Source organism: Flavobacterium sp., assembly GCF_049318185.1.
Lineage (GTDB): Bacteria > Bacteroidota > Bacteroidia > Flavobacteriales > Flavobacteriaceae > Flavobacterium.
Map to the genome: position 1 here is coordinate 1 of NZ_JBMOGV010000009.1, position 43,699 is coordinate 43,699.

The following is a 43,699-nucleotide window of genomic DNA, read 5'->3' on the forward strand; positions in this document are numbered from 1 at the left end:
AATTTATAAATTTTAAATAGAAATAGAAAATCTCAATTCAATATATTTGTAAATTATAATTGATAACTCTTTACTTAAAATGACATTAATAAAATCTATATCAGGTATTCGTGGAACCATTGGTGGCAAAGTTAGTGATAATTTAACACCTGTTGATGCAGTTAAATTTGCTTCGGCATATGGAACTTTTCTGAAAGTGGGGAGCTGGAAGCTGGAAGCTGGAATAAAGTTAAAAGTTGTGATTGGTCGTGATGCCCGTATTTCTGGGCCAATGATTCATAATTTGGTTGTCAATACTCTGATTAGTTTAGGGATTGATGTAATTGACTTGGGATTGTCAACTACGCCAACAGTTGAGATAGCAGTTCCAATGGAAAAAGCCGATGGTGGAATTATTTTAACCGCATCACATAATCCAAAACAATGGAATGCATTGAAGTTGTTAAATGCAAAAGGCGAATTTTTAAGTGGTGATGACGGTGCAAAGATTTTAGAAATTGCCGAAGCTGAAGCTTTTGATTTCTCTGAAGTAGATGATTTGGGTGAAATCACGATTAATGACGCTTACATGGATATTCATATTGACGAAGTTTTGGATTTGCCTTTGGTAGATGTTGAAGCTGTTGCTAAAAGAAAATTTAAAGTGGTTGTGGATGGCGTAAATTCTTCGGGAGGAATAATTATCCCAAATTTATTGGAGCAAATGGGTGTTGAAGTTGTCAAATTATATTGCGAACCCAGTGGCCATTTTCCTCATAATCCAGAACCATTGAAGGAACACTTGGGCGATATTTGCAAACTCGTTTTAGAGGAAAAAGCCGATTTTGGAATTGTGGTTGATCCAGATGTTGATAGACTAGCGTTTATATCTAATGATGGTGAAATGTTTGGAGAAGAATATACACTGGTGGCTTGCGCCGATTATGTGTTGAGCAAAACTCCAGGAAATACGGTTTCAAATATGTCGTCTTCTCGTGCTTTAAGAGACATTACAAATAAACACAACGGAAGTTATCAAGCCAGTGCTGTGGGTGAAGTGAATGTGGTGGAATTAATGAAAAAGACAAATGCTATTATTGGGGGTGAAGGAAATGGAGGTATCATTTATCCCGAATTGCATTATGGAAGAGATAGTTTGGTAGGTGTGGCGTTGTTCCTAACTTATTTGGCAAACCAAGATAAAACTGTTGCTGAACTGCGCGCTTCATATCCACAATATTATATGAGCAAAAATAAAATTGAACTAACGCCACAAATTGATGTTGACGCTATTTTAGTTGCAATGACTGATAAATACAAAAACGAAAATATCACTACGATTGATGGTGTGAAAATAGATTTCCTAACAGAATGGGTTCATTTACGTAAGTCAAATACCGAACCAATAATCCGAATTTATACTGAAGCACCATCGCAAGAGTCAGCAGATACATTAGCATTGAGAATTATTGATGAAATAAAAGCTGTTGCTGGGATTTAATTCAAATTTATATTTTTCAAAAATTTAGAAATCACTCCGTTAATTTCTTCCGAAAGTTTTGCTTTATAAATTAATAGAATATATAATACACTAAGTAAAATAGATTTTAATCCTATGTTGATAATAGCATGAAACGGAAAATCCCAAAAGTAAAACAATAAGAAAAAAACAGCTAAAATACCAAGAGAATATAAAGTCTTTACAGTAAATGGAAATAAATTCATTTGCTTAATAACAAAAAATAATTTGATGGTGTTATAAATCATCACTGTTAGTAATGTAGCAAAAGCCGAACCTTCAATGCCATAAAGTGGAATAAAAATCATGTTCAAAACTATCATTAACAAAACCGTAAAAACACCGAACAGCAAAACAGTTCTGTAGTGTATAGTATTTACTATAATCGAATTGTTATTGCCTAATAATACATCATAGAATTTGGATAATCCGATAAGGAAAACAACCATTATTCCCCCACTGTAATCCTTAGGAATCAGTTGGTACATTTCTTTGATATTTACAAAAATGAGTATCATGATAAATCCACCAATCACCTGTAGATTGATAGCACTTTTTTTATACAAATCGTTCAGTTCATCGTGTTTGTTTTCTACCATTAATTTTGAAGTAATTGGCGCAATGATTTGTGTCATAGCTCTACTTGGCACAGCAATTACGGTTGCAATAAATATGGCTACGGCATATAATGCATTCTGACCGATGTCTTTATATTGTGGAATCATTACTTTATCAAAATCGACCAACATTACAGCAACGCCACCTGAAACAATAATAAAACCCGAATATTGCACAATCTCTTTTGCATTTTTTGGTATGACGAAACGTAAAACTGGCATTTTCACCGAAATAGCATAGAGTTTCATAGCAATCATTTGTGCAAAGTAGGCCAGAGCTACACTATAGACAAAAGTATCTTTGGCAATCCAATCAAAATGAACTCCAACAAGTAAAAGCATAACTACTAAACGCACTAAAACTTCACTAATAAAATTCCCAATAACGGATTGCATATGTACTTTTGCCCATGCGTAAAACACTTCAAAATAAGCCATGAATAAACCAATAATAGGAATCAGCCAAAAGAAAGGTTTCAAAGTTGGATTTTCCTGAATCCAACTATGCGAAATTTGGTCGTAGAAAAAATAAAACCCCAATCCCAAAGGAATTATTAATGCCAAAGGTAAAATCAGCATAAAGGTTAAAAACTCATCGCGTTCTTTTTGATTTTTATAGGAAGAAAAGAATCTGATTAAGGTATTCTGAGCACCAAATGCCATCAAAGGCATCATAATATTAGCGCCTGAAAGTACTGTGGCAACAATTCCATAATGCAATTTTCCGAGAAAATGAGTGTAAAAAAACAACGCATTAACAGCACCAATTCCAAACCCAAGAAAAGTGATAATGGTGTTTTTAATAGCTTGACTTTGGACGATTCCCATGGTTTAATTTTGTATTTAATCTCCCGAACAAATGTCGTTATAAAAATTTACCAGTTTGTCTAAAGTAGCAAATGTAAATTCATGATTTTTTATTTTTTTAACCAATAGCTCACAATCACTAAAATATTTTGATGTTGATTTAATGTAATTATCTTTAACTATAGTTGGATATTCTTCACTTTCTTTTTTCAAATAATATGCTTCTACTTCTGCTTTAGCCATGCCTCCTGAAGTCAAATAAACATCAACTATTTTTGTTTGTTTATAAAGTTTTACAGCTCCATCGGTAACAACTTCTAATAGCTCCATTTTTTCATATTTATCGACCTTCAAATATTCCATTATTCTTGAATTTTCAAAATAGAGGAAAGTAATCCCTTTTACATCTTCTGAAGTCCATAAATCGGGTTTTTCATTTTCTGTAACTCGAAATAATATTTTATCTCGTGATCTAAAAGAAGCAAAATCATTAGCTTTTTTTATCATTCCTAAACCTTTTATAGAGGTTCCGTCTTTGAAAAAAAGTATAGCTTCTTGTGTTTGCCCAAAAAGTGAAACTGTTAAAAACAGAAAAAAAAGCGAGCAGTTTTTAGTCATATTTGTTAATTAATTCAACTAATTTCTCTGTCAAATTTTTTCTGGAATACTGTTGCAAACCAACAGCATTTACTTTCAGATTTTTATTTTGATATTCTTGATAATACTCCAAAAGTAATGCTTTCAGCTTTTCTTTTTCATTATAGGTAAAGAAAACTCCCGTATTGGTTGAAGTAATTATTTCGGCAAAATCAGAACCATCTGGACCAATGGCGATGATTGGTCTTTCGGAAACCATATATTCAAAAAGTTTTCCTGGAATGATGCTCTTTGTGTCTTCAGAATTAATTTCGATTAGTAATAAAACTTGTGATTTACGTTGGTATTCCACCGCTTCTTGATGGGAAACATAACCCAAATTTAAGACATAATCAGTAAGTTTAAACTCCGAAATGGTATCCAACACTTCCTGACTTATAGCTCCAATTAATTTTAGCTGGAAATCATTTTTAAAGGTTTCATTTTCAGTAACCAATTCTTGTAGGGTTTGCCACAGTATTCTCGGATTTCTTTCGGATAAAAAAGAACCTATATGCGCTAAGGAGAATTTATTATCTAATGGTTGTTTTTCAACGTGTTCAATATCATAGCCATTCGTAATGACTTCAATCGGTCGAGAAGTTATTACTTGAAATTCCGTTTTAGTAGTTTTACTTGTCACAATAATAGTATCAGCCGAATTCAATACTGCTGCCTCTAAAGCTTTGTGTTTTTTTTCGGCATAAGAAGAAAGCTTCAACGCTTTGTGATACCCAATAGTTGTCCACGGATCACGAAAATCAGCCAACCATTTTATATTCAATTCTTTTTTTAATTCTAAACCAATCAAATGCAAACTGTGTGGTGGACCAGAAGTTACTATGGTATCAATATCGTTTTCTTGAATGTATTTTTTTAAATAAGAAACGGAAGGTTTTACCCAAAGAAAACGAGCATCAGGAATAAAAATATTACCTCGAACCCAAAGCAAGGTTTTTTCAAAAAAAGATTGTTTCTTTTGGTTAGGAATAATTCCCGAACTGATTTTTTTGGTTTTGTCTTTTCCAAAAAATGAAGCCAATCTATAGGGTTCAAAGATTTTGTTTTTGAGGATAATTACTTTGTCTGAAACTTCACTTTCCAATCCTTTGTCAATAATAGGATACGTTGGATTTTCAGGAATATAAATTATGGGTTGAATGTTGAAATCGGGCAGATACTTCACAAACTTTAACCATCGTTGCACTCCTGGACCACCAGCTGGCGGCCAATAATAGGTGATGATTAAAAGTTTTTTTGGTTCAGACATTTATTCTTTTTTCTTGCCTTTTTTGTCAAAATAAACACCACCAATAATCACTAATAACATTCCTATTGAACTAAACAAAGCAATCGTACTTCCAGTTTTTATTACTTGTGGTTCAAACTTGAATTCAATGGTATGTTTTCCTTTTGGGATTTCAATGCCTCTTAGGGTATAATCAACTTTGTAAATTTTAGTTTCCTTTCCATCAATCGTAGCTTTCCAACCATTTTTATAATAAATTTCAGAGAAGACAGCAAAGCCATCACCTGAACTATTTGAAGTATAGATTAAATGATTTGGTTTGTATACATCCAAATTGATTGTTGATAAACTGTCAAGTGTGAATTTACTTTTAATACCACGAGGTTCAACATCGTATTCATTGTTTATTTCACTTTTATTAATAATTGCAACATCTTTGGTTTCAATATTTCCTAAATGTTTTATTTCTTCATCAGCATTGTTAACAGTTACTATTTGCTTTACAAACCATGCATTGCCATTATGAAACGGATTGACAATTGGAATATCGCCTTTTTCAGTACCAACAATCAAGTATTTTATATTGAATGCATTGATGATTGGAATACTTTTGTTTAGAGAAAGTGTTTTGGTGTCCACTATACTGCCCAAGTTATCCATACTTTTTTCTATCAAATGGTCATATACTTCTTGAAAACGTCGTGGTTTTACAGCGCTATACCCACCTATTGATTTATGAAAATAGGATGACCTTGAATTAGATAATCCGCCATCTAATTCATAAACTCTAAAGTTGGTATTGTCAGCAAGTATTAAAGAATCTGCTGGAGTTGGCTCAAAAGGGACATCTACTTCATGGGCACTTCTGAATTGTTGACCATCATTACTCACATAGTTTTTATCAATAAAAAATAAATCTCCAACCATGAAAATGCCAATCATAATTACAGCTGTATTTTGAGCAAGTTTTTCTTTGATATAAAAATAAAGCACTCCAAAAGTAACTGTAAATAGAAAACCAGAACGTAACAAATCGGCATTGTATAAATCTCTTCTGTCTTCTTTCAAAGCATCTATAAAACTTGGTCCAAATGATTTATCGGGCTGTTGTTTTAACATCGATAAAAGCTGTCCATCTATTTCTCCAACAAAATTGAACATGCTTTTACCCACAAAAAGAATTATGATAATACCCAGAGTGGTTGCCGCTGTTTTCCATAAACTAGACCATTGTTTTTCTTTATCAGTTGTGAAAAATGATTGTAATCCCATAATAGCTAATATAGGAACACACAATTCTAACAATACTTGTATGGAAGAAACGGCTCTGAACTTATCATAGACAGGAACATGATCAATAAAGAAATCAGTTAATAAGGAGAAATTTTTACCCCAAGAAAGTAATAAAGAGAAAATGGCTCCAGCCAAAAAAGCATATTTTATTTTTCGTTTATCATGATAGAGTGTTAATACAAAAAGGAAAAAAATCACAGCCCCAATGTATGCCGGTGCTGCAACTTGCGGTTGATTCCCCCAATAAGTTATAGCATAATTATCGGTAAATTCTTTGGCTTCTTCTGGTGATGCACCATAGTTGAGCATGAAATTATAGACATGGGAGTCATCAGTAAGTTTCTGATTATTGCCACCACCAAATAATCGTGGCACAAATAAATTCAAACTTTCTGCTACACCATAACTATATTCAGTGATATAATCTCTGTCCATTGTGATGTTGCTCTCTTTTTTTGAACCATCAGGATTTATAGTCAACTCACTTTTCCCACGTGTGCTAAAGTCTGCATATTCTTTGGTAGCCAATAAACTTGTCGCATTAGCACCAATGGCAAATACCAATGCAATAGCAAATGTTCCAATTATTTTTGGTAAAGCTTTTAAATCTTTTTCCTGATAAAGTTTATACAAAAAGTAAAAACTCATCACTATCAAAAGCAACAACAAATAATAAGTCATTTGAAAATGATTGGCAGTTATTTCAAGAGAAACGGCAATCATTGTTAGTATGCCGCCATGCAGATATCTTTTCCTAAATACAAGGATAAAACCAGCTATTACTAATGGCATATAGGCTATAGCATGAGCTTTGGCATTATGTCCAACACCTAAAATGACTATTAGATAGGTTGAGAATCCAAAAGCTAAAGCACCAAAAAATGCCTTTAACGGATCAATTCGTAATACTAAAAGTAGACCATAAAATCCTAAAAAATATAAGAATAAATAATCTGCGGGTCTTGGTAAAAATCGCAATAGTTCATCAAATTTCCCGATACAATCATGAGGATATTTTGCTCCCGATTGGTAAGTTGGCATTCCGCCAAAGGAAGAATTTGTCCAATAAGGTTCAGTGTGATATTCAGCACGGAAATCATTTTGTTCTTTTGCCATACCAGTAAAATTGACGATATCGTGCTGGTATATTTTTTTTCCTTGTATAACGGGATAAAAGTAAATTAGAGCAATTAGGATGAAACCAATGATGGCTAAAAAGTGTGGATATAACTTTTGAAGTTGTTTCATGTTTTTGGATAAGGTTTTCAAGTAACAATTATTCTATTTCTTCAAAATCTACATACTCACCAACAATCTTTTTTTCTTTTGGTTTTTCTGTATTTGAAGTTTGAGTATTGCTTTTTTGTTGATGATTTTGTTGTTGCTGTTGAAATTGTTCAGAAGCTTTTTGGACAACTTTTTTAGCTATAACAGGCAAAAATAATTTTGCTAAAAACTTGATGACATAGTAAATAATTAATAAATAAAATAAGTCTTCTATCAATCCAGCTAAAGATGCGGTTTCCATTTTATAAATAATTTTTGTCAAAAATACTAAATTCTATAATGTAATTTTCGCTTTGACTTCTTAAATAAATGATAAAATACATTACTTTTGATTAACAAAGTTGCAACACATATAATTATCTATTTATGACTAATTTAAAAAGGATATTAATTATTATTTTATTGATGTGTACTGCTACTCATTATGCTCAATACACAGATATTATAAATTCTAATAGACCAGGAAAATCTATGTCGGCTTTTTCGGTTGGAAAAACTGTTATTCAAGCCGAAGGTGGTTTGTATGGTATTAAAGAAAAACACGATTTATCGCGTTATGAAGCTAATGGATTTGGAACTGAATTAGATGTGAGATACGGAGTTTTTATTGATCAATTTGAATTTGTTATGAATACTCAATATCAGTATGATTGGTATCAAGCACCTTTGATTAATGATACACGAGGTGGTTTCAAACAATTTACTTTAGGAGCAAAATATTTAATTTTTGATCCTTTCATAAAACTAAAAGACGATAAACCCTATGTTAAAACTTGGAAAGCTAATCATAGTTTTAGTTGGAAACAATTTATTCCAGCTATTGCGGTTTATGGTGGTTTTAATCTACAATTAGGAACAAATCCGTTTACATACGAGGGGGATGCTAAGTTTAGTCCAAAAGCGATGTTAATTACTCAAAATCAATTTGGAACCAAATGGGTTTTTGTAACTAATATTATTGCTGATAAGGTTACTTCAAAATATCCAAGTTATGGTATTATAGCAACTATGACTAGAGGGTTCAATATGCGTTGGTCAGGTTTTTTAGAAATGCAAAGCTATAAAAGTGATTATTATGCTGATAATATTTTTCGTTCAGGCGCTGCCTATTTAGTGAGAGAAAATATTCAGTTGGATGCTTCTTTGGCAAAAAACATTAAAGATACTCCAGCTATACTTTATGGAAGTGTAGGTCTTTCATGGCGTTTTGACAGTAATTATGAAACCAATTACAAAACAATTAAAAAAGATAAAATAGACGATAAGAAAAAATCTAAAAAAGATAAAGGCAAAAAAAGAAAAGACGAAGTAGAATTAGAAAACCTGAAACCATAATGATTACTATTGTTGAAGCTAATTCCAAAAAACTGCTCAAAGATTTCGTAAAATTTCCATTTACTATTTATAAAAATCATCCCTATTGGGTTCCGCCGTTAATTGCTGATGAATTAGAAACTTTTGATAAAACAAAAAACCCAGCATTTACTTCGGCTGAGGCCTATTTTTATTTGGCTTTTAAAGAAAATAAAATAGTTGGGAGAATTGCCGCTATCATCAACTGGGGAGAAGTAAAAGATCAACAAAAGAAAAAAGTTCGCTTTGGTTGGTGGGATGTTATTGATGATATAGAAGTGACAAAAGCTTTACTTGAAAAAGTGTATGAACTTGGTCATAAAAATAATCTAGAATATGTTGAGGGTCCAATGGGTTTTTCTAATTTAGATAAAGTTGGAGTTTTGACAGAAGGTTTTGATGAAATTGGTTCTATGATTACTTGGTATAACTTCCCATATTACAAGAATCATTTAGAAATGTTAGGTTTTACTAAAGAAAAAGAATATTTAGAAAATCGTTTTCCTTTTTCGAATGTTAAACCAGAAATGTTCTCGAAAGTAAATGAATTGATAAAAAAACGTTACAAATTAAAAGCAATAAATTTTAGTAATAATAAAGATATAATGCCTTATGTTGATGAAATGTTTGATTTGTTCAATGCAAGTTATGCAAGTTTATCTTCTTTTGTAGCAATTACGGCTGTTCAAAAAGAATTTTTTAAAAATAAATATATAAGTTTTATCAATCCTGAATACATTAAGTTTATAGTAGATAAAGACCAAAAGATGATTGCGTTCAGCATTGTAATGCCTAGTTTCTCAAAAGCTCTTCAAAAAGCAAAAGGAAGTCTGTTTCCTTTTGGATTTTATCATTTGCTTAAAGCCAAAAAAGAAAGCAAGGAAGTATTGTTCTACTTAATAGGTGTTGACCCTGAATACCAAAGTAAAGGGGTAACCGCTATAATTTTTATTGAATATTACAAAACATTTAAAGAAAAAGGCATTCAAAATTGTATTAGAACTCCTGAGTTAGAAGAAAATCACGCCATACATAATCTTTGGAAACATTTTGATCCAGAGGTTTTTAGAAAGAGAAGAACATATAGTAAGATTTTATAAAAGTGTATTAGTTTTGACTTGTATTTTTGCTCTTATTTACAGAGACTATAATCCCAATTAATAAAGCAATAGTTATAAATCCTAATGAAACCCATTCAGGAAATTTATAATAATGAACTATAATCATTTTAATTCCAACGAAAGCAAGTATGGCAATTAAGCTAAATTCTAAATAACTAAACTTTTCTAACATATTTGCCAAAAAGAAATACATAGAACGAAGCCCAAGAATAGCAAAAATATTAGAACTAAAAACTAAAAATGGATCAGTGGTAATGGCTAAAATAGCTGGCACACTATCTATCGCAAAAAGCATATCCATAACTTCAATTACTATTAAAGCAACAAAAAGAGGTGTAGCATGATTTATACTGTCAATTTTTGTAAAAAAATGTTCTTTTTCTGTATGGCTTGTTATTGGTATTACTTTACCAATAATTCGATATACTAAAGATTTCTTTGGTTCAAACTCTTCTTCATTTTTTTTAAACAACATTTTAAATGCTGTAAAAATCAAAAAGGCTCCAAACAAATAGGTCATCCAACTAAATTTATTAATTAAGACAACCCCAAAAAATATCATCAAACCTCTAAATATAATAGCTCCTAAAATTCCCCAAAACAAAACTCTATGTTGGTATTTTTGAGGTATTTTGAATGAAGCAAAAATTACTGCCATTATAAAAATATTATCTATGCTTAAGGATAATTCAATTAAATAGCCCGTAATATATTTCATTGTAGCAACAATAGGTTTTATTCCAGTTGGATTAGCTACAAATCCATTGCTGTATATCCAATGTACAATTCCAGAAAAAATAAAAGATAATATTACCCATATTGCAGTCCAAATCCCCGCTTCTTTAGGTTTTATAATATGCGGATTTTTATTAAATACTCCTAAATCTAAAGTTAGAAATATTATAATTATTGATAAAAAAGCGATCCAAACTATCATGTTCTTTTATTTTAATGATACAAATATAGTTGTTTGAATTTTCAAAATATAATTATTTATTAATACGTGATATAAGGCAATAAGATTATATTTTTTAATAAATGTCCCCTAAAAAAGTAGGGTATATATCTTTTTAATTTAAAATAATATTATATTTGCATCATATTATCAGGGTATAACTTTTAAAATTAATTATTTATGTCAACTTTACGTTTCCAAGCATTAAAAGATGCATCGGGTAGAAAGCCCGTAAAATTTGAAGAAGCTGTTAGAAAATCAGCTATTTTCGGTGCCAATGTGTTTAATGATAAAGCAATGAAGCAGTTTTTAACTTCAGATGCATATAAAGGAGTGAAAGATGCCATTTTGCACGGAACAAAAATTGACAGAAAACTAGCAGATTATATTGCTATGGGAATGAAAGAATGGGCAGTTGCAAAAGGTGTAACTCATTATACACACTGGTTTCAGCCGTTAACAGGAGCAACTGCTGAAAAGCATGATGCTTTTTTTGAAACATCATATGATGGTTCAGATCCTTTAGAAAAATTTGGAGGTGGACAATTAGTGCAACAAGAGCCAGATGCATCTTCTTTTCCTAATGGTGGCATTAGAAATACATTTGAAGCTCGTGGATATACTGCGTGGGATCCAACTTCTCCAGCATTTATTTTTGGTACTACATTATGTATTCCAACTGTTTTCATTTCATACACAGGTGAAGCTTTAGATTATAAAACTCCCCTTTTGCGTGCCTTAAATGCTGTTGATGAAGCTGCAACTGATGTGTGTAAATATTTTGATAAAAATGTCAAAAAAGTAACCGCTACTCTAGGTTGGGAACAAGAATATTTTTTAATAGATAGTTCATTAGCTAATTCAAGACCAGATTTGTTATTAACAGGCAGAACGCTTTTAGGACATACTTCAGCAAAAGGACAACAATTAGATGACCATTATTTTGGTTCGATCCCTTCACGCGCTCTAAACTTTATGCGTGAATTGGAAGAAGAATGTATGTTGTTAGGAATTCCAGTAAAAACACGTCATAATGAAGTAGCACCAAATCAATTTGAATTAGCACCAATTTTTGAAGAGACTAATTTAGCAGTTGATCATAATTCTTTATTGATGGATGTGATGTCAAAAGTGGGCGAACGTCACGATTTTAAAGTGTTGTTTCATGAAAAACCTTTTAAAGGTGTAAATGGTTCAGGAAAACATAATAACTGGTCAATGGCTACAGATACCGGAGTTAATTTATTATCTCCAGGAAAAACACCAATGAGCAATTTGCAGTTCCTATCTTTCTTTATAAATACAATTAAAGCCGTTCAAGAGTATGAAGAATTATTGAGAGCCTCAATCGCTACTGCTAGTAATGACCATCGTTTAGGAGCTAATGAAGCACCACCGGCAATAATATCAGTTTTTATTGGAGCGCAATTGACAAAAGTATTGGCTGAATTAGAAGGTGTGACTAATGGCAAATTATCACCAGAAGAAAAAACAGATTTAAAATTGAATGTTGTAGGTAAAATTCCAGATGTATTATTAGATAATACTGATAGAAATAGAACTTCCCCTTTTGCTTTTACAGGAAATAAATTTGAATTCCGTGCAGTTGGTTCTTCTGCAAACTGTGCTAACGCAATGACAACTTTGAATTCAATAGTTGCAAAACAATTAAAAGAGTTTAAAAAAGAAGTAGATACTTTAATCGAGAAAAAAGATTTAAAGAAAGACGAAGCAATCTTCAATGTTTTGAGAGAATACATTAAAGAAACTAAAAATATTCTTTTTGAAGGTGATGGTTACAGTGATGCGTGGGAAAAAGAAGCTAAAAAACGTGGTTTGAGTAACCATAAAACTACTCCAGCAGCTTTGAAAGCTAAAGTGTCTAAAAAAGCATTAGACTTATTCAAAGATTTAAGCGTAATGAACCACGTTGAAGTAGAGGCACGTTACGAAATTGAATTAGAAGAATACACTAAAAAAATTCAAATTGAAGGTAGAGTTTTGGGAGATATTGCTAGTAATCATGTTATTCCAACTGCAATTCGTTACCAAAATACTTTGATTGAAAATGTTCGTGGTTTGAAAGAAATCTTCGGAAAAGACTTCGATAAAATTGCAAAAGAACAAATTGTTTTAATCAAAGAAATTTCAGTTCACATCGAAGGAATTATTACAAAAGTGGAGGAAATGACTGAAGCTCGTAAAAAAGCAAATGCATTAACAGACGCTCAAAAAATGGCTGAAATGTACTGCGATAAAGTAAAACCATACTTCGAAGTTATCCGTGAACATTGCGATAAATTGGAATTATTAGTAGATGATGAGATTTGGACATTAACCAAGTACAGAGAATTATTGTTTACCAAATAAATATCTTAAAAATTAATTTACACCCAGCAGTTTATTATATTGTTGGGTGTTTTTTATTTAAAATAGCTTAACTTCGTTTTAATAATTATATTTTATGAAACAAGTTTTTATTTGTTTTTTGTATTTTATATTTGCAAGTTCTGTTTTTGCACAAGAACAGTTTGACGTTTATTTTGACAGTAATAAATTTGAATTAAATACCCAAGAAAATGAAAAACTAAATCATTGGATTTCTGAAAATAAGAACAATAAAATACTTGCAATTCAAGGTTTTACTGACGAAGATGGTACATCTAGTTTTAATGATACTTTGGCACAAAAACGCGTTGATTACATTTTTCAGAATATAAAAAATAAGATTAAGATTCGAGAAGATTTTAAAACCAGAAGTTTTGGGGAAAGTTTTAATCAGTCAATCCATAAAGCTGAAAATAGAAAAGTTATTATTTTTTACATCCTAGAAAAAGATTTATCTCTAGAAGAAGAAATTTTGGGAATTAAAAAAGAAGTTGTTGCTGTAGATGTTAAATCCGAAATAGTTTATCCCGAAAAATTAGTTTTCGATAATCCTAATGGAACCAAATCTGAATTCAAATTGGATAGAGTTTTTATGAAGAAAGTAGGCGAAGCTAAACCTGGAGAAAAATTGAAAATCGAAAACCTTAACTTCATCATCAATACATTTGCTGTAATGAATGAATCACGAGGAAAAATGTATGAGTTGCTATTAGTTTTGCAAAAAAACCCAAAATTAAAAATTGAAATTCAAGGACATTTATGTTGTATGCTAGCAGATAGAAATGATTTATCAACCCAAAGAGCCAAAGCAATTTATAATTTTCTAGTCATAAATGAGATTTCAAAAAGTAGATTGGCTTACAAAGGTTTCGGTAGTAATCAACCCATTTATCCTTTGCCCGAAAAGGACGAGAATGAACGCGCTGCTAATCGCAGGGTAGAAATTTTAATCTTAGAGAATTAATATGAAAAAGTATACTTGTTTTTTATTGTTTTTCTTACCTATTTTTTGTTTTTCACAAAAACAGTTTGAAGTTTTTTTTGATTTTAATAAAGATTTCCCAAATCAAAATTCAATTTTAGCCATAAATGAATGGATTGCAAAAAATAAAAATATTGAAATCAAAAGCTTATTAGGCTATTGTGATAGCATCGATAGTAAAGATTATAATAAAAAATTAGCAGAAAGGAGAATTAACAATGTGTATGATTTGCTAGAAAAAAGTGCTTTAAAATTCAATAAAAATCTTGAACGCATTGCATTTGGAAAAGATTTCAAACAATCAAAAATTCAAGCTGAAAATAGAAGAGTTACCATTTTTTTTAATGAAGAAGTAATCAAATTTGTTGAAAGTGAATTGAATAAACTTATCAGAAATTCCAAAGTTGGTGAAACTATAAAACTTCCTAATATTTATTTTTTTAACAATTCAGCCAGAATTGTACCCAAATCACAACCTACATTAAATGATTTACTTTGTGCTATGGAAGAAAATCCTAAATTAAAAATTGAAGTTCAAGGGCATATTTGTTGTCAATTGTTAAATGATAAAAACGATGTTTCTACTGCCAGAGCCAAAGCCATATATTCTTACCTCATAAGAAATAAAGTTGATAGAAAAAGATTAACGTTTAAAGGGTTTGGTGTCACCAAACCAATTCATAAAATTCCTGAAAAAAATGAAGTTGAAGCCGATGAAAATCGTAGAGTTGAGATTTTAATACTAGAAAATTAATTATTAAATTCCAAATTCTTAAATCCCAGATGAAATCTTATCTTTGTGTCACAACATTCTCCCTAAGCTTGTCTAAGGGCAACTAACTACAAAAAAATGAGTTCTGATAACAGCCAACGTTACAACCTTAGGGGAGTTTCTGCTTCCAAAGAAGATGTGCATAACGCCATCAAAAACATTGATAAAGGATTATTCCCAAAAGCTTTTTGCAAAATTGTTCCAGATTATTTGACAAATGATGATGCTTATTGCCTTATCATGCACGCTGACGGTGCAGGAACAAAATCTTCTTTGGCCTATATGTATTGGAAGGAAACAGGTGATTTATCTGTATGGAAAGGCATTGCACAAGACGCATTAATTATGAATATTGATGATTTGTTATGCGTTGGAGCAACTGATAATATTTTACTTTCATCAACTATTGGAAGAAATAAAAATTTAATTCCAGCCGAAGTGATATCAGCGATTATAAATGGAACGGAAGAATTAATAGCAGAATTAATAACTTATGGAGTTACTATACATTCCACAGGAGGCGAAACTGCCGATGTTGGAGATCTAGTTAGAACTATTATTGTGGATTCTACAGTAACAGCAAGAATGAAACGTAGCGATGTAATTGATAATGCAACTATTCAAGCTGGCGATGTCATTGTTGGTCTAGCTTCTTTTGGACAAGCCAACTACGAAAAAAATTATAATGGTGGAATGGGCAGCAATGGTTTGACATCGGCAAGACATGATGTTTTTTCTAAATATTTAGCCTTAAACTATCCAGAGAGTTTTGATTCTTCTGTTCCCGATGATTTAGTATATTCTGGAAACGTCAAACTTACTGATAAAGTTGAAAATTCTCCTATTGATGCTGGTAAATTGGTTCTCTCACCAACACGAACCTATGCTCCAATTATCAAAACAATATTAGATAAATATACTCCAAGCGAAATTCACGGAATGGTTCATTGCTCAGGTGGAGCACAAACTAAAGTGTTGCATTTTGTTGATAATGTGCATGTCATTAAAGATAACTTATTCCCAATTCCACCGTTGTTCAAATTGATACAAGAACAATCCGACACCCATTGGAAAGAAATGTACCAAGTTTTCAATTGCGGTCACAGAATGGAATTATATGTGCCCAATAAAATTGCTCAAGACATCATTGAAATCTCAAAGTCCTTTGGTGTTGATGCTCAAATTGTGGGCAGAGTAGAAGCCAGTAGCAACAAAAAACTCACTATTGAAAGTGAGTTTGGGAAGTTTGAGTATAATTAAATTTATAAAACATAATAAGCTAAAACTTTTTGCACATCATAAACATTTACAGATTTAGTAAATTGTTTAATAATACTTGGATTTTCCTCACTTGAAACCCAAATTTTTAGTTCAGCTTCCAGGTCAAATGTTCCTGCAGTTTCCACACTAAATCTTGAAATTGCTTTATAGGCAATTGATTTGTATTCTATTTTACTACCAGTAATACCTTGTTTTTCAACTAAAATTAATCGTTTGTTTGTAAAAATAAACACATCACGAATAAGTTTAAAACCCATTTCTATTTTTTCATCTTCAATTAGTAATTGACCATATTGATTGATAAGCTGTTCTTCGTTTACCTGACCAGCGTTGCCCATAAGTGCAGAAAATATCCCCATTTTTTTCGTTTTATAATTTAACAGTAAAATTAATAAATACTTCATTTGAAAATTAAAAACTTTGCGATATTTGTGATAAATAAAATTTATGAAAATTAATCCAAAAAATGGAGTAGATCAATTGTTATTTGGTATGAATCAAAATAATGTTCAAGCCATTTATGGTAAACCAAGTAAACAATTTAAAGATGATGACGGCAATGAGATTTATTTGTATTTTAAAGAAAAATTACGCCTAACATTTTATGAAGATGAAGCTTTTCGTTTAGGTTACATAATTACTTCTAATGAGGAAGCGACACTTTTAGATAAAAAGATAATTGGCAAAAATGTAGCTGTAATAAAAAGTGAATTGCCTTTTAAATTATGGGAACAAGAAGGTTTTGACAGCACCGAAAATCACTTTAACGAAAGTAATTGGCTAATTCTACAATCTGAGTTTGGAGTAGTAATTCGTGTTGAAATAGGAGCTATCATCAAAGATAATGATGAATTTGATTGGAAGTTTAAAGAGTAGTGCCTTTTAAACTATTTCTGCACTAAGACCAGCATCTAATAGTTGTGTCCATTGTGGTTTTAGTTCCTCAAAAGAACCCGTTTTCACAGTACATTTCCCTTTATAGTGGACTAAAATTGCACATTGTTCTGCTTGTTCCGATGAATGTTGACAAACACGAATTAGAGTATCAATAACGTGGTCAAACGTGTTGACATCATCATTAAACAATACAATTTCATTATTAATAGCAACTAATTCTTCAACTAAAACGTCTTCTTGTGTTTTTTCTATTGTATTCATTTTTATTTGTTTTTACAAAGTGTAAAATTTCAAAATGCTAATTTACATATTTCAAAGAAACCCATTTGTTTCTTTCGAATTTTTTAACAAAAGTCAATCCTTTTTCTGTACAAGATGCATCAATAAATGGAATGTCTTCTGTATAAAATCCACTTAGTAATAGTATGCCATCTTTGTTCAAACAATCTACATAGTGTTGCATGTCATTCAACAAAATATTGCGGTTAATGTTAGCAATGATTACATCGTAATTTTTATCTTCTAACAAAGTTGCATCACCTTCATATACTCTTATTTCGTGACAATTATTGCGTTCTGCATTTTCGATGGAATTTAAATAACACCAATTGTCAATATCAATTGCGTCAATAGGTTTTGCCCCTTTCATTTCAGCAAGAATAGCCAGAATAGCGGTGCCACAACCCATATCGAGTGTCTTTAAATCTGCAACATCAGTTTCTAAAAGATGTTGAATCATCATATGTGTAGTTTCATGATGACCTGTACCAAAACTCATTTTTGGCTCAATAACTATATCATATTCAGCAGTAGTTTTTGGATGAAACGGTGCTCGGATATGGCATTTTCCATCAACATCTATAGGTTCAAAGTTTTTTTCCCATTCTTCATTCCAATTGACTTGGTCAATTTCTTCGATTGTATAGGAAATATTGAATTCAGAAGATTGAAATAAATAGATATCATCTATTAGGTCATTTGTGTAAAGATTTTTTTGAATATAAGCACTAAAACCATCGGTTGTTTCAATAAAACTTTCAAACGGTTTTTCACCTAGCTCAGCAATTAAAATTTCTGAGCCCAATTCTTTTGGTGCTACTGAAAAATGGAAACCTAAATAAATAGTTGACATCGAGTAATTTTTTTGTAAAGGTAATAATCGAATGTCTTTTGAAAAGTGTTTTGCAAAAAGAAATTTAATCTGACTTCAAATATGTTTTTTAATCATCATTAGGAAGTTCATCAGGCGCAACAGTAAAAATCATTAATTTTCTATATCTTTTATTGTCAGCATCATATAAATAAGTAATTGTATTTTCTTTAGCATTATAGGTTAATTTTGCTCTCATGTATTTTGAGCGAATTAACCATGTGCCTTCATTTTCGTTAGTTTTTGAAAATTCATAAATGGAACCATGATGTAATCTTGCAACACCATTATCAATCATGCTAATTACTACATAACCATTTGTTTTTGAGCCTATTTCACGAATGTCAATAACAGTATTTTCATATTCTGTTTCTTTCATTTCGTATTTTTCTGAATCTATATTCCAAACATAATATTTTCTAATGTCAGATTGAAAACGTTTTTGAGTATCAATTTGAGCCTGTATTGTTATACAACAAAGACTTAAAAATAAAAGGAAGGAGTTTGTTTTCATTTATTTATAGACTTCAAACTATTTATAAAATTTAAATGGAATTAACTATAGCTGCAAAATCTGAGGCTTTTAGTGCGGCGCCTCCAATTAATCCTCCATCTACATCGGGTTTTGAAAATATCTCTTTTGCATTATCTGGTTTTACACTTCCACCATATAAAATGGAAACATCTTCAGCTACATCACTCCCAAATCTTTTTCTTATAGTTTCTCTGATAAACTCATGCATTTCTTGAGCTTGTTCTGGTGAAGCAGTTTCTCCTGTTCCAATAGCCCAAACAGGCTCGTAAGCAAGTATTATTTGTTCCCAATCTTTATTTTCAAGGTGAAATAGTCCATCTCGTAATTGGTTTTCGACTATATTGAAATGTTGTTTATTTTGCCTATCTTTTAATTCTTCTCCAAAACAAAAAATGATTGTCATATCATGTTTAAGACCAGTGCTAACTTTTTGAGCTAAAAGAGTATCTGTTTCATGAAAATAAGCACGACGCTCTGAGTGACCAAGTATAACAATATTTACACCTATACTCTTAAGCATTTCTGCTGAGATTTCTCCAGTAAAAGCACCACTTTCATTTTGATGCATGTTTTGAGCTGCAACACCAATATTTGTAAATTCTAAATGATCAACCGCTGATGCTAGGTTCACAAAAGTGGGTGCTACAATAATTTGTGCTTCTATATCATCGGGTAATTTATCAATTAATTCATTTAATAAGTCTTCCGTTTCTTCTGCATTTTTATGCATTTTCCAATTTCCAGCAACAATCTTTTGTCTCATTATTCTAATTTTTTTAAAGTCTCATTAATTTGTTTGAAATCTGTTTCAATAGCACGATATGTAACAATTTTTCCTTCCTTATCTAAAATAATATATCTCGGAATCCAATCTAAATCTATTGATTTTCCGAATGCTCCTTTCATCATTTTTTCATCATTTACCCAATAATGATCACCATTTAGTGTGTGTTTTTCAATTCCAGCTTGCCATTTATCAAAAACTTTGTCCATAGATATAAATACATAATCTACTTTTGGATTCTTTTTTTGCATTGCTTTCACTTTTGGCATTGCTTTGACACAATCGCTGCACCATGAAGCCCAAATTTCTATGACGGTTATTTTGCCTTTGTGTTTATTTAAAACTTCTTTAAAAGTTATTTCAGTGTTTTGAGTAGTAATTAGTTTTTTGGATAGACTTTCTTCCGAAAATTTATTTTTTTGCGAATTTGTAAAAGCAAAAATTGCTATCATAATAATTAATCCTAATATTATTTTTTTCATGTTTTCTTTTTATCAAAGGTATTAATGCTTGTTTTTTTGGCTACTAAAATTTTCAAAATAAGGTTTGTTTACCAATTTTTGATAATCAATTGGGTCAAATTTATTAGAAGTTATTCCATCATAATATTTATAGACATTTCCATTCCAAATATATTTCACACCAGGTGTATCTCTTTTTGATCCTAAAAGATTCCAAAACGGAATAACCTCAATAATTTTATAGGGATATTCAGCTCCAGCATCTTTAAAAAAATCTGGAATTAAATCAGCTTCTTCATTCATAAAGATGATATAAATTTCAGGAAAATTTTTATTTGTTTTTCTCAATTCAGTTAATTCTTTTGCAGCTTCACGACAGTGGTCGCAACCAGGGACAAAGAAACAAAGAGTTTTTCTACCCTTATCAATGTTTGAAAAATATTGAGCATAACCTGATTTCTTTTTTTCTGGTTCGGTTGGTTCTGTTTTAATAACTTCTTGTATTTCTTTACTAACTTTAACAGAATCTTTTATTATATGAGGTGTTGTTATTAATTTCTCTGTAGAAGTTTTTGATATGGAGTCTGTTATAGTTTCTTCCGGAGTTGATAACGTAAAATTACTTTCAGGAGGTTGAATTGGAGCCAACATAAATAACATTAAAACTGCCGCAAAAGTGACTGTTGTCAATACCCAAAAATTATTCTTTCTTTCACTATTTTTTGGAAGAATAACAAACAGCCAAACTAATAAAATCATCGCCACTACATTTTTTAGAATAGCCTCAATAGGTGTCATGGGTAATAAACTTCCAAAACAACCGCAGTTTCCTGAGTTACCACCATTTTGAATAGTAACGATTGATAAATGTATTGTAAAAACTGCTAAAAGTAAAATGGTAGCAGGGATTATAATAGTTGTTAAAAAATTCTTTTGTAGAATTAGCAATCCTAAAGCAAATTCTATTCCGATAAGAATTCTTGAAAAAAACGGAGCAAAATTTTCAGAAAAACCCATAGTATATAACTGTTTCACTTCAAAAGTTGAAATGGCAAAATAAGGTGAAGGATATAATTTTGCTACAGCTGAAAGTAGAAATAAAAAGGAAATCAAAATTCTAATTCCTCCTGTTATATTATTTTTTGAAACACTCATATTTTTAATTTTTATTGTCCAAATTTCATTAAAATCAATGCAAAAACTGCGTAATTAATCATGTCTTGATAATTTGCGTCAATGCCCTCAGAGACTAACGTTTTTCCTTTGTTATCTTCAATTTGTTTTACACGAAGTAATTTTTGTAGTATCAAATCAGTCAAAGAACTCACTCGCATATCTCGCCAAGCTTCACCATAATCATGATTTTTATCTTCCATTAATGATTTTGTCACAGTTACTTTTGAGTCATAAAGTTCAATGGCTTTAGCAAAATCTAAATCCGGTTGTTCAACAACTCCTAGATCCAATTGAATTAAAGCCATGATAGAATAATTTATTATCCCTATAAATTCTCCTGTTTCATCTTCATCTATTTTGCGAGTTTTATTTTGTTGTAAACTTCTAATTCTTTGAGCTTTTATAAATATTTGATCAGTGAGCGAAGGTAGTCTCAAAATGCGCCAAGCACTTCCGTAGTCTTTCATTTTGTTGCTATATAGTTGTCGGCATATTGCGATAACCTTGTCGTATTGTTGAGAAGTATTACTCATTTCGGTGTATATTTGTATCAAATTTGCTCAAAAGTAAAGAATAAACATTGAAGTTCAAAGTACAAAATATTATAACTCCATAAAGATAATAAATGATAATTAACTGTCTTGGAAAACTGATAGATTTATCTTCTCCAAAAGTAATGGGGATTTTGAATATAACCCCAAATTCTTTCTTTGATGGCGGGAAATATACCAATGAAAAAAGTATTCTAATTCAAGTAGAAAAAATGCTAACAGAAGGAGCTGATTTTATTGATATTGGCGCATATTCTAGTAAACCCAATTCAGAATTTGTTTCAGAGCAAGAAGAGCAAAATCGATTAATTCCAGTTATCAATTTAGTATTAAATAATTTTTCAAAAACTTTGATTGCTGTTGATACTTTTCGTGCCAATGTTGCTAAAGCTGGCATTGAAAATGGGGCTTGTATTATAAATGATATTTCTGCAGGAAGTTTGGATGAAAACATGTTACAAACTGTAGCTAAACTTCAAGTGCCCTATATAATGATGCATATGAAAGGAAATTCTAAAACCATGCAAAGTTTGACTCAATATGAAAATATTACTAAGGAAATGTTGTTCTACTTTTCTGAAAAAGTAGCTTTGGCAAGAAGTTTTGGAATTAATGATTTAATTATTGATCCAGGATTTGGATTTGCTAAAACACTTGAACAAAATTTTGAAGTTTTAAATAATTTAGAATTATTTCAAATGCTTGAATTACCTCTATTAGTTGGAGTTTCACGAAAATCTATGATATATAAAACTCTAGAAATATCTGCAGAATTTGCCTTGAATGGCACTTCGGTTTTGAATACGATTGCTCTTCAAAAAAGAGCAACTATTTTGAGAGTTCATGATGTAAAAGAAGCTATTGAGTGTGTGAAATTAGTATCACAATTATGAAAAAAATACTGATTATAGGTTTTTTTGTTTTACTGTTGTCCTGCCAAGACAAAGAAGTTTTGTTGCCAATATCATCAGAATCAATAATTGCTGAGGTTAAAGATTATTCTACTATAAATTTATTTTTTAAAATTGAAAATAAAGACACTTTAGTTGATTTCAATACTAAGAACTCTATAAATGCTAACAATTGGTTGTTTAATATTGATAAAAGATTGCCTTTACGAAAAGTGATTTTAGAAGTAAAAAAGTTGCAAAACAATAAATCATCAAGTATGTATAAAAATAAAACTTATGAAAATTATTTTACTTATACCGATACTGTAAAAAAAACAATGGCCTTTATGCCTTTTTCAAAAATTCATTTCAGACTTGAAAAGCCAGATTTTAATTTGGTTTGCTTTCATTTAGATCGTAATGATTTAGTACATTATAATGAAATGGTTTTTTCCAAAAGTCAAATACTAGAGTTTATAAATAAGCTTCCAAAGAATTCTAGAATATACTTTTCATTCGATAAAGGTATGTCGTTTGGGAAATATATTGAGTATGAATTTTTTATTAAGCATTTGGTTATTCCGGTGGGAATAAGTATAAATTACAAAAAAGAATATATTTACTAAACTAAATATATAGAACTTTTTATTGATGATGATAGGGTTCATTTTTCAAAATAGTAAATCCACGATATAATTGTTCTATAAAAAATAAGCGCACCATTTGATGCGAAAATGTCATGCTTGAGAGTGAAACTTTCCCCAGTGATTTTCTATATACTTCCTCACTAAAACCATAAGGTCCTCCAATTATAAATACTAATGACTTTACACTAGAGTTCATTTTTTTTTGCAAATAATCTGAAAAACCAACACTTGAAAAAGTTGTTCCATTTTCATCGAGTAGAATCAACTCATCAGTTGGAGTGAGTTTTGATAAAATCAATTCACCTTCTTTTTCCTTTTGCTGACTTTCTGAAAGATTTTTTACATTTTTGATATCAGGAATAATTTCCAAATTAAATTTGACATAAAAAGATAATCGCTTTGAATAATCGTCAATTAAAGTTTGTAACGATTTATTATCTGTTTTACCAATAGCAATGAGTTTGATGTTCATAGTACTTGTTATTTATTCCAAATTTTCCATGCTTTTTGTGCTTGTAATACTAACATTTCATAACCGTTTTTAGTAACAGCTCCTCTTTCTTTTGCATTTTTTAAAAATTGTGTTTCCTCAGGATTATAAATCAAATCAAAAGCAATATGCTTTTCAGTAAAAAAAGGATAGGGTATCTTTGGAAACACTTCGGTATTTGGACTAGTTCCTACTGGAGTGCAATTGATTATAATGTGAAAGTTATCAAAAGTTGAAGCGTTTATTTGGTTATAACAAATCATATCTTTTTTTTCTTCTCTAGAAACAAAAGCGTGAAGAATTCCTAGTTTGTCTAAAGCATAAGCAACAGCTTTTGCAGCACCACCAGTCCCTAGGATTAAAGCTTTTTTATGATGCGCTTGTAAAAGTGGCTCTAATGATTTCATAAAACCATAATAATCTGAATTGTAACCTTTTGTTTTTCCTTTTTTAGTAAAACAAATAACGTTTACAGCGCCAATTTGGGCAGCATTTTTTGAAAGTTTGTCTAAATAAGGTATAACAGATTCTTTGTAGGGTATAGTTACATTTAACCCTTCTAAATCAGGATTTGATCTTATTAAAGTTGGAAATTCTTCAATAGTTTGAATGTCAAAATTTGAATAACTACATGCTACAAGTTCGTTCAAAGCAAATTTCTCTGTGAAATACTTTTTTGAGAATGAATAGGAAATATTTTTCCCGATTAGACCAAAAAGTCTTTTCGACATTTATTCTGATTTTTTGTGTTTAGCAATATACTCTTGCACCGAAGGTCTTTCCCATACCATTGGAAATAATTTTTGAATAATAGTAGTATGTTTAAAATTTAAACGCAATCCATTACTTAAATGAAATGTTCCTTTTTCTTCTTCATTTAACATTAAATGGAAACCTGCCAGACGGTATTCTACTTCATATTCTTCAGGAAAATATTCTGCTGCTTGTATTAGGGTTAAAATGGCATTATTGAATTCATCCATTTGCATCATCATATCTACCCAAAACAACCAAGTATCTAATTGATAATCGCCATATTCAACCGCTTTTCGATATCCAAATTCAGCTTCTTCAAAATTATCCAAAGCTTTATTGATGGTAGCAAAACGTTTCCAGTATAAACAATTTTGATCATCTATTGCTAAAGCTTTGTTGACATAAAAAAGTCCTTTTTTATAATTTTTTTGACGAACATAATAATCAGTGATAGCAATCCAACCTTTGTCTAAAAGCGGGTCTTCATGTACTGTTTTATTAAAATACTTTAAAGCTTCTGCTTTGTGTCCAAGTTTTTCATGACATTTTCCAATGCGCAGTAGAGCATAAGAAGTTGGGTCGTCTAATTCAATTGTTTTGTTATAGCTTTCAATGGCTTCATCATATCTTTTCAAGCGTTCTAATGCTTTCCCGTTTTCCATGTAGGCTCCAATGAATTCATCATCTATATAGGTTGCGAATTCAAAAGAACGAACGGCGTTTTCATAATCTTTCACACCATAATATAATCTTCCACATTGATGCCAAGCAATTTCACTGTATGGATTTCTATCGATATAGGTTTTAAGGTATTCAATGGCTTGCAAATTTTGGTCTAAAAACTCAAAACAGTATACTACATTATATAAAGCTGATTGGTCTTCAAAATCTTCTTCTAAGCATTTAATGAAATTCTCTTTGGCTAGTTCTAGATTATCCATAAAAAGATACTCCATTCCAATTAAGTTATAAACATCAGCATAATCTTCAGTATATTTAAGTGCTATTTGTAAATGCTCCACGGCTTTACTGTGATCATCTCTTTTAGAATAAATATTTGCTTTTTGTATAAAAATTTCCTCGTTGGTAGGCTCAATAAAATATAATTCATTTAGCAATTTTTCTGCTTGATCTAATTTTTCGTCATACACCAACATTTCTACTTGTACTAATTTTAATCCGGTAGATTTGGGGTGTTGTTCAAGTGCTAATTTTAGTGCTTTCTTGGCTAAAGTAGCTTTGCCAATATCAAGATAATGCAAAATGATTTCCTCAAATTCCTCTGAGTCGAAAAAGAGTACTTTGTTGGTTTTCAACATAGATTCAAATTTCGATAACGATAAGTTGTATTCTTCTTCTTCGTGATCTAAATGCATAACAGTAGGTTTAAAATTATACTTAATAAAAGTAGAAAATCGTTGCGCTTTTTTTATAATTACTCGATTATTGTTGTAAACAATTTAATTAACAATTGATTTGTGATTGATGATTAACGATTATTGATTTTAGAAGTAAAAAAAATTGTAATCTTAATTTTTTAATTCCCTAAATTTCATTCATTATTTCATTCATCGCTTCAATTAGAATGGCACAACCTTCTCTAATTTCATCTTCAGAAATGGTTAAAGGAGGAGTAATTCTGATAGCACAACCTTCAAAAAGTAACCAAAATAGAATCAATCCTTTGTCTTGGCATTTGAAAATTACTTTATTAGTAATTTCAGGATTTTTTGTCATTGCTGCAAGCATTAATCCTTTTCCTCTTAATTCATCAATCAAAGGATGTACCAAAAGCTCTCGGAATAACTTTTCTTTAACTAAAGACTGACAAGTATAGTCTTTTTCCAGAATTTCTTCTAAAGTTGCTAAACATGCTGCCGCTATGACAGGATGTCCGCCAAATGTGGTGATATGTCCTAGTTTTGGATCGTGACTTAATAAATCCATGTATTTTTCATTGGCTATAAAACCACCAACAGGCATTCCGCCAGCCATTCCTTTGCCAATAATTACTACGTCAGGAATTACATTATAGTTTTCAAAGCCAAATAGTTTTCCTGTTCTACCAAAGCCAGGTTGGATTTCGTCAATAATCATTAATGCACCTACTTCTTCACAACGTTTTTTGATTTTTGTTAAAAAATCATTTTGAGGTTGGATGAATCCTGCTCCACCTTGAATGCTTTCTAGAATAATCCCTGCAGTTTTGGTGGTTATTTTTTGAATATCATCTTCATTATTAAAAGTGATAAAATCCACATCGGGAATTAAAGGACGAAAAATTTGTTTGCGTTCTTCAAATCCCATAACACTCAACGATCCCATGGTATTCCCGTGATAAGCATTGTTACAAGAAATTAATTGACTTCTACCAGTTACTCTGCGAACCAATTTTAAAGCGCCTTCACAAGCTTCTGTTCCTGAATTTACTAGATATACTTTATTTAAGCTTGGAGGTAATTGTTCAGTCAATAATTTACAATATGCTACCGCTGGATGTTGAGCATATTCACCATAAACCATGACATGCGAATATTTGTCTAATTGATTCTTAATAGCTTGATTTACTCTGGGATGTTGATGTCCCAAACTGCAGGCTGAAACTCCCGCTACAAAGTCTAAATATTTTTTGTTAGAAGTATCATAAATGTATGAACCAATTGCATGTGAAACTTCCATACCCAAAGGATAGGGTGTGGTTTGAGCCTGGTATTTTAGGAAATCTTCTTTCATGGTATTATTAAATCCCAGATTATTTGGTTATTCATTAATTTGATAATTCGTCATTGTGTCACAATTGGAACACCAATTAAATTGTTCTTCTTGATTTTGTAAAAATGTATTGGTTTTTTCGTTACAGTTTATACATATTACCTCTTCATTATCATCTTCAAATATTTGGAAAGGACAAGAAGTACAGCTCCAAACAGTTATATTTGACAAAACCTCACTTATATACCAAGTAAAGGATTTTTTTCTGCACTTAGGACATGTTTGGGTTACCATATTTTATGATTTAATTTTATCCTTTGTTTTAGATTATTTTTATCATAATCTAATGTTTCTTTACTTGGTTTTAGTGGTAAATTTTTCTTTTTCATATCAGCTTTACTCTCTGCTTGAATTTTAGCATCAAGTTCGTTTTCTTCTTCAGGGAAAATGTCATCTTTAGATTTTATTCGTTCATCGCCACGCCAGATAAATCCTCGGAGTTTACGAGCATTTTCGGGTAAATCTTTTTCGGGATAAATATCTCCGTCTACTTGGTTGAAAAAAGTAATAGAGTCAATAGTATTTTTATCTAACGTCAAATTGATTTTACTACTTACATTTTTATTAATACCAATCAATTCATTTTGGTCATTACGCATATAGTAAATCACTTCTGTGTTTTTAATAACATCAACTTCATAAAGTTTGTTGTCCCTAAATTTCCCAAAAAGATTTTGTCCTTTTACTTGATTATAGCCAGTGCCAAGTGAGTCTTTTGAAATAATAAAAGCATTATTTAGTACTTTTAACGAGTCTAGTTTTTCGGTTTTATTATTACCAATTAGATGCATTATGTCACCAGTCATTTGGTTTTCATAATTCCAAAGTATTGGTCTGCCGATGAGTTTTGTTAGTGCTATTTTTTGGTCAGAATGAATAGAATCGCATTTGCCACTCATATCCGTTTTATAGAAACGAACATTGTTAAAAGCTCTAATGACGCGCTCTCCTGGTTTTCCAGTGATAAGCATTTTTTTACCATGAATATACATAGAATCTTTTTCTACCAAAGTAATGGCTACGGCTCTTTTGGTAATCATTACAGAGTCTTTCTCGGTTTTCAAATTGCGATAAATCTCTGCATAATGTCCTTTAATAATTCCTTTATTTATAGTGTCGGTGATTTTCACATTATTGGTTGCCGAAGCATATTCTCGGTTTCGGTCATAGTATAAACTATCGCCTTCAATCAAACGGTCTTTGTATTTAATATAGGATTTTCTTTTGAAATAGGCCAAATTCTTTTTCGTATCATAAAAACCTTTTTCGGTATAGATGTAGTTTTCTTTGCTAGTAATAGTTGATGGCCCAAATAAATAGGAGTGACCCGAATTGGTATAATAATCCAAATGATTGGATTTTATAGTATATTTAGGATTAGTAATTGTTACAGCAGTCAGGAATTTGAACTTCTTTTCATTGGCATAATATCTTCCTGCTTTACTTTTAAGCGTGTTTTCTTTGCTGGTTATAGTGCCAAATGTATTATAATAGGCTTCTTGGGTATTTCTATCGAAATTAATCGTATCAGTGACCAATGTCGATTCTGGTGAACGCATTATTACATTTCCAGTAGCAAAGGCTTTTTTTACTTCGCCACTGTATTCGGCATATTTACTGTTTAAGAATAGTGTATCGCCTTGCACCATTTGTACATCACCGAAAGCTTTGATATAATTTTCTTTTTGAAAAAAATAGGCTTTATTACAAGTAAAAACTACACCTTCGTGGCTCACTCTGACATTACCAGTTAGTAACGCAGCATCTGGAATTTCAGTTTGATTGATATCAAAGTAGTCAGCGTATTCAACATTTATTTTGGATGATTTCTGTGCTTGAGCAAAGGTCACGGCAAAAAGAACTAATCCGATGTAAAAAAGGAACTTTTTCAATAGTTTTAAATTTTGCCAAATTTATGAAATTAGCCTCAATCAAAATCGATATTAAGAATTATTTATGTGTAATTGTTTGCTTTCTATCAGGGCCTACAGAAACTATTTTTATAGGTACATTCACTTCACGTTCTATGAATTCGATGTATTCTTTTAATTCCTTAGGTAAACTTTCGAAAGTAGTTAGACCTGTTAAGTCTTGCTTCCATCCTTTGAATTCTGTATAAATAGGAGTGACGTTTTCTTCCTCAATATTATAAGGTAAATGATTAATGGTTTCGCCTTTATAATTGTATCCTGTAGCAACTTTTAACGTTTCAAAACCTGATAGTACATCGCCTTTCATCATCATGAGTTGGGTAACGCCATTAATTTGTATGGCATATTTCAGTGCTACTAAATCTAACCAACCACAACGGCGTTTTCTTCCGGTCACCGAACCAAATTCATTCCCAACACTTGCCATCAAATCCCCAGCTTCGCCAAAATCTTCTGTTGGGAAAGGTCCTGAGCCTACCCGAGTAGTGTAAGCTTTGAAAATCCCATATACTTCTTTTATTTTATTTGGAGCAATGCCTAAGCCAGTACAAGCACCAGCTGCAGTAGTATTGGATGAAGTAACAAAAGGATAAGTTCCAAAATCAACATCTAACAAAGAACCTTGAGCACCTTCACAAAGAATAGATTTTCCAGCTTTTTGAGCTTGTGCCAAATATTCTTCACTGTCAATGAAATCTAATTTTTTTAAGTCTTCAATGGCTTCAAAGAATTCTTTTTCCAATTCGGCTAAATTATATTGAATATCAACATTGTAAAATGAAATCATAGCTTCATGTTTGTCTGCCAATGCTCTATATCGTTCTTTAAAATCAGCCAATTCAATATCTCCCACCCGAATTCCGTTTCTGCCTGTTTTGTCCATATAAGTTGGACCTATTCCTTTGAGTGTTGAACCAATTTTGGCTTTTCCTTTTGACGCTTCCGAAGCTGCATCGAGTAAACGATGAGTTGGTAAAATCAAATGCGCTTTGCGAGAAATAATTAGTTTAGATTTTAAATCCAAGTTGAATTTGGCTAAACCATCAATTTCGCTTTTGAAAACGACTGGGTCAATCACGACTCCATTTCCAATGATATTAATGTTATTGCTGTGAAAAATCCCCGAAGGAATGGTTCTTAAAACGTGTTTGATTCCGTCAAATTCTAAAGTATGTCCTGCATTTGGTCCGCCTTGAAAACGTGCGATAATGTCATATTTTGAAGTAAGAACGTCAACGATTTTACCTTTTCCTTCGTCGCCCCATTGTAATCCGAGTAGTAAATCTACGGTCATTATATTGTTTTTTGTGTTTGTAGTTAAAAGTCTTTCGATTCCATATATTTTGCGTTATTTTTTTTTATTCGCATAAAAATATAGTGAATGATTGTGTATTTCAATGCCAAATATTTCTTCAATAGTTTGTTTTATGGTTTGAATTCGTGGGTCACAAAATTCAATTACTTCACCTGTATCTGTCATTATAATATGATCGTGTTGTTTGTCAAAATATGACTTTTCATAATGAGCTTGGTTTTGTCCAAACTGATGTTTACGCACTAAACCACAATCTAATAAAAGTTCAATAGTATTGTATAATGTGGCTCTTGAAACGCGATAGTTTTTGTTTTTCATTTTGAGGTATAAATTCTCAATATCAAAATGCTCTTCGCTATCGTAAATTTCTTGAAGAATTGCATAGCGTTCAGGTGTTTTGCGATGTCCTTTGTTCTCAAGATACACAGTAAAAACATTTTTTACTTTCTCTTGATTTTTAGAATTATCTTTTGCAATTAAAGTCATGTTACAAAGTTAAATTTTTTGTTTTAAGTATAAATGATTAATCCAAAAACTTACTGCAAAGTTTTAAACGTCTTGTTAATAACAAAACTATTATTAGTTGGTATAAACTCTAGTTACTTTATCAACACCATCAATTTTCTTAATATTATCAATAAGTTTTTTCAGAATATTATTGTTTTGTACCACCACAGCTACTTGTCCATAAAAAATACCTGCTTCACCACTCAAAGAAATATTCTGAATGTTAACGTTCATGTTATTTGAAATTACTTTGGTCAATTCATTGGTTAAACCTAAACTGTCCATTCCAGTAATTTTTAATATGGCTTTGAATTCTTGTTGCGAAGAGTCAATCCATTTAGCTTGCATAATTCTATAGGCATAATTAGATTGTAATGTTATGGCATTTGGACAATCTTTCTTGTGCACTTTTATTCCTTCATTTATGGTAATAAAACCAAATACTTCGTCACCTGGAATAGGGTTGCAACAGGATGATAATTTATAGTCTAATTTGTCTTGATCTGAACCAAAAACTAATAGGTCATAGTTATTACTTAGCTCTTGTTTATTTATTTCTTCAGGATTTGAATTTGGAGAACGTTTTATTTTATTCTTAAAAAAGTTCATCAAAGAGTTGCTTTTTTGAGCTGCAAAATCCTTGAGTTGTTGATTTTCTATAGAACCAATTCCCATCCTGTAAAATAAATCTAAACTTGTTTTTAACTTTAGATAATTAACCAATTCATTTATTACATTTTCGTTAAGCGTAATTTTTAAATGCTTTAGTTTTCGTGTCAATAGCTCTCTTCCGTCTTCGGCAATTTTTTTAGTGTTTTCGTTAAGTACATTTCTGATTTTGTTTTTCGCTCTTGATGTTGTAACATAATCTAACCAGTTTATAGTTGGTTTTTGATGTACAGAAGTAATTACTTCTATTTGGTCACCACTTTTTAATTCATGATTTAGCGGTACCAATTTTCCGTTTACCCTAGTTCCTCTTGTTTTTATACCAATTTCGGAGTGAACACTAAAAGCAAAATCAAGTGAAGTGGCACCTTTGGGCAAGGATTTAATTTCTCCTTTGGGAGTAAAAACGAAGATTTCTTTTGCATATAAATTCATTTTGAAATCTTCAACAAAATCTACAGCATTAGTTTCGGAACTTTCTAAAGCTTCTTTCAAAAGATTAAGCCAAGTATCTAAACCACTTTCCTCTGTGGCTCCTTGTTTGTATTTATAATGGGCAGCATATCCTTTTTCTGCAATTTCATCCATGCGTTCACTTCGTACTTGAATTTCTACCCATCTACCTTTTGGTCCCATGACTGTAATGTGTAATGCTTCGTAACCTGTAGATTTTGGTGAGGAAATCCAATCGCGCAAACGGCTTGGACTTGGACGATAATGATCAGTAACTATAGAGTAGATTTTCCAAGCCAGAAATTTTTCATCATGAAGATTAGAATTATAAATTATTCTTAGTGCAAACTTATCATACACTTCATCAAAGGTTACATTCTGAGCTGCCATTTTTCTTCGAATAGAATATATTGATTTTGGCCTGCCTTTCATGATATATTCTATACCTTCTTCGCCTAAGGATTTTTTTAAAACATCTGATATAGTGTCAATATAGGCGTCTTGCTCTTCTTTGGTTTCTTTAATTTTGCTAACAATATCTTTATAAACTTCGGGTTCAGTATATTTTAATCCTAAGTCTTCTAACTTGGTTTTGATATTATATAACCCTAGTCTATGAGCTAGAGGTGCATAGATATAAAGCGTTTCGGATGCAATCTTTACTTGCTTATGATCAGGCATTGAGTCCATGGTTTGCATGTTGTGCAAACGGTCGGCAAGTTTTATTAAGATTACTCGAACATCATCATTTAAGGTCAATAGCATTTTACGGAAGTTCTCTGCTTGCATTGAGATGTTCATGTCTTTTTTAACTTGTGAAATTTTGGTCAAACCTTCAACTAAATGGGCAATCTTTGGATTGAACATTTTTTCAATATCTTCCAAAGTAACATCAGTATCTTCAACCACATCGTGCATTAATGCTGCGGCTATACTTGTTGGGCCAAGGCCGATTTCGGAAGCGACAATTTTGGCTACGCCAATAGGATGGAAAATATAGGCTTCCCCCGATTTTCTTCGTTGGTCTATATGAGCATCAACAGCAACATTAAATGCTTTTCGAATAAGTTTTTTATCAGCATCAGTGAGTGTTTGATAACTAATTCGAAGTAATTCTTTGTATTCTCGAGCAATGGCTTTTTTTTCTTCCTCTAAATCAATTTCAATCATAGCATTTTTCAATCAATTCCTAAAATTAGAAATAACAAATGAGATGTGCAAATAGAAAATTTTAAAAAGCTATTTCCTAAATCAAAAAAATAGTTATTTAAATCCTCTTTGACGTTTAGCTTCAAAAATTAAAATGGCTGCAGCAACAGAAACATTCATGCTATCTATTTCGCCTTGCATAGGAATGATGATGTTTTGTGTAGCTTTTTCTCGCCAAAGTTCAGAAAGCCCAGTAGCTTCTGTTCCAACTACTAAAGCTGTAGGTTGTGTAAAATCTTGAGCGTGATAAGAAGTCGAATTTTGTAGAGTTGCACTGTAGAAGTTAATTTTATTTTGGATTAAAAAATCAATAGTTTCTTCGGTAGTAGCCATTGCAATTTGATTGGTGAACAAACAGCCCACACTGGATCGAACAATATTTGGATTATATAAATCGGTTTTTGGATTAGCAATAATTACTGCATCAATATTGGCAGCATCACAAGTGCGCAACATAGCGCCAATATTTCCTGGTTTTTCAATGGCTTCCATTACTACTGTCAATGGATTTTTTGGAAGTTTTAATTCGGAAAGTTGAAGGGATTTGGTTTTAGCAACAGCAATAATTCCTTCGGTGGTGTCCCGGTAAGCAAGTTTTTTATAGACTTCTTTGGAGATTTCAATTAATTCAATTTGGAGATTTGGAGATTTGAAAATTTGAAGATTGTTTATTACTTCTGGAACAAATAATAGTGTTTCCAATTCATAGTCACCTTTGATAGCCAGTTCAATTTCTCGCATGCCTTCAATTAAAAATATACCCGATTGTTTTCGGGCTTTTGCTTTTTCTTGGAGTTGTATTAAAGATTTAATATAAGGATTTTGAGCGGATGTGATTTGTTTCAATAGTAAAGGTTTATTAGTTTATCAAGTTTATAAGGGAAGATTAATGTGCCAAAAACAAATAACCAGACAATGGTTTAGGATAGTCAATATCATTCAAAAATAGCAAATAAAAATAAGTCCCGTCGGGTGCATTTTCACTTCCAATTCCATCTTTTACTTGTCCGCTCCACTTATCTGTGTTATGATTTCCTGTCCAAATCAATCTTCCCCAACGGTTATAAATTTCAATTTTAAAATTAAGGAAAATATCATATAATCCATCAATTGTCAAATTATCGTTGTAAGTATCATTATTAGCAGAGATATAGTTATGAACTGTTGGCGGGCAATTTCTTGTTTTTAATAAAAATGAGGTAATACTAAAACAATTTTCATTGTCAATTCTTATAAAAATTTCTTTGGGAGTTGCTATTGCAACATAATTTGTTGTGTTTGAAATGGGGTTTACACCATTCACTGCATTTTCTAATGTTTCATAAAATTGAACTGTGTTTTCGGGATTTGTTTTTACTTCTTCAGCATAATTTGAAAAATTAAAAGTCCCTTTTGTAAAACCTTCGTTACAGGTCTCTAAATTTTCCAATGGATTGAATTTAGGAGAAAACCAGAGCGAATCATTTACAGAAAATATATTATTGTTTTCCACAAGTTCTGTTATAATTCCGGTGCCATCTCCTTTATCATCAACCACAAATTTAATTTCGAAATTTTCCTCAACAGCACCTGATAAAGTAAGACTTATTTGTGAAGAAATAGTTCCGCTAACTGGAATAGCAACAGAAGTTGCGATAGTTTGTAATAACTGCCCATTGACATAAATTGAGATAGGAGTTTGTGCAGGTAGTGATGCTGTGCAATTTAAATTGGAAACAGAATAATCAACTAACACCCTTTTTGAGTCACATTGTTTTTCTATAGAATTAATAGAAATAGTGGCATCGGGCAATTGACTATTTAATTTTGTTACCACGGTATTAATCATTACAAAATCTTGAAAAGATGTCAATGAAATTTCGGCAGATGAATCGCCAATTTGAATGTTGTTTTGAATATCATAAACATCTAAATCCATATTATATAAAGTGGTGCTTTCATCAAAAGAGTTGGTTCCATTAAAAACATTATTTTGAGGATTTAACGAATTGCTTAATAAGTTCCCATTGAATTTAAATTCTTCTGTTGCCAAACCAGAATCACCTTCCCAAGCCAAAAAACCAACTTTGGAGTTTGCATTATCTATGACATTTAAACTATTTAAAGTTATAGTTAACTCATCAGGTACTCCTTGTAATCCGTCATAAATATTTACTTGATTGATAGGTAGGTTACTATTTTTGTAGATAATTATAATGGCCCAACCAGCAAAGTTGGTTTTTATTTGAAAATGTAAATCTTCAAAAGCAGAAATATCAAGATTAGACAAAGTATAATTGCCATTTCCTGTATTTTGTATTATGGAAGTAACATCTTTAAAAGCACTAAAATAGGTGAAGGTATCAATGCCAAAAGTTCTATTGTAACTAAAAGTTCTATCGGGTGTAATTGTCTCTGAATTTAAATTTACCTCAAAATCTCCATCGCCACTTCCTGCCCAATATAAATAGGCCTTTTCTATTTCATCTGATGGATTCATTGTCAAAGAAGCAGAAGATGAAGTCCCAGTTATATAGTCAATAACGGAATTATTTTCGGCGCTATTCATAGTATTACCAAAAAATGTAAAATCAAAACGTCCATTAAACTGCTTATAGATACTAATATTTTGGCTTCTCACGCAGTTAATATTGAGCCAAAAGACAATAAAGTACAGTAAATTTCGTTTTAAATTCATAACAGTTCTAAATTTAATTGCACTAAAAATAGGTAATTATTTTGATTTTCTTATTTTTCGTTAAGTTACTGCTATTATAAAATAAATGTTTAATTTTCCAATGTTTAAAAAACAACTGTGAAAAACTATACTGTCAGACGCTATAATTCGGAAGATTCTGCCCTTTGGAATGCTTTTATAAGCAATGCAAAAAATGCTACTTTTCTCTTTCATCGCGATTTTATGGAATACCACTCAGATAGATTTGAGGATTTCTCTTTACTGGTTTTTGAAGAAAAAAAATTGGTTTCAGTAGTTCCTGCTAATAGAGTTCAGGATGTAGTTTATTCCCATCAAGGATTGACTTATGGTGGGTTTGTTTTTAATGATAAAATAAAAATAGGTAAAGTCATTGCTGTTATGCAATGTGCTTTAAAATTTTTGAATGAAAGTAAAATTGATACATTCCAATTGAAACTGATACCATCAATTTATCATACTTTTTTTTCAGAAGAAATTGAATATGCTTTGTTTTTGGCACATGCAAAATTAACTAGAAGAGATTGCCTTTCAGTCCTTGATTTAACAAAAGAAATTTTATATTCAAAAATTAGAAAAAGAGGTATAAAAAAAGGCCACTTGAATAGTTTAAATATTATAGAAGAAGATGATTTATCTGGATTTTGGAACGAAATTTTACTGCCAAATTTAGCTTTAAAACACCATGTTCAGCCCGTTCATTCACTAAGTGAAATATCTTTGTTACGTCAAAAATTTTCTAATAATATTCGTCAATTTAATATTTATCATAAAGATAAAATCGTGGCAGGAACAACAGTTTTTGTTTCAGACAATGTGGTTCATGCACAATATATTTCGGGTAATGAAGATAAAAATAAATTAGGAAGTTTAGATTTCTTATTTAATTATTTAATAAAGAATGTTTTTAAAGATAAAACTTATTTTGATTTTGGTATTTCTCACGAAGATAAGGGTCAAAAAATAAATGAAGGATTGCTTTATTGGAAGGAAAGTTTTGGAGCAAATTCTGTTACTCAAGATTTTTATGAAGTAGCCACAAAAAATTATACTCTTTTAGACTCTATTATGATATGATAAAATTCCTCGATTTACATAAAATCAATTTGCCTTTTCAAGAAGCTATTCATCAAAAAATGCAAGAAGTTCTTGATAAAGGTTGGTTTATTCTAGGAGATGAAGTCAAAACTTTTGAAACTAATTTTGCATCATTTTGTGGAACAAAATATTGTATGGGAGTTGGCAATGGATTGGATGCTCTAGTGCTTATTTTTAAAGGATATATTCAATTAGGCAAATTACAAAAAGGAGATGAGGTGCTAGTTCCTGCCAATACCTTTATAGCTAGTATTTTAGCAATTCTTCAAGCCGATTTAGTCCCAGTTTTAGTAGAACCAAAATTAGAAACCTATACTATAGATCCTGATTTAATTCTAGATAAAATTACTTCAAAAACTAAAGCAATTTTAGTAGTCCATCTTTATGGACAATTGGCTGAAATGGAAAATATAAATTCAATTGCAAAAAAGCATAATCTATTTATTATTGAAGATGCCGCTCAAGCTCATGGTAGTCGTTTAAATGAAAAAAAAGCAGGAAACTTGTCTTCTGCTGCTGCATTTAGTTTTTATCCTGGTAAAAATCTTGGAGCTCTGGGTGACGCAGGTGCAATTACTACTAATGATAATGAACTTGCCCAAGTAGTGTTTGCATTAAGAAATTATGGTTCAGAACAAAAATATCAAAACGAATTCATCGGTGTAAATTCTAGATTAGATGAAATACAAGCAGCTTTTTTGAATATCAAATTACCTCACCTTGAAAGTGAAAATGAAGTTAGAAGAAGTATTGCACGGCGATACATTTCTGAAATTAAAAACCCAAAAATAACTTTACCCTATTGGAATGGTTCACCTAGTCATGTGTTTCACTTGTTTGTTATTAGAACTAAAAAACGTATACAATTGCAAAACTATTTGAAACAAAATGGTGTTGAAACTTTAATACACTATCCTATTTCCCCACATAAGCAAAAAGCATTTGAACCATGGGACCAATTATCATATCCTATTACTGAAAAAATACATCAAGAAGTTTTGAGTTTGCCGATAAGCCCAGTGATGAAATCGGAAGAGGTGACTTATGTTATTCAGATTTTAAATCAATTTTAATTTGGAAATACTTAAAAAATTAGCAGCTAAAGAACTGTTTAAAGTTACTTCTTTGAATAGTATCAGTGTGATTTTTAAAATCGGAATTGGGTTAGTAACTTCTAAATTGTTGGCTATTTTTGTTGGGCCATCGGGTATGGCTTTAGTTGGTAATTTTAGGAATTTTATTTCGTCTTTGGAAAGTATAGCCACATTAGGTTTTCAAAACGGAATTGTAAATTATATAGCGCAAAGCAGAGAGGATAATTTAAAATTGAATAAAATTATATCTACTGTTTTTACAAGTCTATTTATGGTTTCTTTACTTTTGAGCAGTGGTTTGTTCTTGTTTTCAGAATATTTGTGTGTTCAGATTTTTGGAACTAATCCTAATTTCGGAATTGTCTTTAAATGTTTGGCATTGGCACTTCCTTGGTATGCAACCTCTATATTTTTACTTTCTGTAATTAATGGTTTAGGACACTATAAAAGGGTGATTCAAATCAATATTATCGGAAATGCTGTTGGCTTGTTTGTCTCTATTATTATGATAATATATTTCAAAACATTAGGCGCCATACTTTCAATTGTTATTTCACCCTCGCTAATGTTTTTTATAACATACTTCTTTATCAATAGGGAAATCAATTTTTTTAAAGCAATCCATTTAAACCAGTTTGATTTTAAAATTATAAAAAAACTGTCTTCTTTTTCACTAATGGCATTAGTTTCTTCGGTTATTGGTCCAATGGTTTTTTTGGCTGTCAGGAAATATGTAATTCATATTGTAGGCTTAGAACAAGCCGGTTATTGGGAAACAATAACTCGTATTTCGAGTTATTACCTAATGTTTATTACTACAATTTTATCTATTTATTTTCTGCCAAAATTAACCGTTGCCACTAGTAATAAGGAAACAAAAAGCATTTTTTGGAGTTTTTACAGGTATTTACTTCCGTTATTTAGTATTGGGATAATCATATTATATTTTTTGCGTTTTTACATAATTAAAACCTTATTTACAGTTGAATTCCTTCCCGTTACTGGTTTGTTTTTTTGGCAATTAATAGGTGATTTTTTGAAGGTTGCTTCCTTAATTTTGGGTTATAATTTACTGGCAAAAAAAATGACGGTTGTTTTTATTGTTACAGAATTGTTTTCACTTTCAATCACCTATTTTTTAAGTCTGTATTTGGTTACTATTTTTGGTGTTGAAGGAGTCGTGATGGCCCATGCTTTTACCTATTTAGTATATTTGATAGTGTTGAGTATGGTTTTTAGAAAAAGTATTTTTTAATTATTTATAATTGAATCTATAATCTTAGAATATTTTTCAGCACCTTTTGCATTTAAGTGATCATCATTACTAAAATCTCTAATAGTAAAATCTCTGTTTTTTTCAAAATCCAAGTACTTAATTTTATATTTAGCAATTAAATTTTGAATAAATTTATTAACCTTTATTTTTTTTATAATTAATTCATTATCAATGTAGGTTTTGTACAATGGTGTTGAAAAAATATAAATTTCAATATTTTTTTGTTTACAATATTCTATTATAGACATGATTCTTTCTGAATTTTTTTTGAAATCAAGGTCTGATATTTCTTTATGTCTGAATTCAATTCTTTTTTTGGCAGAATTAGCTATTTTATTGGTATCGTATTTCATTTCAGAAAATTCGTCTGAAAAATTTCCTTCTTCAAATCCAAACTCATTTATAATTGGTGGTCTGTAATTTTTATTAAATCTATCTAAAATAATTTTATTAAATAGTTTTGTATTGGATAAATAAATTGATAATTTGTTTGAATAATTTATTGGGTAAATTTCAATATCGTAATACATGCTGTACCAAGAATATCTGAAATAATCTTTGTCTCTTTGAGTGTCTAGACTATGATAGTCTAATTCGAAAATCACTTTTTTTAAATTCTTCATTTGTTTTACGTTATGAAAAAAAAGTGCTGAATCTAGCTGTATGTCCTGAGAACCATATGATAGGTTTACAGTTTTTAATTTAAAAAATTTAGGATTTAAAGCACATTGATTATGAGATGAGCCTAAAATTAAAACTTCAATAGTTTCTTTGTTTTTTTTAAAATAATTTGCTATGGTAATAAATGAGTTTTGTGAGTTCCTAAAATAAAGTTCAAATCCTATTAAAATTAACAAAATTGGAATAATAAACATCAAGAATTTTTGTAAAAATTTTTTCATCTCAAAACTGGAAATATATAAATTCTTGTTCTTTACCCATGAAAATAAAGATAATTATAATTAACAGGTAATAAAACGAAATTCGAACCATTTTAGGCCACTTAAATCCCAATCTTTCTAGTGAATACTGATTTTCTCTTCCTATCCATTCAATAATAATAAAGAATAATAACAATACTAAAAGTGTTAATGGAAATATTGTTGGTTTTGTAAATAGTGATTTATTGAAAATTCCATGGATGTAGTTTATGGCGTGAGTAATATTGTTTGCTCTAAAGAAAATCCATGCAAATGTTGTAAGTAAGAAAGTAATCAGTATTTGAATAATTTCACTAAAATTAGGTATTAATCTATCTTTAGCCACAATTTCTGTATTGTTTCTGTTTTTATTTAATAGTAATAGTGGTAAAAAATATAATGCATTTAAAAATCCCCAAGCCAAGAATGTCCAGTTTGCACCATGCCAAAAACCACTGATTAAAAAAATGATAAATATGTTTCTTACTTTTATCCAAGAGCCTGTCTTGCTCCCGCCTAGAGGAATATACAAATAATCTTTAAACCATGAAGTCAGTGAAATATGCCATCGCCGCCAAAATTCAGCAATATCTCTCGAAAAGTATGGAAAGGCAAAATTGCGTAATAAATTTATTCCAAAAAGTCTTGCAGTTCCTAATGCAATGTCTGAATATCCAGAAAAATCACAATAAATTTGGAATGCAAATAATAAAGCACCAAGCACTAAATTACTTCCTGATTGATGAGCGGAATCATTAAAAATAAGATTGACATACTCAGCACAATTATCTGCAATTACAATTTTCTTAAATAATCCCCAAAGGATTTGTCTTAAACCATCAGCTGTTGCTGTATAATTGAATTTTCTATTCCGTTGAATTTGTGGTAAAAGATGTGTAGCTCTTTCTATTGGACCGGCAACCAAAAGGGGAAAGAAACTCACAAAAACAGAGTAAATAACAAAGTTCTTTTCGGGTTTTATTCTATCGTAATAAATATCGATGACATAAGATAATCCGTGAAAAGTATAAAAAGAAATCCCAACAGGAAGTATTACTTTTAATAATAATGGGTTGCTATTTAAACCAAAAGATGCTAACAATTCTGAAAATGAAGTTGCAAAAAAGTTATAGTATTTAAAAAATCCTAACAAACCAAGATTAGCACTAATGCTCAACCATAACCAAAATTTTTTTGTTTTTGAATTTTGAGATTTGTATATTTTTAAACCAGAGAAATAATCTAAAAGTGTCGAAAATATTAATAGAAACAAAAAAAGATAATCCCAACAAGAGTAAAAAAAATAACTTGCTACAAGAAGTAATATGTTTTGTTTTTTGTGGTTTTTATTTGCAACAAACCAATAGAGTAAATAAACAATTGGTAAAAAAAAAGCAAAATTGATAGAGTTGAATAACATAACTTAATAATTAAAAACGGTCTAATTAGTTTCCCAAACCTTTAAATATTTTTCAGCAATTTTAATATAATGGTGTTCCTTTTCTATAAAAGTTCTTGCTCGTTTTCCTATGGCAATAATTTCTTTTGGATTCTCAATTAAAAAAGATAGCTTCATAACCAAATAATCTAAATCAGGTAAAGCATTAATAACTACTTCATCTTCTTGTAATCCGTAATGCTCTAAAAACTCTTTTTCTGCACCTGTGAATACCACTTTTCCTTTTGCCATGGCTTCCAGTGCGTTATAGCCTTGATCTCTGCTAAAGCTCTGATCTAAAAGAATATGGGATTTGTTGTAAAGTTCAATATATAATGGATATGGAATTGTATTCGTAATTATTATTTCTACTTTATCTTGATATTTTTCTTTTATTATTTTCAACGCTTTTTCAAAATATGGAATTCCTTTTTGATTGTAACTGTATTTATTGATGCCTAAAAAAATAATTATTTTGTTTTCAATAACTAATTCTTTAAATTCTAATTTATTTATATTCACAGGATAAGGGATAAAACCTGAGTAAATAGAATAATTTTTTGTAGCATCTACATAATCAAAATCAGTAGCAATTAAGCCATCGAAATTTCGCATAATAAATTCGTGAATTTTAATATGCATTTTTTCAAAATAGTCATAAAATGGATTGAATTCTTTATAAAGATTTTGATTTTGAAAAAATGGTTGTAGTATTGATTTGTAGGACTGATTCTCAGTATAATATTTCAAAGTCATATAATCTATTCCACAAGACAGTAAAAATAAACGATTGTTAGATTTTGCTACTTGCTTCATTAAATAAAGTTCTATCCTTTTTGTTGTTTTTATGGGAGCTTCATTAACAAATTGGACAATATCAAAGTTTTTTAATTTTGGAAGAAAAAAATAAAATCGAAATCCATATTCCAAGCCTGCCAAATCAAATTTAAACAAACGAAAGAAAATTTTTCTTGGAATAGTGAATATCTTTTTCTTTAACCATTTTGCCTCGTAATCATAATCTACAGGATAACATTTGAAGCCATTACTGTTCCCAATCAAAACTACCTCATGACCTAGTTTAATTAAACCTTCTTTCAGTGAATTTTGTAAAAGGCTATATTCTCCTACAAGTAATATCCGCATAATTCTTATATTTGAGACGAAAATAATAAAATACAAATGATTTTGCCTGACAGAAGATATAAAATTGCTCTAATAGGTTTTCGTCTTGGTACAGGGGGTGCCGAAAAAGCATTGGCAAACTTGTCTATTTTTTTTGATAAAAAGGGAATAGATGTGCATAATATAATCGTTTTAGACGATGTTTCCTATGAGTATGCTGGCAAATTGATCAATTTAGGCAAGTTGAAAAATAAGTCTAATGATGTTCTGAATAAAATTCAACGTATTGTTTTTTTGAAAAAATACCTTAAAAAAAATAAGTTTGATTTTATTATTGATTTTCGCCCCAGAACAAAAACCGTTCAGGAATTAATAATTGCCAAATGGCTCTATAAGTCCAAAGTAATTTTTAGTGTCCGAAGCTATTTACTAGATTATTATATGCCCAATAGGTCAAGTTTAACGCGTTTAATGTATGGTAATTGTTATTCTATTGTAGCGGTAACAAAGACAACTCAAAAATTAATAGAAGCCAAACATAAATTAAAAAATGTTACTACAATATATAATCCGGTTGATTTTCAAGTAATTGAGAGTATGTGTAATGAACCTGTAGACTTA

The 43,699-nt window shown here is 30.6% G+C and carries 41 protein-coding genes; 14 read left to right on the forward strand and 27 right to left on the reverse strand.

The annotated features are described in order from the left end of the window. Window positions 1–79: 79 nt before the first annotated feature. Window positions 80–1,480, forward strand: coding sequence for a phosphoglucosamine mutase (gene glmM, locus ACOYLT_RS01830; RefSeq protein ID WP_422852133.1), 1,401 nt, complete (start codon window positions 80–82; stop codon window positions 1,478–1,480). On the opposite strand, the gene ACOYLT_RS01835 is transcribed toward glmM, so the two are convergent. The 5 genes from ACOYLT_RS01835 to ACOYLT_RS01855 are packed head-to-tail and all read right to left on the reverse strand — an operon-like array spanning window position 1,477 to window position 7,649. Continuing rightward, window positions 1,477–2,943, reverse strand: coding sequence for an oligosaccharide flippase family protein (locus tag ACOYLT_RS01835; RefSeq protein ID WP_422852134.1), 1,467 nt, complete (start codon window positions 2,941–2,943; stop codon window positions 1,477–1,479). The genes glmM and ACOYLT_RS01835 overlap by 4 nt on opposite strands. Before the next feature lie 15 nt (window positions 2,944–2,958). Continuing rightward, on the reverse strand, window positions 2,959–3,540 hold the full coding sequence (locus ACOYLT_RS01840) for a hypothetical protein (RefSeq protein ID WP_422852135.1): 582 nt from the start codon (window positions 3,538–3,540) through the stop codon (window positions 2,959–2,961). Then, the gene (locus ACOYLT_RS01845; protein ID WP_422852136.1) at window positions 3,533–4,828 is read right to left on the reverse strand and encodes a glycosyltransferase family 4 protein; all 1,296 of its coding nucleotides are present in this window, start codon (window positions 4,826–4,828) and stop codon (window positions 3,533–3,535) included. The genes ACOYLT_RS01840 and ACOYLT_RS01845 overlap by 8 nt, the downstream gene beginning before the upstream one ends. Further along, on the reverse strand, window positions 4,829–7,348 hold the full coding sequence (locus ACOYLT_RS01850) for a YfhO family protein (protein WP_422852137.1): 2,520 nt from the start codon (window positions 7,346–7,348) through the stop codon (window positions 4,829–4,831). A gap of 28 nt (window positions 7,349–7,376) precedes the next feature. After that, window positions 7,377–7,649 (reverse strand): DUF4834 domain-containing protein, encoded by a 273-nt coding sequence (locus tag ACOYLT_RS01855; RefSeq protein WP_422852138.1) that lies wholly within the window; start codon window positions 7,647–7,649, stop codon window positions 7,377–7,379. 104 nt (window positions 7,650–7,753) lie between these two features. On the opposite strand from ACOYLT_RS01855, the gene ACOYLT_RS01860 reads away from it, so the two are divergent. Both ACOYLT_RS01860 and ACOYLT_RS01865 read left to right on the forward strand, forming a co-directional pair. Continuing rightward, entirely contained in the window at window positions 7,754–8,722 is a 969-nt protein-coding gene (locus ACOYLT_RS01860; RefSeq protein ID WP_422852139.1) for a transporter, read from the forward strand. After that, window positions 8,722–9,840: a GTP cyclohydrolase gene (locus ACOYLT_RS01865; protein ID WP_422852140.1), complete on the forward strand. Its 1,119-nt coding sequence runs from the start codon at window positions 8,722–8,724 to the stop codon at window positions 9,838–9,840. The genes ACOYLT_RS01860 and ACOYLT_RS01865 overlap by 1 nt, the downstream gene beginning before the upstream one ends. Window positions 9,841–9,847: 7 nt before the next feature. Here ACOYLT_RS01865 and ACOYLT_RS01870 read toward each other — a convergent pair whose 3' ends face one another. Next, on the reverse strand, window positions 9,848–10,798 hold the full coding sequence (locus ACOYLT_RS01870; RefSeq protein WP_422852141.1) for a TerC family protein: 951 nt from the start codon (window positions 10,796–10,798) through the stop codon (window positions 9,848–9,850). 198 nt (window positions 10,799–10,996) lie between these two features. Here ACOYLT_RS01870 and ACOYLT_RS01875 point away from each other — a divergent pair, with 198 nt between their 5' ends. The 4 genes from ACOYLT_RS01875 to ACOYLT_RS01890 all read left to right on the forward strand — a co-directional run bounded on the left by ACOYLT_RS01875 (window position 10,997) and on the right by ACOYLT_RS01890 (window position 16,218). Beyond that, window positions 10,997–13,186, forward strand: coding sequence for a glutamine synthetase III (locus tag ACOYLT_RS01875; RefSeq protein WP_422852142.1), 2,190 nt, complete (start codon window positions 10,997–10,999; stop codon window positions 13,184–13,186). Between the two features lie 94 nt (window positions 13,187–13,280). Then, the gene (locus ACOYLT_RS01880) at window positions 13,281–14,168 is read left to right on the forward strand and encodes an OmpA family protein (RefSeq protein WP_422852143.1); all 888 of its coding nucleotides are present in this window, start codon (window positions 13,281–13,283) and stop codon (window positions 14,166–14,168) included. Between the two features lies 1 nt (window position 14,169). Continuing rightward, window positions 14,170–14,940 carry an OmpA family protein gene (locus ACOYLT_RS01885; protein WP_422852144.1) on the forward strand — a complete coding sequence of 257 codons (771 nt, stop codon included), beginning with the start codon at window positions 14,170–14,172 and terminating at the stop codon, window positions 14,938–14,940. Between the two features lie 96 nt (window positions 14,941–15,036). Beyond that, entirely contained in the window at window positions 15,037–16,218 is a 1,182-nt protein-coding gene (locus ACOYLT_RS01890) for an AIR synthase related protein (RefSeq protein ID WP_422852145.1), read from the forward strand. 2 nt (window positions 16,219–16,220) lie between these two features. Here the strand turns inward: ACOYLT_RS01890 and ACOYLT_RS01895 are convergent, their stop codons facing one another. Beyond that, a complete protein-coding gene (locus ACOYLT_RS01895; protein WP_422852146.1) occupies window positions 16,221–16,598 on the reverse strand; it encodes a PH domain-containing protein in 378 nt (125 codons plus the stop codon). Window positions 16,599–16,686: 88 nt separating this feature from the next. Between ACOYLT_RS01895 and ACOYLT_RS01900 the strand changes: the two genes are divergently transcribed. Beyond that, a complete protein-coding gene (locus ACOYLT_RS01900; protein WP_422852147.1) occupies window positions 16,687–17,115 on the forward strand; it encodes a hypothetical protein in 429 nt (142 codons plus the stop codon). 6 nt (window positions 17,116–17,121) lie between these two features. Here the strand turns inward: ACOYLT_RS01900 and ACOYLT_RS01905 are convergent, their stop codons facing one another. The 7 genes from ACOYLT_RS01905 to ACOYLT_RS01935 form a co-directional block, all read right to left on the reverse strand. Continuing rightward, window positions 17,122–17,397, reverse strand: a complete 276-nt coding sequence (locus ACOYLT_RS01905) for an ATP-dependent Clp protease adaptor ClpS (RefSeq protein ID WP_422852148.1) — start codon at window positions 17,395–17,397, stop codon at window positions 17,122–17,124. A 37-nt stretch (window positions 17,398–17,434) separates the two neighbouring features. Then, the gene (gene prmA, locus ACOYLT_RS01910) at window positions 17,435–18,268 is read right to left on the reverse strand and encodes a 50S ribosomal protein L11 methyltransferase (protein WP_422852149.1); all 834 of its coding nucleotides are present in this window, start codon (window positions 18,266–18,268) and stop codon (window positions 17,435–17,437) included. An 88-nt stretch (window positions 18,269–18,356) separates the two neighbouring features. After that, window positions 18,357–18,800, reverse strand: coding sequence for a hypothetical protein (locus ACOYLT_RS01915; protein WP_422852150.1), 444 nt, complete (start codon window positions 18,798–18,800; stop codon window positions 18,357–18,359). A 31-nt stretch (window positions 18,801–18,831) separates the two neighbouring features. Next, on the reverse strand, window positions 18,832–19,584 hold the full coding sequence (gene tpiA, locus ACOYLT_RS01920) for a triose-phosphate isomerase (RefSeq protein WP_422852151.1): 753 nt from the start codon (window positions 19,582–19,584) through the stop codon (window positions 18,832–18,834). Continuing rightward, a complete protein-coding gene (locus tag ACOYLT_RS01925; RefSeq protein WP_422852152.1) occupies window positions 19,584–20,087 on the reverse strand; it encodes a TlpA family protein disulfide reductase in 504 nt (167 codons plus the stop codon). Before ACOYLT_RS01925 ends, tpiA begins: the two co-directional genes overlap by 1 nt. A 21-nt stretch (window positions 20,088–20,108) precedes the next feature. Next, the gene (locus ACOYLT_RS01930; RefSeq protein WP_422852153.1) at window positions 20,109–21,221 is read right to left on the reverse strand and encodes a DoxX family protein; all 1,113 of its coding nucleotides are present in this window, start codon (window positions 21,219–21,221) and stop codon (window positions 20,109–20,111) included. 11 nt (window positions 21,222–21,232) lie between these two features. Continuing rightward, the gene (locus ACOYLT_RS01935) at window positions 21,233–21,775 is read right to left on the reverse strand and encodes a DUF1599 domain-containing protein (RefSeq protein ID WP_422852154.1); all 543 of its coding nucleotides are present in this window, start codon (window positions 21,773–21,775) and stop codon (window positions 21,233–21,235) included. 92 nt (window positions 21,776–21,867) lie between these two features. Here ACOYLT_RS01935 and folP point away from each other — a divergent pair, with 92 nt between their 5' ends. Both folP and ACOYLT_RS01945 read left to right on the forward strand, forming a co-directional pair. Next, on the forward strand, window positions 21,868–22,686 hold the full coding sequence (gene folP / locus ACOYLT_RS01940) for a dihydropteroate synthase (protein WP_422852155.1): 819 nt from the start codon (window positions 21,868–21,870) through the stop codon (window positions 22,684–22,686). Then, complete coding sequence (locus tag ACOYLT_RS01945; protein WP_422852156.1) at window positions 22,683–23,309, forward strand: hypothetical protein; 627 nt, start codon at window positions 22,683–22,685, stop codon at window positions 23,307–23,309. The genes folP and ACOYLT_RS01945 overlap by 4 nt, the downstream gene beginning before the upstream one ends. 19 nt (window positions 23,310–23,328) lie before the next feature. Here the strand turns inward: ACOYLT_RS01945 and rlmH are convergent, their stop codons facing one another. The 10 genes from rlmH to ACOYLT_RS01995 all read right to left on the reverse strand — a co-directional run bounded on the left by rlmH (window position 23,329) and on the right by ACOYLT_RS01995 (window position 35,980). Next, on the reverse strand, window positions 23,329–23,802 hold the full coding sequence (gene rlmH, locus ACOYLT_RS01950; RefSeq protein ID WP_422852157.1) for a 23S rRNA (pseudouridine(1915)-N(3))-methyltransferase RlmH: 474 nt from the start codon (window positions 23,800–23,802) through the stop codon (window positions 23,329–23,331). 8 nt (window positions 23,803–23,810) lie between these two features. Further along, on the reverse strand, window positions 23,811–24,551 hold the full coding sequence (locus ACOYLT_RS01955) for a shikimate dehydrogenase family protein (protein WP_422852158.1): 741 nt from the start codon (window positions 24,549–24,551) through the stop codon (window positions 23,811–23,813). Continuing rightward, window positions 24,552–25,952, reverse strand: coding sequence for a tetratricopeptide repeat protein (locus ACOYLT_RS01960; RefSeq protein ID WP_422852159.1), 1,401 nt, complete (start codon window positions 25,950–25,952; stop codon window positions 24,552–24,554). It lies immediately after the preceding gene. Between the two features lie 169 nt (window positions 25,953–26,121). After that, window positions 26,122–27,309: an aspartate aminotransferase family protein gene (locus tag ACOYLT_RS01965; RefSeq protein ID WP_422852160.1), complete on the reverse strand. Its 1,188-nt coding sequence runs from the start codon at window positions 27,307–27,309 to the stop codon at window positions 26,122–26,124. A gap of 266 nt (window positions 27,310–27,575) precedes the next feature. Next, window positions 27,576–29,240 carry an OstA-like protein gene (locus tag ACOYLT_RS01970; protein WP_422852161.1) on the reverse strand — a complete coding sequence of 555 codons (1,665 nt, stop codon included), beginning with the start codon at window positions 29,238–29,240 and terminating at the stop codon, window positions 27,576–27,578. Between the two features lie 58 nt (window positions 29,241–29,298). After that, on the reverse strand, window positions 29,299–30,573 hold the full coding sequence (locus ACOYLT_RS01975) for an adenylosuccinate synthase (RefSeq protein WP_422852162.1): 1,275 nt from the start codon (window positions 30,571–30,573) through the stop codon (window positions 29,299–29,301). 54 nt (window positions 30,574–30,627) lie between these two features. Next, the gene (locus tag ACOYLT_RS01980) at window positions 30,628–31,080 is read right to left on the reverse strand and encodes a Fur family transcriptional regulator (protein ID WP_422852163.1); all 453 of its coding nucleotides are present in this window, start codon (window positions 31,078–31,080) and stop codon (window positions 30,628–30,630) included. Between the two features lie 93 nt (window positions 31,081–31,173). Further along, window positions 31,174–33,393, reverse strand: coding sequence for a RelA/SpoT family protein (locus ACOYLT_RS01985; RefSeq protein WP_422852164.1), 2,220 nt, complete (start codon window positions 33,391–33,393; stop codon window positions 31,174–31,176). A gap of 93 nt (window positions 33,394–33,486) precedes the next feature. Further along, a complete protein-coding gene (locus tag ACOYLT_RS01990) occupies window positions 33,487–34,278 on the reverse strand; it encodes a TrmH family RNA methyltransferase (protein ID WP_422852165.1) in 792 nt (263 codons plus the stop codon). Window positions 34,279–34,318: 40 nt separating this feature from the next. Next, window positions 34,319–35,980, reverse strand: coding sequence for a gliding motility-associated C-terminal domain-containing protein (locus ACOYLT_RS01995; RefSeq protein ID WP_422852166.1), 1,662 nt, complete (start codon window positions 35,978–35,980; stop codon window positions 34,319–34,321). 246 nt (window positions 35,981–36,226) lie between these two features. Here ACOYLT_RS01995 and ACOYLT_RS02000 point away from each other — a divergent pair, with 246 nt between their 5' ends. From ACOYLT_RS02000 to ACOYLT_RS02010, 3 genes are read left to right on the forward strand one after another with little or no spacing between them, the layout of a single operon-like run. Then, window positions 36,227–37,204, forward strand: a complete 978-nt coding sequence (locus ACOYLT_RS02000) for a GNAT family N-acetyltransferase (protein WP_422852167.1) — start codon at window positions 36,227–36,229, stop codon at window positions 37,202–37,204. After that, window positions 37,201–38,298, forward strand: coding sequence for a DegT/DnrJ/EryC1/StrS family aminotransferase (locus tag ACOYLT_RS02005; RefSeq protein ID WP_422852168.1), 1,098 nt, complete (start codon window positions 37,201–37,203; stop codon window positions 38,296–38,298). Before ACOYLT_RS02000 ends, ACOYLT_RS02005 begins: the two co-directional genes overlap by 4 nt. 1 nt (window position 38,299) lies before the next feature. Beyond that, window positions 38,300–39,574, forward strand: a complete 1,275-nt coding sequence (locus ACOYLT_RS02010) for an O-antigen translocase (protein ID WP_422852169.1) — start codon at window positions 38,300–38,302, stop codon at window positions 39,572–39,574. Here ACOYLT_RS02010 and ACOYLT_RS02015 read toward each other — a convergent pair. The 3 genes from ACOYLT_RS02015 to ACOYLT_RS02025 form a co-directional block, all read right to left on the reverse strand. After that, window positions 39,571–40,218 (reverse strand): hypothetical protein, encoded by a 648-nt coding sequence (locus ACOYLT_RS02015; RefSeq protein WP_422852170.1) that lies wholly within the window; start codon window positions 40,216–40,218, stop codon window positions 39,571–39,573. The two genes, ACOYLT_RS02010 and ACOYLT_RS02015, sit on opposite strands and share 4 nt — an antisense overlap. A 280-nt stretch (window positions 40,219–40,498) precedes the next feature. Continuing rightward, window positions 40,499–41,935 (reverse strand): MBOAT family O-acyltransferase, encoded by a 1,437-nt coding sequence (locus ACOYLT_RS02020; RefSeq protein ID WP_422852171.1) that lies wholly within the window; start codon window positions 41,933–41,935, stop codon window positions 40,499–40,501. A 21-nt stretch (window positions 41,936–41,956) separates the two neighbouring features. After that, window positions 41,957–43,099, reverse strand: a complete 1,143-nt coding sequence (locus tag ACOYLT_RS02025; RefSeq protein ID WP_422852172.1) for a glycosyltransferase family protein — start codon at window positions 43,097–43,099, stop codon at window positions 41,957–41,959. A 36-nt stretch (window positions 43,100–43,135) separates the two neighbouring features. On the opposite strand from ACOYLT_RS02025, the gene ACOYLT_RS02030 reads away from it, so the two are divergent. Continuing rightward, window positions 43,136–43,699, forward strand: a 564-nt coding sequence (locus ACOYLT_RS02030; RefSeq protein ID WP_422852173.1) for a glycosyltransferase, incomplete at its 3' end; no start/stop codon positions are given.

Bases quoted from the DNA above. Each gene is read 5' to 3' on its own strand.
- ACOYLT_RS01875 (WP_422852142.1), top strand. From the start codon at position 10,997: ATGTCAACTTTACGTTTCCAAGCATTAAAAGATGCATCGGGTAGAAAG.
- ACOYLT_RS01900 (WP_422852147.1), top strand. From the start codon at position 16,687: ATGAAAATTAATCCAAAAAATGGAGTAGATCAATTGTTATTTGGTATG.
- ACOYLT_RS01895 (WP_422852146.1), bottom strand. From the start codon at position 16,598: ATGGGGATATTTTCTGCACTTATGGGCAACGCTGGTCAGGTAAACGAA.
- ACOYLT_RS01935 (WP_422852154.1), bottom strand. From the start codon at position 21,775: ATGAGTAATACTTCTCAACAATACGACAAGGTTATCGCAATATGCCGA.
- ACOYLT_RS01850 (WP_422852137.1), bottom strand. From the start codon at position 7,348: ATGAAACAACTTCAAAAGTTATATCCACACTTTTTAGCCATCATTGGT.
- ACOYLT_RS01840 (WP_422852135.1), bottom strand. From the start codon at position 3,540: ATGACTAAAAACTGCTCGCTTTTTTTTCTGTTTTTAACAGTTTCACTT.
- ACOYLT_RS01880 (WP_422852143.1), top strand. From the start codon at position 13,281: ATGAAACAAGTTTTTATTTGTTTTTTGTATTTTATATTTGCAAGTTCT.
- ACOYLT_RS01955 (WP_422852158.1), bottom strand. From the start codon at position 24,551: ATGTCGAAAAGACTTTTTGGTCTAATCGGGAAAAATATTTCCTATTCA.
- ACOYLT_RS01915 (WP_422852150.1), bottom strand. From the start codon at position 18,800: ATGAAAACAAACTCCTTCCTTTTATTTTTAAGTCTTTGTTGTATAACA.
- ACOYLT_RS01890 (WP_422852145.1), top strand. From the start codon at position 15,037: ATGAGTTCTGATAACAGCCAACGTTACAACCTTAGGGGAGTTTCTGCT.
- ACOYLT_RS02020 (WP_422852171.1), bottom strand. From the start codon at position 41,935: ATGTTATTCAACTCTATCAATTTTGCTTTTTTTTTACCAATTGTTTAT.
- ACOYLT_RS01905 (WP_422852148.1), bottom strand. From the start codon at position 17,397: ATGAATACAATAGAAAAAACACAAGAAGACGTTTTAGTTGAAGAATTA.
- ACOYLT_RS01945 (WP_422852156.1), top strand. From the start codon at position 22,683: ATGAAAAAAATACTGATTATAGGTTTTTTTGTTTTACTGTTGTCCTGC.
- ACOYLT_RS02005 (WP_422852168.1), top strand. From the start codon at position 37,201: ATGATAAAATTCCTCGATTTACATAAAATCAATTTGCCTTTTCAAGAA.
- prmA (WP_422852149.1), bottom strand. From the start codon at position 18,268: ATGTCAACTATTTATTTAGGTTTCCATTTTTCAGTAGCACCAAAAGAA.
- rlmH (WP_422852157.1), bottom strand. From the start codon at position 23,802: ATGAACATCAAACTCATTGCTATTGGTAAAACAGATAATAAATCGTTA.
- folP (WP_422852155.1), top strand. From the start codon at position 21,868: ATGATAATTAACTGTCTTGGAAAACTGATAGATTTATCTTCTCCAAAA.
- ACOYLT_RS02015 (WP_422852170.1), bottom strand. From the start codon at position 40,218: ATGAAGAATTTAAAAAAAGTGATTTTCGAATTAGACTATCATAGTCTA.
- ACOYLT_RS01930 (WP_422852153.1), bottom strand. From the start codon at position 21,221: ATGAGTGTTTCAAAAAATAATATAACAGGAGGAATTAGAATTTTGATT.
- ACOYLT_RS01960 (WP_422852159.1), bottom strand. From the start codon at position 25,952: ATGCATTTAGATCACGAAGAAGAAGAATACAACTTATCGTTATCGAAA.
- ACOYLT_RS01925 (WP_422852152.1), bottom strand. From the start codon at position 20,087: ATGAAAAAAATAATATTAGGATTAATTATTATGATAGCAATTTTTGCT.
- ACOYLT_RS01965 (WP_422852160.1), bottom strand. From the start codon at position 27,309: ATGAAAGAAGATTTCCTAAAATACCAGGCTCAAACCACACCCTATCCT.
- ACOYLT_RS01870 (WP_422852141.1), bottom strand. From the start codon at position 10,798: ATGATAGTTTGGATCGCTTTTTTATCAATAATTATAATATTTCTAACT.
- ACOYLT_RS01865 (WP_422852140.1), top strand. From the start codon at position 8,722: ATGATTACTATTGTTGAAGCTAATTCCAAAAAACTGCTCAAAGATTTC.
- ACOYLT_RS01860 (WP_422852139.1), top strand. From the start codon at position 7,754: ATGACTAATTTAAAAAGGATATTAATTATTATTTTATTGATGTGTACT.
- ACOYLT_RS01985 (WP_422852164.1), bottom strand. From the start codon at position 33,393: ATGATTGAAATTGATTTAGAGGAAGAAAAAAAAGCCATTGCTCGAGAA.
- ACOYLT_RS02025 (WP_422852172.1), bottom strand. From the start codon at position 43,099: ATGCGGATATTACTTGTAGGAGAATATAGCCTTTTACAAAATTCACTG.
- ACOYLT_RS01885 (WP_422852144.1), top strand. From the start codon at position 14,170: ATGAAAAAGTATACTTGTTTTTTATTGTTTTTCTTACCTATTTTTTGT.
- ACOYLT_RS01835 (WP_422852134.1), bottom strand. From the start codon at position 2,943: ATGGGAATCGTCCAAAGTCAAGCTATTAAAAACACCATTATCACTTTT.
- ACOYLT_RS01980 (WP_422852163.1), bottom strand. From the start codon at position 31,080: ATGACTTTAATTGCAAAAGATAATTCTAAAAATCAAGAGAAAGTAAAA.
- tpiA (WP_422852151.1), bottom strand. From the start codon at position 19,584: ATGAGACAAAAGATTGTTGCTGGAAATTGGAAAATGCATAAAAATGCA.
- ACOYLT_RS01845 (WP_422852136.1), bottom strand. From the start codon at position 4,828: ATGTCTGAACCAAAAAAACTTTTAATCATCACCTATTATTGGCCGCCA.
- ACOYLT_RS01995 (WP_422852166.1), bottom strand. From the start codon at position 35,980: ATGAATAGCGCCGAAAATAATTCCGTTATTGACTATATAACTGGGACT.
- glmM (WP_422852133.1), top strand. From the start codon at position 80: ATGACATTAATAAAATCTATATCAGGTATTCGTGGAACCATTGGTGGC.
- ACOYLT_RS01975 (WP_422852162.1), bottom strand. From the start codon at position 30,573: ATGACCGTAGATTTACTACTCGGATTACAATGGGGCGACGAAGGAAAA.